Source organism: Nocardia sp. NPDC003726 (assembly GCF_053586955.1).
Genome location: NZ_JBSFNF010000020.1, coordinates 55977 through 112810 on the forward strand (window position 1 = coordinate 55977; position 56834 = coordinate 112810).

54 protein-coding genes and 1 riboswitch (2 of these 55 cut by a window edge) are annotated in these 56834 nt (G+C 70.1%); of the genes, 21 read left to right on the forward strand and 33 right to left on the reverse strand.

All coding sequences use genetic code 11. From position 1 onward, the window contains the following. A protein-coding gene (locus tag ACWDMM_RS24300; protein ID WP_357109865.1) for a GlxA family transcriptional regulator crosses the window boundary here: on the reverse strand, positions 1 to 612 show its 5' portion. The gene continues 324 nt to the left of window position 1, outside the view; only the first 612 of its 936 coding nucleotides appear in the window; its start codon is at positions 610 to 612; its stop codon lies beyond the left edge, outside the window. A 71-nt stretch (positions 613 to 683) separates the two neighbouring features. Between ACWDMM_RS24300 and ACWDMM_RS24305 the strand changes: the two genes are divergently transcribed. Beyond that, positions 684 to 1019, forward strand: coding sequence for a cupin domain-containing protein (locus tag ACWDMM_RS24305; protein WP_357109868.1), 336 nt, complete (start codon positions 684 to 686; stop codon positions 1017 to 1019). Positions 1020 to 1287: 268 nt separating this feature from the next. On the opposite strand, the gene helR is transcribed toward ACWDMM_RS24305, so the two are convergent. The 7 genes from helR to ACWDMM_RS24340 all read right to left on the reverse strand — a co-directional run bounded on the left by helR (position 1288) and on the right by ACWDMM_RS24340 (position 8684). After that, positions 1288 to 3510, reverse strand: a complete 2223-nt coding sequence (gene helR / locus ACWDMM_RS24310; RefSeq protein ID WP_357109871.1) for an RNA polymerase recycling motor ATPase HelR — start codon at positions 3508 to 3510, stop codon at positions 1288 to 1290. Between the two features lie 154 nt (positions 3511 to 3664). After that, complete coding sequence (locus ACWDMM_RS24315) at positions 3665 to 3835, reverse strand: hypothetical protein (protein ID WP_357109873.1); 171 nt, start codon at positions 3833 to 3835, stop codon at positions 3665 to 3667. Positions 3836 to 3837: 2 nt separating this feature from the next. Beyond that, entirely contained in the window at positions 3838 to 4821 is a 984-nt protein-coding gene (locus ACWDMM_RS24320; RefSeq protein WP_357208680.1) for a glycine betaine ABC transporter substrate-binding protein, read from the reverse strand. Then, complete coding sequence (locus ACWDMM_RS24325; protein WP_357109876.1) at positions 4818 to 5555, reverse strand: ABC transporter permease; 738 nt, start codon at positions 5553 to 5555, stop codon at positions 4818 to 4820. Before ACWDMM_RS24325 ends, ACWDMM_RS24320 begins: the two co-directional genes overlap by 4 nt. Next, the gene (locus tag ACWDMM_RS24330) at positions 5552 to 6832 is read right to left on the reverse strand and encodes an ATP-binding cassette domain-containing protein (RefSeq protein ID WP_449939713.1); all 1281 of its coding nucleotides are present in this window, start codon (positions 6830 to 6832) and stop codon (positions 5552 to 5554) included. Before ACWDMM_RS24330 ends, ACWDMM_RS24325 begins: the two co-directional genes overlap by 4 nt. After that, positions 6829 to 7473, reverse strand: a complete 645-nt coding sequence (locus tag ACWDMM_RS24335; RefSeq protein ID WP_449939716.1) for an ABC transporter permease — start codon at positions 7471 to 7473, stop codon at positions 6829 to 6831. Before ACWDMM_RS24335 ends, ACWDMM_RS24330 begins: the two co-directional genes overlap by 4 nt. Positions 7474 to 8102: 629 nt before the next feature. After that, positions 8103 to 8684: a TetR/AcrR family transcriptional regulator gene (locus ACWDMM_RS24340; protein WP_357208677.1), complete on the reverse strand. Its 582-nt coding sequence runs from the start codon at positions 8682 to 8684 to the stop codon at positions 8103 to 8105. Between the two features lie 92 nt (positions 8685 to 8776). Between ACWDMM_RS24340 and ACWDMM_RS24345 the strand changes: the two genes are divergently transcribed. Further along, entirely contained in the window at positions 8777 to 9712 is a 936-nt protein-coding gene (locus ACWDMM_RS24345; protein WP_449939718.1) for an SDR family NAD(P)-dependent oxidoreductase, read from the forward strand. Positions 9713 to 9800: 88 nt separating this feature from the next. Here ACWDMM_RS24345 and ACWDMM_RS24350 read toward each other — a convergent pair whose 3' ends face one another. Continuing rightward, a complete protein-coding gene (locus ACWDMM_RS24350) occupies positions 9801 to 10727 on the reverse strand; it encodes a helix-turn-helix domain-containing protein (protein WP_449939720.1) in 927 nt (308 codons plus the stop codon). 41 nt (positions 10728 to 10768) lie between these two features. Then, the gene (locus tag ACWDMM_RS24355) at positions 10769 to 12508 is read right to left on the reverse strand and encodes a hypothetical protein (RefSeq protein ID WP_449939722.1); all 1740 of its coding nucleotides are present in this window, start codon (positions 12506 to 12508) and stop codon (positions 10769 to 10771) included. A gap of 175 nt (positions 12509 to 12683) precedes the next feature. Between ACWDMM_RS24355 and ACWDMM_RS24360 the strand changes: the two genes are divergently transcribed. Further along, on the forward strand, positions 12684 to 13517 hold the full coding sequence (locus ACWDMM_RS24360) for a class I SAM-dependent methyltransferase (protein WP_449939725.1): 834 nt from the start codon (positions 12684 to 12686) through the stop codon (positions 13515 to 13517). An 86-nt stretch (positions 13518 to 13603) separates the two neighbouring features. Here the strand turns inward: ACWDMM_RS24360 and ACWDMM_RS24365 are convergent, their stop codons facing one another. Together ACWDMM_RS24365 and ACWDMM_RS24370 are read right to left on the reverse strand one after the other, a co-directional pair. Next, positions 13604 to 14710 (reverse strand): class II histone deacetylase, encoded by a 1107-nt coding sequence (locus ACWDMM_RS24365; RefSeq protein ID WP_195083035.1) that lies wholly within the window; start codon positions 14708 to 14710, stop codon positions 13604 to 13606. Positions 14711 to 14915: 205 nt separating this feature from the next. Continuing rightward, complete coding sequence (locus ACWDMM_RS24370; RefSeq protein ID WP_357208672.1) at positions 14916 to 15503, reverse strand: hypothetical protein; 588 nt, start codon at positions 15501 to 15503, stop codon at positions 14916 to 14918. Positions 15504 to 15747: 244 nt separating this feature from the next. Between ACWDMM_RS24370 and ACWDMM_RS24375 the strand changes: the two genes are divergently transcribed. Beyond that, positions 15748 to 16647 (forward strand): MurR/RpiR family transcriptional regulator, encoded by a 900-nt coding sequence (locus ACWDMM_RS24375; protein ID WP_195083036.1) that lies wholly within the window; start codon positions 15748 to 15750, stop codon positions 16645 to 16647. On the opposite strand, the gene ACWDMM_RS24380 is transcribed toward ACWDMM_RS24375, so the two are convergent. Continuing rightward, the gene (locus ACWDMM_RS24380) at positions 16626 to 18059 is read right to left on the reverse strand and encodes an amino acid permease (protein WP_357208670.1); all 1434 of its coding nucleotides are present in this window, start codon (positions 18057 to 18059) and stop codon (positions 16626 to 16628) included. The two genes, ACWDMM_RS24375 and ACWDMM_RS24380, sit on opposite strands and share 22 nt — an antisense overlap. A 157-nt stretch (positions 18060 to 18216) precedes the next feature. Between ACWDMM_RS24380 and ACWDMM_RS24385 the strand changes: the two genes are divergently transcribed. Genes ACWDMM_RS24385 through ACWDMM_RS24395 form a run of 3 tightly spaced genes read left to right on the forward strand, consistent with a single transcriptional unit; the run spans position 18217 to position 21935 of the window. After that, complete coding sequence (locus ACWDMM_RS24385) at positions 18217 to 18990, forward strand: enoyl-CoA hydratase/isomerase family protein (protein WP_195083037.1); 774 nt, start codon at positions 18217 to 18219, stop codon at positions 18988 to 18990. A gap of 1 nt (position 18991) precedes the next feature. Then, the gene (locus ACWDMM_RS24390) at positions 18992 to 21142 is read left to right on the forward strand and encodes an acetate--CoA ligase family protein (RefSeq protein WP_195083038.1); all 2151 of its coding nucleotides are present in this window, start codon (positions 18992 to 18994) and stop codon (positions 21140 to 21142) included. Next, positions 21135 to 21935, forward strand: a complete 801-nt coding sequence (locus tag ACWDMM_RS24395; protein ID WP_195083039.1) for a crotonase/enoyl-CoA hydratase family protein — start codon at positions 21135 to 21137, stop codon at positions 21933 to 21935. Before ACWDMM_RS24390 ends, ACWDMM_RS24395 begins: the two co-directional genes overlap by 8 nt. Here ACWDMM_RS24395 and ACWDMM_RS24400 read toward each other — a convergent pair. After that, positions 21932 to 22444 carry a Dps family protein gene (locus ACWDMM_RS24400; RefSeq protein WP_195083040.1) on the reverse strand — a complete coding sequence of 171 codons (513 nt, stop codon included), beginning with the start codon at positions 22442 to 22444 and terminating at the stop codon, positions 21932 to 21934. The genes ACWDMM_RS24395 and ACWDMM_RS24400 overlap by 4 nt on opposite strands. A 176-nt stretch (positions 22445 to 22620) precedes the next feature. Beyond that, complete coding sequence (locus ACWDMM_RS24405; protein ID WP_195083041.1) at positions 22621 to 23523, reverse strand: aromatic prenyltransferase; 903 nt, start codon at positions 23521 to 23523, stop codon at positions 22621 to 22623. Between the two features lie 177 nt (positions 23524 to 23700). On the opposite strand from ACWDMM_RS24405, the gene ACWDMM_RS24410 reads away from it, so the two are divergent. The 4 genes from ACWDMM_RS24410 (at position 23701) to ACWDMM_RS24425 (ending at position 28413) form a co-directional block, all read left to right on the forward strand. After that, the gene (locus tag ACWDMM_RS24410; protein WP_195083042.1) at positions 23701 to 26409 is read left to right on the forward strand and encodes an ATP-binding protein; all 2709 of its coding nucleotides are present in this window, start codon (positions 23701 to 23703) and stop codon (positions 26407 to 26409) included. Between the two features lie 178 nt (positions 26410 to 26587). Continuing rightward, positions 26588 to 27619, forward strand: a complete 1032-nt coding sequence (locus ACWDMM_RS24415) for an alpha/beta fold hydrolase (protein ID WP_195083043.1) — start codon at positions 26588 to 26590, stop codon at positions 27617 to 27619. 189 nt (positions 27620 to 27808) lie between these two features. Further along, a complete protein-coding gene (locus ACWDMM_RS24420) occupies positions 27809 to 28237 on the forward strand; it encodes an SRPBCC family protein (protein WP_195083044.1) in 429 nt (142 codons plus the stop codon). Then, a complete protein-coding gene (locus tag ACWDMM_RS24425) occupies positions 28237 to 28413 on the forward strand; it encodes a hypothetical protein (protein WP_195083045.1) in 177 nt (58 codons plus the stop codon). The genes ACWDMM_RS24420 and ACWDMM_RS24425 overlap by 1 nt, the downstream gene beginning before the upstream one ends. A gap of 121 nt (positions 28414 to 28534) precedes the next feature. Here the strand turns inward: ACWDMM_RS24425 and ACWDMM_RS24430 are convergent, their stop codons facing one another. Further along, positions 28535 to 29386, reverse strand: a complete 852-nt coding sequence (locus ACWDMM_RS24430) for an alpha/beta fold hydrolase (protein WP_195083046.1) — start codon at positions 29384 to 29386, stop codon at positions 28535 to 28537. A 214-nt stretch (positions 29387 to 29600) separates the two neighbouring features. Between ACWDMM_RS24430 and ACWDMM_RS24435 the strand changes: the two genes are divergently transcribed. Next, positions 29601 to 29906 (forward strand): hypothetical protein, encoded by a 306-nt coding sequence (locus ACWDMM_RS24435; protein ID WP_195083087.1) that lies wholly within the window; start codon positions 29601 to 29603, stop codon positions 29904 to 29906. 33 nt (positions 29907 to 29939) lie between these two features. Here the strand turns inward: ACWDMM_RS24435 and ACWDMM_RS24440 are convergent, their stop codons facing one another. The 6 genes from ACWDMM_RS24440 to ACWDMM_RS24465 form a co-directional block, all read right to left on the reverse strand. Then, positions 29940 to 31151 (reverse strand): Dyp-type peroxidase, encoded by a 1212-nt coding sequence (locus tag ACWDMM_RS24440; RefSeq protein ID WP_323124636.1) that lies wholly within the window; start codon positions 31149 to 31151, stop codon positions 29940 to 29942. After that, complete coding sequence (locus tag ACWDMM_RS24445; protein ID WP_449939737.1) at positions 31144 to 31716, reverse strand: copper chaperone PCu(A)C; 573 nt, start codon at positions 31714 to 31716, stop codon at positions 31144 to 31146. The genes ACWDMM_RS24440 and ACWDMM_RS24445 overlap by 8 nt, the downstream gene beginning before the upstream one ends. Next, the gene (locus ACWDMM_RS24450; protein WP_195083049.1) at positions 31709 to 31888 is read right to left on the reverse strand and encodes a hypothetical protein; all 180 of its coding nucleotides are present in this window, start codon (positions 31886 to 31888) and stop codon (positions 31709 to 31711) included. Before ACWDMM_RS24450 ends, ACWDMM_RS24445 begins: the two co-directional genes overlap by 8 nt. Before the next feature lie 269 nt (positions 31889 to 32157). Next, positions 32158 to 32685 (reverse strand): hypothetical protein, encoded by a 528-nt coding sequence (locus ACWDMM_RS24455; protein ID WP_195083050.1) that lies wholly within the window; start codon positions 32683 to 32685, stop codon positions 32158 to 32160. 129 nt (positions 32686 to 32814) lie between these two features. Then, complete coding sequence (locus ACWDMM_RS24460) at positions 32815 to 33519, reverse strand: endonuclease/exonuclease/phosphatase family protein (protein ID WP_323124635.1); 705 nt, start codon at positions 33517 to 33519, stop codon at positions 32815 to 32817. 75 nt (positions 33520 to 33594) lie between these two features. Further along, positions 33595 to 34224 carry a TetR/AcrR family transcriptional regulator gene (locus tag ACWDMM_RS24465; RefSeq protein ID WP_195083052.1) on the reverse strand — a complete coding sequence of 210 codons (630 nt, stop codon included), beginning with the start codon at positions 34222 to 34224 and terminating at the stop codon, positions 33595 to 33597. Positions 34225 to 34330: 106 nt separating this feature from the next. Here ACWDMM_RS24465 and ACWDMM_RS24470 point away from each other — a divergent pair, with 106 nt between their 5' ends. Beyond that, complete coding sequence (locus ACWDMM_RS24470) at positions 34331 to 35464, forward strand: lipase family protein (RefSeq protein ID WP_195083053.1); 1134 nt, start codon at positions 34331 to 34333, stop codon at positions 35462 to 35464. 18 nt (positions 35465 to 35482) lie between these two features. Here ACWDMM_RS24470 and ACWDMM_RS24475 read toward each other — a convergent pair whose 3' ends face one another. Then, on the reverse strand, positions 35483 to 36925 hold the full coding sequence (locus tag ACWDMM_RS24475; RefSeq protein WP_195083054.1) for an MFS transporter: 1443 nt from the start codon (positions 36923 to 36925) through the stop codon (positions 35483 to 35485). Positions 36926 to 37080: 155 nt separating this feature from the next. On the opposite strand from ACWDMM_RS24475, the gene ACWDMM_RS24480 reads away from it, so the two are divergent. The 6 genes from ACWDMM_RS24480 to ACWDMM_RS24505 all read left to right on the forward strand — a co-directional run bounded on the left by ACWDMM_RS24480 (position 37081) and on the right by ACWDMM_RS24505 (position 41757). Continuing rightward, positions 37081 to 37530 carry a MarR family winged helix-turn-helix transcriptional regulator gene (locus ACWDMM_RS24480; RefSeq protein ID WP_323124634.1) on the forward strand — a complete coding sequence of 150 codons (450 nt, stop codon included), beginning with the start codon at positions 37081 to 37083 and terminating at the stop codon, positions 37528 to 37530. Between the two features lie 84 nt (positions 37531 to 37614). Further along, positions 37615 to 38310, forward strand: a complete 696-nt coding sequence (locus tag ACWDMM_RS24485) for a response regulator (RefSeq protein WP_195083056.1) — start codon at positions 37615 to 37617, stop codon at positions 38308 to 38310. A 71-nt stretch (positions 38311 to 38381) separates the two neighbouring features. Next, complete coding sequence (locus ACWDMM_RS24490) at positions 38382 to 39392, forward strand: HAMP domain-containing sensor histidine kinase (RefSeq protein ID WP_323124633.1); 1011 nt, start codon at positions 38382 to 38384, stop codon at positions 39390 to 39392. Positions 39393 to 39679: 287 nt separating this feature from the next. After that, the gene (locus ACWDMM_RS24495; protein WP_323124632.1) at positions 39680 to 41128 is read left to right on the forward strand and encodes a DUF4153 domain-containing protein; all 1449 of its coding nucleotides are present in this window, start codon (positions 39680 to 39682) and stop codon (positions 41126 to 41128) included. Between the two features lie 34 nt (positions 41129 to 41162). After that, the gene (locus ACWDMM_RS24500; RefSeq protein ID WP_067809176.1) at positions 41163 to 41441 is read left to right on the forward strand and encodes a hypothetical protein; all 279 of its coding nucleotides are present in this window, start codon (positions 41163 to 41165) and stop codon (positions 41439 to 41441) included. Beyond that, complete coding sequence (locus ACWDMM_RS24505; RefSeq protein ID WP_195083059.1) at positions 41434 to 41757, forward strand: ribbon-helix-helix domain-containing protein; 324 nt, start codon at positions 41434 to 41436, stop codon at positions 41755 to 41757. Before ACWDMM_RS24500 ends, ACWDMM_RS24505 begins: the two co-directional genes overlap by 8 nt. Positions 41758 to 41811: 54 nt before the next feature. Here ACWDMM_RS24505 and ACWDMM_RS24510 read toward each other — a convergent pair whose 3' ends face one another. The 5 genes from ACWDMM_RS24510 to ACWDMM_RS24530 form a co-directional block, all read right to left on the reverse strand. Next, a complete protein-coding gene (locus ACWDMM_RS24510; RefSeq protein ID WP_323124631.1) occupies positions 41812 to 43257 on the reverse strand; it encodes an alpha/beta fold hydrolase in 1446 nt (481 codons plus the stop codon). A gap of 247 nt (positions 43258 to 43504) precedes the next feature. Next, the gene (locus ACWDMM_RS24515; protein WP_195083060.1) at positions 43505 to 43999 is read right to left on the reverse strand and encodes an SLOG cluster 4 domain-containing protein; all 495 of its coding nucleotides are present in this window, start codon (positions 43997 to 43999) and stop codon (positions 43505 to 43507) included. Continuing rightward, on the reverse strand, positions 43996 to 44838 hold the full coding sequence (locus ACWDMM_RS24520; protein ID WP_195083061.1) for a DUF72 domain-containing protein: 843 nt from the start codon (positions 44836 to 44838) through the stop codon (positions 43996 to 43998). The genes ACWDMM_RS24515 and ACWDMM_RS24520 overlap by 4 nt, the downstream gene beginning before the upstream one ends. 21 nt (positions 44839 to 44859) lie before the next feature. Beyond that, entirely contained in the window at positions 44860 to 46221 is a 1362-nt protein-coding gene (locus ACWDMM_RS24525) for a purine-cytosine permease family protein (RefSeq protein ID WP_195083062.1), read from the reverse strand. After that, positions 46217 to 46332, reverse strand: a riboswitch (TPP riboswitch). Its footprint overlaps the gene before it by 5 nt. Before the next feature lie 168 nt (positions 46333 to 46500). Further along, entirely contained in the window at positions 46501 to 46896 is a 396-nt protein-coding gene (locus ACWDMM_RS24530) for a hypothetical protein (RefSeq protein WP_195083063.1), read from the reverse strand. Between the two features lie 473 nt (positions 46897 to 47369). On the opposite strand from ACWDMM_RS24530, the gene ACWDMM_RS24535 reads away from it, so the two are divergent. Beyond that, positions 47370 to 48626 (forward strand): cytochrome P450, encoded by a 1257-nt coding sequence (locus tag ACWDMM_RS24535; RefSeq protein WP_195083064.1) that lies wholly within the window; start codon positions 47370 to 47372, stop codon positions 48624 to 48626. 12 nt (positions 48627 to 48638) lie between these two features. On the opposite strand, the gene ACWDMM_RS24540 is transcribed toward ACWDMM_RS24535, so the two are convergent. After that, on the reverse strand, positions 48639 to 49841 hold the full coding sequence (locus tag ACWDMM_RS24540; RefSeq protein WP_449939747.1) for a styrene monooxygenase/indole monooxygenase family protein: 1203 nt from the start codon (positions 49839 to 49841) through the stop codon (positions 48639 to 48641). 123 nt (positions 49842 to 49964) lie between these two features. On the opposite strand from ACWDMM_RS24540, the gene ACWDMM_RS24545 reads away from it, so the two are divergent. Beyond that, positions 49965 to 52508, forward strand: a complete 2544-nt coding sequence (locus ACWDMM_RS24545; RefSeq protein WP_195083066.1) for a helix-turn-helix transcriptional regulator — start codon at positions 49965 to 49967, stop codon at positions 52506 to 52508. Positions 52509 to 52582: 74 nt separating this feature from the next. Here ACWDMM_RS24545 and ACWDMM_RS24550 read toward each other — a convergent pair whose 3' ends face one another. The 4 genes in view from ACWDMM_RS24550 to ACWDMM_RS24565 are tightly spaced (at most 36 nt apart) and all read right to left on the reverse strand, a layout consistent with a single transcriptional unit that may run on beyond the window. After that, on the reverse strand, positions 52583 to 53260 hold the full coding sequence (locus ACWDMM_RS24550) for a class I SAM-dependent methyltransferase (protein WP_195083067.1): 678 nt from the start codon (positions 53258 to 53260) through the stop codon (positions 52583 to 52585). Between the two features lie 9 nt (positions 53261 to 53269). Continuing rightward, on the reverse strand, positions 53270 to 54046 hold the full coding sequence (locus ACWDMM_RS24555) for an ATP/GTP-binding protein (protein WP_195083068.1): 777 nt from the start codon (positions 54044 to 54046) through the stop codon (positions 53270 to 53272). Positions 54047 to 54082: 36 nt separating this feature from the next. Next, complete coding sequence (locus tag ACWDMM_RS24560) at positions 54083 to 55045, reverse strand: AvrD family protein (protein WP_357208655.1); 963 nt, start codon at positions 55043 to 55045, stop codon at positions 54083 to 54085. Between the two features lie 11 nt (positions 55046 to 55056). Further along, a protein-coding gene (locus tag ACWDMM_RS24565; protein ID WP_449939750.1) for an SDR family NAD(P)-dependent oxidoreductase crosses the window boundary here: on the reverse strand, positions 55057 to 56834 show its end. Its footprint extends 4495 nt past the window's final position; 1778 of the gene's 6273 nt are visible here — the last part of the coding sequence; the start codon falls outside the window, past its right edge; its stop codon occupies positions 55057 to 55059.

The following is a 56834-nucleotide window of genomic DNA, read 5'->3' on the forward strand; positions in this document are numbered from 1 at the left end:
CGGCGCGGCGGGCGGCGCGTACTGCGTTTGGCCGCCCTCGCGGTGCGGCGGCATCACCATGTGCCGCGCGACGAGCGCGGCGTGCGCGGCCCCGTGATCCTTCCGGACGAGGTGCAGGCACAGGTCGATGCCCGCGCCCGCTCCGGCGCTCGTGGCGACATCGCCGTGGTCGACATAGAGTACGTCCGGTTCCACCCGCACCCGGGGGAATTCCCGCGCCAGCTGTGCGGCGCGCGCCCAGTGCGTCGTCGCCGAACGTCCGTCCAGCAGGCCCGTGCGAGCCAGCGCGAACACTCCGGAGCAGATCGTGACGAGCCGCGCCCCACGGGCGTGTGCGCGCAGCAGCGCGCGGTGTACGGCGGCCGACAGCGGCGCCTGGACCGGCGCCCACCCCGGGATCAGGACGGTGTCGGCGGAAGCGAGCGCCGAAAGGCCCTGCGACACCTCCAGCGTGTATCCGGCCGAGGTCGGCACCGGCCCCGGCGTCTCCGTGCACACGTCGAATTCGTAATAGTGCGGCACTCCGGCCCGCTGGGTGCCGAATACCTCCGCGGCGCAGCCGAGTTCGAAGGTCGACTGCACCGGCCGCACCAAGGCGACCACACGATGCATGGCAAGATCGTACCCAGTGGTGTCCAACTGGACACTTTCTCGGAGCGCTCGCGCGCGGCACCGTGAGAGCCATGCATTCGGAAATCCTCGCCCAGGAGGGCTACACGTCGGTCTCCGTCGCGGACTCGCCGGTCCGGGAGCTGTTTCCCGGCATCCGGGTACGGCACCTCTGGACCGGGCCGTCCGGAGCGAGCGCCAACGTGCTGGAGATGGACCCGGGTACGTCGTGGCCGCGCCGCGACATCCATGAGCCGGGCCCGGAAGAGGTCTACGTGGTAGCTGGCACGTTCAACGACGGCGCACGCGACTACCCGGCCGGGACTTTCCTGCACGCCCCGGCCGGATCGTGGCACGTGCCCGCCACCGCCACCGGCTGCACGCTGTTCGTCTTCTACCCGGAGGGTTAGCGGCGCCGCCGGTCATTGTGGACCACCGTTCACCGGGGTGAACGAAGGTGCGGTGGGAGCGACGCTGGCCGGTGCCCGACGAATCCCATCAACGAATCGGCCGCCCCCCGAACCTCGTGCCGACGTCGTTCACCGGTGCGTCGGCGATCGACCCGGCCACGTCCTCGGGCCTACCGCTGACGATCGGAGATGCACCCCGTACCAAGGCATCTACCTCGCAGAACACTGCCGCAATGGGTCTTCGCGCCGCACTGTCGACCGGGCCGGATCATTGTGATCCGGCCCGACTCGACACCCTGTGCCCGTGATCCCCGGCCCCGACGGGCGCCCCGGCTTCGGCGAGGCCGGTGAGCGCCCGCGGCAGTGGGCCCCGGTGCAGCACGCCGAGGCGTTGGGTGGCGCGGGTGAGGGCGACGTAGAGCTCGGCCGCGCCGCGAGGGCCGTCGGCCAGGATGCGTTCCGGCTCCACGACGAGGACGGCGTCGTATTCCAGTCCCTTGGTCTCCGCCGCCGCCACCGCGCCCGGCACATCCGGTGGCCCGATCACGACGCTGGTGCCTTCCCGTGCAGCTTCATCGCGCACGAAATCGTCAATGGCGGTACGCATCTCGTCCGTGGTGACCTGCCGGGACCACGGCCGCACACCGCACGCGCGAACCGACTCCGGCGGTTGGACGCCGGGTGCGAACTCGGCGAGCAACTCGGCGGCGACGGTCATGATCTCCGCCGGGGTGCGGTAGTTCACCGTCAGCGATCGGTAGACCCACCGGCCGGGCACGTAGGGCTCCAGCATCGCGTCCCACGAGATCGCTCCGGCGGCCGACCGGCGTTGGGCGAGGTCGCCGACGATCGTGAAGGAGCGGCCCGGGCAGCGCCGCATCAACACCCGCCAATCCATCTCGGACAGTTCCTGGGCTTCGTCCACCACGACGTGCCGGTAGGTCCAGTCCCGGTCCGCCGCGGCGCGTTCGGCGAGTTCCCTGGTGTCGCGTTCGAGGAAGCGATCCGCCAGGTCCTCCGCGTAGAGCAGGTCGTGGGCGAACAAGTGGTCCTCGTCGTCCATCATGTCCTCGCGCCCGACCAGGATGTCCAGCACGCCCGCCGCGTACTCGGCCTGGGCCTTGCGTTCCCGCTCGGCGTCGTCGTCCGGTTTCTCGCGCCCGAGCAGATCGACCAACTCGTCGAGCAGCGGCACGTCCGACACCGTCCAGGCATAACCGTCGCGGCGCAACAGCGCCCGGTCGGCGCCCGCCGCTTCCAGCCGCTGCGGGGACTCGTACAGTTCCGCCAGCAACCGCTGCGGCGTCAGGATCGGCCAGAGGTCGTCGAGCGCGGCGGCGAACCGGGCGTCGTCCGCGAGTTCGGCGCGCAGGTCCGACCGCAGGTTCTCCCATGCGTCGCGGTCCTGCCTGGTCAACCAGCCCCGGCCGATGCGCGCTATCGCGCGCTCGGTGAGCACCCAGGTGACGATCTCGGCGAACACGGCGCGGGCTTCGTTGTGCGGCAGCCCGCTCGCCCGCGCCTCCTCCCGGCCCCACTGCGCGGTCTCGGCGTCGATGCGCACTGTGACATCGGATAATTCGATCGGCACCGGATGCTCCGGCAGCCGCTGCCGATCGGCCACGGCCGCCGCGAGCACGTCCAGGATCGCCAGGGAACCTTTGCGCCGCGCGGCCTCCGGGTCGTCCTCTGCGGTGACATGCAGGCCGGGCACCAGATCGCCGGTGGTCGTGAACACGACATTCGTCTCGCCCAGCGCCGGCAGCACGCGGCCGATGTGGTTCAGGAACGCCGGGTTGGGGCCGACCACGAGCACGCCGTGGCGTTCCATCCGCTCCCGCTGGGTGTAGAGCAGATACGCGACGCGGTGCAGCGCCACGACGGTCTTGCCGGTGCCGGGGCCGCCTTCGATCACCAGCACGCCAGGGTGGTCGAGCCGGATGATCTCGTCCTGTTCGGCCTGGATGGTCGCCACGATGTCGCGCATCCCCTCGCCGCGCGGCGCGTCGACCGCCGCGAGCAGCGCCGCGTCGCCCCGCTCGCCACCGTCGGGGCGGCCGAGGATCTCGTCGGTGAAATCGACCACACGGCGGCCCTTGGTGTGGAACTGCCTGCGCCGTCGCATGCTCTCCGGGCTGGCGGCGGTGGCGACGTAGAAAGCGCGCGCCGCGGGCGCCCGCCAGTCGAGCAACAGCGGTTCGAACTCGTTCTCCGCGTCGAACAGGCCGATCCGGCCGATATAGGAGTGTTCGCCCGACAGCGCGTCCAACCGGCCGAAACACAGCCCGTTGTCCGCCACCTCCAGCCGCTTCACCTCCCTGGCCAGCGTGCGCACTTCGACGTCGCGTTCCATCGGGCTTCCGCCGTTGCCACGCAACGCGGCGGTGTACCCGCTCTTGGCTCGCGCGCGCTCGGCGTCGAGCCGAGCGTAGAGCCCGGCCACGTAGCCGCGCTCGGACCGCAATTCGTCCTCGTACCCCTGAGTTGACACAAGGCCCCTCCGCTTTCCTGGCTCGACGATCCCGCGCGAACGCCGTTTCTCGCCTGCCCGAGTCGAGCAGCGGCGCCGCAGCCAGCGATTCTGCGGCACGACCCGGGTCTTGCCGCAAGCCCCCGGGTGCGCTATAGGTTGGAGGTGGAGGGGGTCAGGCGGGGCTCACCCGACTTGGCGCCCGTGGTGTGCGGCAAAGAAGCCTGCCGCCCGGCAAGCCGCTGACCTCGCCGCCGTTGGCGCGGAACTCCGCGACCACGCCGCGGTTGAGGCCGTCCAGCGCGGCGGTGTCGGAAGCCAGTCCGTCGTAGTCGATCTCGGTCATGGTCACTCCACCAGCTTCTCGCTCTTCAGCCAGTCGTAGGCGACATCGGCGGGGTCCTCGCCATCGATGTCGACGCGGCCGTTGAGGTCCTGCATCAGTTCGTCGGTGAGGTGTTCGGAGATGGTGCCGAGCAGGGCGCGCAATTGCGGGTGACGCTCGATGACCGCGCCGCGCACGACCGCCGTGCCGCTGTAGGGCAGGAAGAACTTCCGGTCGTCGTCGAGCACGGCCAGATTCAGGTTCTTGACCCGCCCGTCGGTGGTGTAGATCATGCCGAAATTGCACGGGGCGCTCTTGGCCGTGGCCGTGTAGACGACACCGGCGTCCATCCGCGTGACATTCCCGGACGGGACGCCGTTCGGATCGTTGTAGGGGATCCCGTATTTCTGCAGCATCGGAATGAAACCGTCGGAGCGACTGAAGAATTCGTCGTCGACACAGAAGGTGCGCTCGGGCACAGGGAGCGCCGCCACATCGGACAGCGACTCGACGCGCAGGCGTTCTGCGGTCGGCGTCGACGCGCCGAACGCGTACGTGTCGTTGAAGTTGGCCGGCGGCAGCCACTCCAGATCGTGGTCGCGCTTCTCGATGTCGTGCACGCGCTGCCAGAGTTCGGCGGGGTCGGAGATCGTCTCGGTCTGATTGTGGTAATTGACCCAGCCGGTGCCGGTGTACTCCCAGAGCACATCGGCGTCGCCGTTCAGCTGAGCCTGCCGGGACGAGGCCGACCCCGGCGCACCGGTGAGGTCGGTGACCTTCGCACCCGCCGCGGCCAGGTAGGTCGCGGTGATCTTGCCCAGCAGGACGCCCTCGGTGAAGCTCTTCGACGTCACGACCAGCTCGGCGCCATCCAGCGGCCGGTCACCGCCGGGCAGGCGCGCGTCGTGGAAGGTTCCCGACGAACTCACCAGACCGCACCCGGCGACCGCGGCCGACACGACGAGTGCGCACAGCAGGCCGAGCACCCGGGCTCGTGGCGATCTCATGAGATCCCTCGCGGGGTCGCGGCCAGTTCGACGAGGCGGCCGAGCCAGTCGATGATCAGCGCCAGGAGTCCGACCAGGATCGCGCCGGAGACGAGCAGTTTGGGCAGGAAGAGGGTGACGCCGGTGGTGATCAGCGTGCCGAGGCTGGTCGCGCCGATGAACGTGCTCAGTGTCGCGGTGCCGACCAGGATCACCAGCGCCGTGCGCACCCCGTTGAGGATCACCGGCACCGCCAGCGGCAGCTCGACCTGCAGCAGCGTGCGCGCGGCCGAATAGCCGATGCCGCGCGACGCCTCGATGGTGCGCTGATCGACCTGCCGCAGTCCCACGATCGTGTTCTGCAGGATGGGCAGCACCGCGTAGACGACGAGGCCGACGATCGCGGTGCGGAATCCCGTGCCCAGCCAGAAGGTGAACAGCACGAGCAGTCCGACCGCAGGTGCGGCCTGTCCGATATTGGCGATATTCACCGCGACGGGCTCCAGCCGCTTCAGTGCCGGGCGGGTCAGCGCGACGCCGAGCGGAATCGCCACGACCACCACGATCACCGTGGCCACCACGGTCAGCTTGATGTGCTGCACGATCGTGGTCTGCAGGTTGTCCCAGCCGAGGGACGCCTGCTCCGTCGCGGTGAAGCTCGTCGACCGGTACCACAGGATGTATCCAGCGGCGATGACGAGGATGACCAGCGGTTCGAACCACACGTCGATCGGCACGCGGCGCAGGCGGCTCATGACGGCTGGTCCGATCCGAGTTCCTCGTCGGCGGCGACCACCGGCGTCGGGGCCGGATCGGTTCCGTCGACGTAGGTCGTGTAGGACAGATCCGCCTCGTCGGCGCGCCCCTCGGCGAGCTTGGTCCGGATCACCTCGGTGACCGTGTCGATGCTCAGCGAGCCGAGCACCGCGCCCCTGCCGTCGGTGACGAGCGCGGCGCCTTGGCTGGTGGCGAGCATGGCGTCGAGCGCGTCGTTGAGCGTCGAGGATCGCGCCACGACGGGCAAACGCCGATCGAGGTAGTCGGAGACCTCCGGTTTGGTCGCCACTTCCGCGAGCGAAGGCCACGACCGCGGCCGCCCGGCCTCGTCGACCACGACGACCCAGGTCTGCCCCGCGGCCTCGGCCCGTTCGATGACGCCGCGGGCGGGTTCGCCGATCCGTGCGGTGACGACGTCGTCATAGGCGACGTCGCGCACCCGCGACACGGTGAGATACGCCAGCTTCGCGCCGGACCCGACGAACTCCTCCACGAACGGCGTGGCCGGATCGGTGAGGATCTCCTCCGGACTCGCGTACTGCTCGACGTGTCCTCCCTCGGACAGGATGAGCACCTTGTCACCGAGCTTGGTGGCCTCCTCGAAATCGTGGGTGACGATCACGATGGTCTTGCCGAGTTCCTGCTGGATGGCGATCAGGCTGTCCTGCAGGCGCACCCGGGTGATCGGATCGACCGCGCCGAACGGCTCGTCCATGAGCAGCACCGGCGGGTCGGCGGCGAGTGCGCGCGCCACGCCGACGCGCTGCTGCTGTCCGCCGGACATGTCCTTCGGCAGCCGGCCGGCGAAGGTGGCGGGGTCGAGGCCGACCAGATCCAGCAGGTACTCGGTGCGCTCGGCGATCCGCTTCTTGTCCCAGCCGAGCACCCGGGGGATGGCGCCGACGTTCTTGGCGACCGTCCAGTGGGGGAACAGCCCGCCGGACTGGATGACGTACCCGATCGACTGCCGGAGCTTGTCGGGGTCCTCTCGGGTGACGTCGCGGCCGCCGATGAAGATGCGGCCCTCGGTCGGCTCGATCAGGCGGTTGATCATCTTCAGCGTGGTCGTCTTGCCGCACCCGGACGGGCCGACGAACGCCACGATGTCGCCCGCATCGATCTCGAGGTCGAGGCGCCGCACCGCGGGCTCGTCCTGGCCTTTGTAGCGCTTGACGACCGAGTCCAGTGTGATGGAGGCGCCGGTCACCGGCCGTTGCGGCGTCGCGGGAGCGGGCCCGTCGGTCACGTCGGTCATGACAGTCCCTTCGCGATCGTGAGGCGTCCGAGCAGGACGAGGAATGCGTCGAACACCAGCGCGATGATGACGATGAGGATGGTTCCGGTGAGCGCCATCTCCAGGGAGTTCGCACCGCCGAGACGGGAGAGGCCGTTGAAGATGAGCGATCCGAGGCCGGGCCCGAGGACGTAGGCGACGATCGCGGCGACGCCGACGATCATCTGGGTGGACACTCTGATGCCGGTGAGGATCACCGGCCAGGCGATCGGCAGTTCGACGGTCAGCAGAATGCGCCGGCGTGAAAGGCCGATTCCGCGGGCGGATTCGACGACCGAGGCGGGCACCGACCGCAATCCCACGATCGCGTTGCCGACCACCGGCAAAGCCGCGAAGAATGCCAGCATCACGAACGACGGCACCACGCCCAGCCCGAACGGAACCAGCAGGATCGCCAGCAGCGCCAGCGAAGGAATGGTCAGCGCGACCCGGCTCGAGGTCAGCGAAAGCGCGGACAGCAGTGGGAACCGATAAACCGCCACCGCCACGAGGACGGCGACGACGGTGCCGACCAGAACCGTCTGGAACGCGAGCGAGGCGTGCTGATAGGTGAGGAATGCCAGCACTTCGCCCCGCCCCCGGATATAGCTCCATAAATTCACGGGATTCCCATCGTCAGGCGAAGACCGGTCGGGAGTTGTTCACGGACAGCCACCCGGACCGTCGAAAAGCAGTCGGTTTCGCGGGATCGATTTCCGGCGGCGTGCGGAAAGCGAATCGCCGCGCCGCCGAATTCGCGCTCCTTTCCGACCGTAACCGATGCGCTGCGACACAGGAGTTCGGCGGGCACGAGTCGTCCCGTCGGCAGGAGGGCTATGCGGCCCGTGTGACGGGTGCGGCCGTCGAGTAGCACTCGGCGTCGCACACGCTCATGCTGCTCGGCGCGCCGCCGACGGGAATGGCTCTGCTCGGCGTGCGGCGGATGAGCTCGCGGTGCTCGGCGGACATGCCACGGCCTTTCGCTCGAATCGGACGACCGGGTCCGAGGAAACCACGCCAACTCGGGTCCGGCCAGCATTACGGTCAGCCGGATCGAAATGGGCGGACCGGACCTTCCGCCGGCCGGGCCGACGCGATATCGCCACCGTGGCACCGCGCGGGCGTCGTCGCGGCTCTGGACAGGCCCGACCGCCGGTTGAGTGCCCTTGCTGGTGCGGGCGCGTCCCCGTGCACGACGATCCTCCCGACCGAGAACCGCGCAGTCGATGGGACCGCACGGCAGGGTGCGCATTCACGACGACGGGTGCGCGATCCGCGGTCGCAAGCCGTCGACGAGCAGGTCGAGCAGCCGCCCGGCCTGTTCCCTGCGTTCCTGGCTCTCGGTGGCGAGCGATATGCCGCTGAGGCCGACGAGTAGATCCTCGGCCGCGACGTCCGCTCGAAGGGTTCCGGCCGCCTGTCCCGCCCTCAGCAGCGTGGTGACCGCGGTGGTCAGGCGGTCGCGGCTTTCGGAGAACGGATCGCCGCCGGAGGCGATGACGGCGCGCAGGGCCTCGCCCATCCCGCGCTTGGTGGTGGTGTAGTCGACGAAGCGGTCCATCCAGGTGCGCAGCGCCCGGTCCGGCGGGAGGCCTGCCAGCAGGTCGGCGACCGAGTCGCACAGCCGGGCGAGCTCGTTGCGGTAGGCGGCGTCGACGAGTGCCTCGCGGGTGGGGAAGTGGCGGTAGAGCGTGCCGATGCCCACGCCCGCTTCCTTGGCGACGGCTTCCAGCGTGACGTCCGGTCCGTCGTGGGAGAACGCGCGCACGGCGACCTCGAGCAGCCGGTCTCGGTTGCGTCGTGCGTCGGCGCGCAGCGGGCGTTCGGTCGCCATCAAGTCCTCCCGGGGAACAAAGCGGAGGCATCTCCGGTTATGGGTAGTACCGGAGCATCCTCCGGTTCGAGTCTACCGAGATGGGACACGTCATGACCGATCGCATCACCACCCCGTTCACAGCCGAGTCCACCGCGGCGGAGGTGCTCGCCGGCGTCGATCTCACCGGGCGGCGCGCCGTCGTCACCGGCGGCGCCTCGGGGATCGGCGTGGAGACCGCCCGCGCGCTGGCCTGCGCCGGGGCCGAGGTGACTCTCGCCGTCCGCGACCTCGCGGCGGGGGAACGCACCGCGGCCGATATCGCAGGCACCACCGGCAACGACACGGTGCGTGTCGCTCCCCTCGATCTCGCCGATCGAGCGTCCGTCGCGGCGTTCGTGGCCGCTTGGGCGGGTCCGCTGCACATGCTGATCAACAACGCGGGCGTGATGGCCTCGCCGCTGTTGCGCACGCCGCAAGGGTGGGAGATGCAGTTCGCCACCAACCACCTCGGCCACTTCGCGCTGGCCACCGGACTGCGTCGGGCGCTGGCCGCGGCGGGGACGGCGCGGGTCGTGTCCGTGAGCTCCAGCGCGCATCATCGTTCGCCGGTCGTGTTCGACGACATCCACTTCGAACGCAGGCCCTACGACCCGTGGTCGGCTTACGGGCAGTCGAAGACGGCCAACGTGCTGTTCGCCGTGGAAGCCACTCGGCGGTGGGCCGAGGACGGCATCACGGTCAACGCGCTGATGCCCGGTGGTATCCGCACCAACCTGCAACGGCACGTGTCGGAGGAGGAACTCGAGCGGCTCCGCGCGGCCGCGGGCGGGGCGAGCGTGTGGAAGACGCCGCAGCAGGGTGCGGCCACCTCCGTTCTCGTCGCGGCGTCGCCCTTGCTCGACGGTGTCGGGGGACGCTACTTCGAGGACTGCAACGAGGCCGTGGTCGGTGTTCTCAGCGCCCGCAACGGAGTCGCCGAGTACGCGCTCGACCCCGACGCCGCCGCACGGCTGTGGCAGGTGTCGAGCGACACGCTGGCCGGGTGAAGATATGCCTCGGTCTCGAAGTTTCCCACCCGGGAGTGCGCCGACGGGAGCGCTCCCGGGCGGCGGGGCGCCGCGCGCCGCGGATCGCTCACCGGCTGGTCGGCGAGCCCGCCACGGACCGGCGCAGCGGCCGCGAACCCGGTGAGCAGGCACCGCCGACCGGCCAGTCCCGCTCGGCCGGAAAGAACGTTCCCCAGGCCCGGTAGCGATGCCGCGAGACGGGGCTGAGCGGTTGCGCCGTGAGCGATCCCGGCGTGGTCTCGGCGAAACTCGACACGTCCCGGCACAGGTGGGACTGGTCGGTATAGCCGCAGGTCACCGCTACATCGGCGGCGGGAATGCCCGCGAGCAGGCCTTCGACCGCATGCCGGAACCGCACCAGCATCGCGGCGCGTTTCGGGGTGAGTCCGATCTGGGCTTCGAATCTGGCCCACAGCCGTTTGCGGCTCCACCCGCAGGATCGGGCCAGCGCATCGATGCGCACCTGTCCTCGGCCTGCGACGATGCGTTGCCAGCTGGCGGTGACTTCGGGGTCCGGCGTCCGGGTCGGCTCGGCACACCGCCGCAGGAACGAGTTCGTCAGCGCGAACCGTTCTTGCCACGTCGCGGCATCCGCGAGCCGCTCACGCAGCGACAGCGCCCGGCGGCCCCAGAGATCCTCCAAGCCGACGACCGTGCTGCCCAGAGCGGCCGGGTCGATATTCGACAACGAATAGGCCTGCAGGGGCGACAAGCGCACCTCGACGCATTCGGCCCGCTCGGTACGCACACGCATGGTTCCGTGTGGGAATCCGGAGACGAAGCCGCTGAACGCCTGCCGCCCCGCCGTGCTGTCGACGACGAGTTCGTTTCCCCCGAACTCGATCAGCACCGTGACCGCGGGCAGCGCGGTGACCCGCAGGTCCAATCCGCCCGCGCCGCGAGCGCGATACCCGATCATCGCCGCGCCGCTCACGGCCGGACGGCGGAAAACCCATCCGGTGTCATGGCCCCGTTCGAGCCCGGTCGCTCCCACTCGCCCAGGCTGACCGCACCTCCCCGTACCGGAGTGTCCGGTCAAGGCCGGTCGACGCGGTCGAGAGCGAAGCGGGCCAGATCGGTGGAGATGATCTCCGGTCGCCCGCCCGATTGTTTCGCCGCGGCGGTGAGCACGTCGAGGTGGTGGTAGCCGGGGGCGATCACCGTCTCGCCGTGACTACGCGCCCCTGCCGCGACGACGATTCCGGCGCCGCCGATCAGGTTGAGGGTCCGATCGGCGAGGACACCGCCGGGATGGGTGCGGTGCCGGGTCATCTCGGGGGCCTGCGCTTGGAAGACGTCGAACGCCAGTCGCATCGGGAAGTATCCCTCGATGAAATCAAGCGGTTGCGCGGCGAGGCTGCGCGAGAGGTCCGCGATATCGGTGACCTCATGGGTGGCATCGGTGAACGGTGCGCCGTCGCGGTCGGGCACGCCCGCGGTCACGGCCGGCGCGTCGTAGTCGAGCCAGGTGTAGAGCGGGCCGCCGGGCTGATCGGGAATAGCTTTGCGATCCGGACCGAACAGCATGCCGGTGAGGCCGCGCAGCGCCGGGAGCGCGGCGACGTCGCCGGGAAGCGGGAAGTCCTTGTCCGCGACGGAGCCGCCGTCGAAGAAGCCGAATCCCGCTTGCAGCAGGGCGAGCGGCTGGGAGTTGGCGTCGAGGAACGCGCCGAGCGCGGCGGCGTTCGTGATCCGGAAATCACGGACCGACGGGGAACCGGACGCGGCCGCCGCCGCGTCCCGCGACAGCAGCAGGCGGTAGGTGGCCTCCTGGTTGACATTGCCCGGAACGTAACGCGCGAGGTCGGATTCGGCTTCCGGCGCGAGATGAGCCGCCAGCCCCGCGATGCCGAGCAGGTTCATCGTCTCGGGGTTGATGACCGCGGGCAGAGCCAGCACTCGGGGCAGCACGCCTCGGTCCAGCGCTGCCTCGATCGCGGTGGAGCCGATGCCGCCGACGGAGAGGTCGAGGAAGTCCGGGATGCCGTTGAGCGCCGACAGCGAGGTGTCGATCGCGGAGTCCAGGGCGAAATAGCCCGCACACTGGTCGGCGCCCGCGACCCCGCCGAAATCCCATTCGGCGAAGAACGCGGTGAGGACCCCGCCCAGCGAATGCCCACCGCACAACGTCTTCCGCTTCCGCGACAACGGATCGGGCAGTTCCGTGGTGAGCAGATCGTATTGGTCCTGAACGGTCTGTGCGACACCGACGTGACCGAGCCACCCGAGCTGGTCGTCCGGCACCACGCCGCCGAATCGGCGGCCGTCGATCTCGGCGCCGCGATAGTAGTAGTCGACGGCGAGATGCACGTCGCGGGCCGCCAGACCGGCCTGCCGTCCGAGGTGGTCCTCCAGACAGTTGGAACGCCGGTCCAGCGCCCAGAACTCCAGGTGCCGACCCTGTTCCGCCGCTGCGGCAACGGTATTGCGCGCGAGACTGTCGAACGCGCCCGCGCCCTCGAAGATTCCCGGCTGCGCCACCAGCACGGCGTCGGCGTCGGCCGAGCGCACCGGGCCCGCGACATCTCGGTAGCGCAGGTACGACAGCCGGTCACAGGCGGCGGGATGCGGCCCGACCGAATCGGGCAACGGAAGGCGAAGGCTGACAACGGACTCCGCCACGGACGTGATCGGTGAGGAGGAGACCACCGTGGTCTCGATACGTTCCGTACCCTCGGCCCGCGCCGTGACGGCGGGTGTCGCGACCGCGACGATCAGTGCGGCGGCCGATATGCCGGATCTCAGGAATCGCAGAATTTCGTCCCGATGGCGCACGAATCTACCGTGGCTCACCAACAATTGCGTCGACATCGACGACCTCTCGTCACGACAGCGGAGCGGCCGTATCGCCGAAGTTTCCGCATCGGTGCGAGGAAACGTATGGCGGCGGCGCTCGGTTGTCAACGCCGGTGCTATCAGAATGTCTCGCAGCGGTCGGTAGGGTGGCGGCATGCGGGTCGGTGAACCGAGTAGTACCGCCATGGCCGTGGCGCGAGCGCGGGCTCAGCATCAGGTCGTCGATGAGCCGCGGGTGTTCAGCGATCCGCTGGCGTCGCGCATCGCCGGTGAAAGCGCCTTCGGGGCAACTGAATTCGACCGAGGCGTCGACGAAGATCTGGCTCGTCGGCGGCGCCTGTTCATCGCGGCGCGCAGCCGCTTCGCCGATGACGTCGTGGCGGCCGCCGTCGCCAGGGGTGCGCGCCAGGTGGTCGTGCTCGGTGCGGGGCTGGACACCAGCGCTTACCGCAATCCCCACGAGAACGTGCGAATCTTCGAAGTCGATCACCCCGACACCCAGGAATGGAAGCGGCGCAGGCTGGCCGAGACCGGAATCGCCATCCCGCCTTCGCTGACCTTCGCCCCCGTCGACTTCGAACAGTCGACACTCGCCGCCGGGTTGGCCGCGGCGGGACTGGACCGCACCGGCGACGCGGTGTTCGTCTGGCTGGGCGTCGCCGTGTATCTGACCAGGACGTCGGTCGATGACACGCTGCGCTACATCGCCGGTCACGGTGCGGCCGCGGAAGTGGTCTTCGACTACGTCTACCCGCTGTCCGACGCCGCGGCCGACGGCAGGCGGGCACGCGCGGATCGAGTCGCCGCGGTGGGCGAACCGTGGCTCAGTTTCTTCACGGCGGAGGAGATCCGCAGTGCGTTGCTGTCCTTCGGCTTCACCCGCGTCGAAGACCACACCGCGACAGAGTTGCTCGGCGGCTATGGCGTCGAAACCACCGCTCAGCCTGTCGACTCGGTGCCGCACCTCGTCCACGCCAGCACGGCGTGAGCCCACCTCGGCGGCCTGATGACCGCTGGCCCGTCGAATCCCGATGCGCCCGTTCGGTCACCACCACGGCGGTCGACCGATCGGAGTCAGAGGTCGGCGACCAAGGCCGCGGCCGCTTCGATCGCGGCGGCCTCGTGGTCGAGGAGGACGTCTCCGCCTTGGGTCGTGACGATCGGGGTGTACGGGTCTTCCACGTACTCCTCGCCCAGTAGCTCGCGCAGCACGGCCAGCCCGCAGAACGGAACATAGTGCGGGCTGTAGCCGCCTTCTTGTACGAAGGCGATCCGGCCCGCGCAGGTGGCGGCGGCGATGTCCAGCATCCGGCGGGTCAGGTGCCGGAAGCCGCCGCTGGTGACCATTTGCCGAGCCAGCGGATCGAGGATGCTCGCGTCGAAGCCGGAGGCGACGATGATCAACTCGGGCGCGAAGGCGTGCAGCGCCGGTTCGACCACTCGGTCGATCGCATACAGGTACGCGGCGTCTCCGCTGCCCGGCGGGAGCGGCACGTTGATCGCGTACCCGTGTCCGTCGCCGGCGCCGCGCTCCTCCCGGTAGCCGGAGTTCGGCGGGAAGCACAGATGCTGGTGGATCGAGAGGGTCAGCACCGACGGGTCCTCGTACCAGATGTCCTGGGTGCCGTTGCCGTGGTGGACATCCCAGTCGACGACGGCGATGCGCCGCACGCCGAGGACCTCTTTGGCGTAGGCGGCGGCGATGGAGACGTTGTTGAAGATGCAGAAGCCCATGCCGGTGGCGCGGGTCGCGTGGTGGCCCGGCGGATTGACCAGTGCGTAACCGTTGTCGACCGTCCCCGCCAGCACCTGTTTCACGAGTGCGATCGCACCGCCCGCCGACAGCGCGGCGATCTGGTATCCGCCCTTGCCGAACGATGAGACGCCGTCGCCGGCGTCACCGCCCTTGGGCTGCAGATTCTCCGCCTTGATCCGCTCCAGATGCTGCGCGGTGTGCACCCGCAGGATGTCGGCCTCTTCGGCGGGTTCGGCCTTGATCGAGTGCACCTTGTCCAGCAGTCCGGACACCGAGACCAATTCGTGGAAACGCCGTTTGGTATCGGGATGCGCGAGGTGGTGGCCGATCGGCTGGAGACCGACCGTCACGTCGGACGGGAACAGACTTCCGCTGCCGGTGTCGGCCCACCCGTAGAGGGTGTTCCATACGTATCCAGTTGTCATCGTGAACTCCTAGCGGTCGGCGGACCGCCACGCCGTCCGCCTGGGTCTCGTCCCGCCTGGGCGGGTGCTCGGGCTCATTAGAGGCACAGCAGCGACCGCTCCGCAACCGGACGAGTCGCCACCCATGGCGGCGCGTGCGCGATCTCTTCGCTGCCGAGTTGCGCACGTCCCGATCCGGCCGGGTCAGAACGTGCAGACTGCCCCATCAGGCCGCAAACGGGGGCAATGCCGCGAAATCCGGGGCCAGCCGGGCGGTGGGGACGGTGTGCGCGATCCAGCGACGGGCACGGCTGAGCGGATGATCGGGGAATTCCGCGTCCCAGCGCATGTCGTCGGCGGCGTTGTACGGTAGCCGCCCCCGCACCTCGGGAGCGTAGGGATGCGGCGGGTACATGCCGTCGAAGCCGATCTTGGTGGCCAGCAAAGCCTCGCGTAGTCCCGTGGTCCCGGCTTCGGGACACAGGATCTGGAGAGCAGCGCTGCTGCGGGCCTTCGGAACGATGACGGACGCGGCGAACACCAAGCCTCGGGGCTGGTTGGGCAGGGGCAGTTTCTCCATCCGCAACAGCGCGGGCTGCGCGTCGAGCCACACCACGAATGCCTCGATCAGACAGCCGTTCTCGGCGCTCCGCTCGGCCAGGCGACGGCGCAGGGTCGGCAGATCCGCCAAGGGCGCGGGCAGATCGGGGACGAGGTCGAAGTACGACACGTTCACCATGTCGCCGGTATGGGGATTGCGCCAGGTCGCGGTGTCGACCTGCTCCAGATTCGCGGTGTCGAACGAGATGGGCACGCGCCCAGCGTATCCGGCCGTACGGACACGCGATCGTGCCGATGACTCGGGTTCGCGGTAGCCGCCGTCGGTCGGCGGCGATCCGCATCGCGTCGGTCTTGGGCCGACAGGACCGCCGCCGGGGTCTCCTCGCCGATTCCATCCCCGATCGGAGCCTCGGCTCGGCCATCGGAGCCGGAGGTGCGATCGGCCGGTCGGATAGATTTGGGAAGAAGCTGGTGGTCGATGTGGTGGAGGAGGCGCGGTGGGCGCGAATGCGGAGTCGGCGACCGGTCCGGCCACGTTCGACGATCTGGTCGGCGAGATCCGCGCCAGGTGGAGTTCGCTGTCGGCCTCGCACAAGAAGCTGGCCGAGCGGGTCCTGTCGGACCCGGAGGCGGTGGCGTTCATGACCGTGTCCGATCTGGCGAGCGCGGTGGCGGTCAACGAGGCGACCGTGGTGCGGTTCGCGAACGGTCTCGGGCTGAAGGGGTACCCCGGTCTGGCCCGCCTGTGCCAGGAACGGCTGCGGGAGCAGGCGCAGCTGCTGCGGCGTTTCGAAAACCTCGAGCACTTGATGGAGCAGGGTGCGGGACTGCGGGAGCGCCAAGTGGTGCTGGACCAGGCGAATATCGCCCGCTCCTTCGCCGGCATCGCGGACGCCACCTGGGACGCGGTGGCCACGCAACTGGCGCGCGCGCCGCGAGTGCACGTGATGGGCCTGCGCAAGTGCCACGCTCCGGCTTACCTGCTGGGCTACCTGCTCGGGCTGCTGCGGGAGGACGTCGCGAGCGTGACGGGGACCAGGGGCTCGCTGACGGACGAGCTGCGGCGCGTGCGCCCGGGAGATTGTTTCGTTGCCCTCTCGATCCATCGCTACAGCCTGGACACCGTCCGCGCGGCGCAGTGGGCCCGCAGGCGCGGCGCGCACGTGGTGGCCCTGACCGACACCCCGGTCTCGCCGCTGGCGGCGGCGGCGCACGAGACCTTCTACGTCGAGGCGTCGAGCGCCAGCGTGCTGCGGTCGATGACCGCGTTCACCTCGATCGTCCAGGCGATGTCCGGTGCGGTGGCCCACCTGCTCGGCCACGAGGTGCGTGAGACGCTGTTGGAAGAGGAACGACTCCTGGACGAATTCGGCGTCTACGCCGCCGACGGCGACTGATCTTCCGGTGCCCGTGGCTGATTCACCGGCGCCATCGCCGCATTCCGGCCCGCGCGCCGCTGGTGCAGCACGCCCGCGGCCACGGCCAGGAAGGTGACCACGAGAGTCAGCGCCAGCGGCGTCCGGGTGCCGGATCCGAACACCATGCCCACCACGATGCCCAGCAAAGTGACCAGGACCAGGTACGGCAGGTAGGAAGCCCCCCACATCCGCACCGCAGGCGCGGCGGATTCCACGGCGGCGCCGTTGCGCCGGCCGGCGATGTAGGTGGCGCAGATGTACAGGTAGACGATCACCGCGACCGCGCCGGAGGAACTGAGCAGGAAGCTGAAGACCGCCCCGGTGGGCAGGAAGTAGTTCGCGGCCACGGCCAGGAACCCGGCGCTCGCGGCGGCGAGAACCCCGGCCGCAGGCACGCCGGAACGGGTGGTGCGGCCGAGTGGTCGCGGTCCCTCGCCGCGCCGGGCCAGCGAGAACAGCATGCGCGATGCGGAATAGAGCCCGGAGTTCAGGCACGACAGCACCGCGGTGAGCACGATCAGATTCATGATGGTCCTGGCGCCGGGAATGTTCAGCAGGTTCAGCACCGCGGTGTACGGGCTTTCGGTGATCTCGGCGCTGTCCCAGGGCAGCAATGTCACGACCACCAGCATCGAGCCCACGTAGAAGATCAGGATGCGCCCGGCGACGCTGCGCATGCTCGATCGAACGGCGTCGACCGGATCGGCGGCCTCACCCGCGGCGATGGTCACCAATTCGGTGCCGAAGTAGGAGAAGAAGACCGTCAGCGACGCGGCCAGCAGGGGAGTGAAGCCGTTGGGCAGCAAGCCGCCTCGTCCCAGCAGGTTCGTCGTGCCCGGCGCCGCGTAATGCGGGAACGCGCCGCAGATCGCGGCGATGCCGATGCCGATGAAGACGACGATCGCGGCGACCTTGACCAGGGCGAACCAGAACTCGAAACGCGCGAACGAGCTGACCGCGGCCAGATTGACTCCGGTCAGAACGCACAGGAAGAGCAAGGCGAACGCCCAGGCGGGCGCGGCGGGCAGCAGTTGGTTGGCGATCGCGCCACCCGCGACGGCCTCGAACGCGACCGTCACGCACCAGTGGTAGCTGTAGACCCACCCGACCGACAGCCCGGCCCACGGCCCGAGTTCACGTGCGGCGTAGCTGGAGAACGAACCGGTCTCCGGACTGGCCGTGGCCAGTTCGGCCAGCATGCGCATCACCAGGATGACGACCACGCCGGTGCACAGATAGGCCAGGACGATGCCGGGCCCGGCGGCCGCGATCGCGTTGCCGCTGCCGACGAACAAGCCTGCGCCGATGACGCCGCCGATCCCGATCATCGTGAGCTGACGAGTGTTGATGGCGTGCTGCAGATTTCCCGCAGGGGGGATTGCGGTGGGCACGATGCCTCCCAAGGACCGTGGGCTGTGACCCGGGTAACGGATGGTCGGTCATGCAACGCCGCCCGCCTCGTGTTTGCAAATTGATTTGCATCCACTGCTGGGAATGCAATTTATATGGCATAGTGTGGCTTCGACCCCGAGCAGGAGGAACTGAAAGATGTCCACGGTGCTGGTGAGCAGGTCCGGTCCCATCGCGACGCTGACGCTGAACCGCCCGGAGCGGCTCAACGCGGTCAGCGAGGAGCTCTACGAAGCGTTGATCGGTCATCTGGTCGTCGCCGATTCCGATCCGCAGGTGCGCTGCGTGATCCTGCATGGTGCCGGTCGCGCGTTCTGCGCGGGCGCGGATCTGAAAGCGCACCGCTCCGGCACTCGAACGCCCGCCGAGCAAGCGCATTACCTCGATCTCGCGCAGCGCGCGTGCGAGCAGATCCAGCGGATGGACACGCCCGTGGTCGCCGCCGTCGCGGGCTACGCGCTCGGCGCCGGTGCCGAACTGGCCGTCAGCGCGGACTTTCTCGTCATGGCCGACGATGCCCAGATCGGTTTTCCCGAGGTGAGTATCGGGACGTTCGTCGGCGGCGGAGTCACCCATCGACTGCCCAGGCTGATCGGTCTGCGCCGGGCTGCCGACCTGCTCATCCTCGGCGAACGATGCGACGCGGCAAGGGCCTTCGACTGGGGGCTGGCCTACGCGTCCGTCTCCGGCGACATCCTTCTCGACACCGCGCGCGGACTCGCCGAATCGCTGGCCGCCAAAGCTCCGTTGCCGCTGGCGCGGATGAAGGCAGCGCTGCGCCGTGACGATCCCCTCGACGTCGCCCTCGCCACCGAGCCGCGCCAGATCCTCGAGTTGATGGCGACCCGGGACTGGGCCGAGGGCGTCGCGGCCTTCGCCGAACGCCGCACTCCTGTGTTCGAAGGAAAGTGACATGACCACACTCGACGCACCGGTCCGCACCGCGCTCGAACGGCTGCTCGACCCCCACTCCATCGTGGTGGTCGGCGCGTCCGCCGACCCGGCGAAGCGTGGGCATCAAGTCCTCCGGGCCCTGCTGGAGGACGGATACGCCCATCCCGTCTACCCGGTCAACCCGAACGCGGACCGGATCCTCGGCCTCGACGTCCTCGCCTCCATCGATCAGGTTCCCGCGGGCGCCGACGTCGCGTTGATCGCCGTGCCCGCGGCGGCGGTGCCGGGAGCGCTGCGGGAGTGCGCGGCCGCGGGTATCGCCGGAGCGGTGGTGCTGGCGAACGGTTTCGGCGAGATCGGGGCGGAGGGCGCCGACCTCGCCGCGGCGCTGGCCGAGGTGATCGAGGAGACCGGGATCCGGGTGATCGGCCCGAACACCTCCGGACTGCTGAATCTGACCTCCGGTGCGAATCTCGTCGGTCTGCCGGATGTGCCGCGCGGACCGATCAGTGTCATCACCCAGAGCGGGAACATGCTGTTGTCGCTGGTGAACGACGACCGCGCCGCGAAAGGTCCCGGCTTCCACGCGTACGTGGGGCTGGGTAACCAAGCCGACGTCCGCTACGACGAATGCCTCGTCGAACTCGCCCGTCATCCGGAAACCGGTGTGGTGGCGATCCACTCCGAGGGATTCGCCGACGGGCGGTCGTTCCTGACCGCGGCCGCCGCGACTGTGCCGGAGACGCCGGTGGTGCTGCTGCGCGGCGGGCGTTCGGAGGGTGGCCGCCGCGCCGCGGCCTCGCATACCGGCTCGATCGCCGGTTCGGACGCGGTGGCGACCGCCGTACTGCGCCAGGCCGGGGTGGAACTGGTCGACCGTTCCGACGAACTCGCTGTCGTCGCCGCGGCGCTCGCCACCTGCGTTCCCATCGCTCCCGGCCGCACGGTGGCGGTCCTCAGCGACGGCGGCGGTCACGCCGCGTTGGCGGCGGATGCCATGGCCGCGCAGGGCATCGAAGTGGCGCGGCTGAGCGAGCGAACCCGGCGGCAGTTGCGGCGGCTGCTCGGCAGCGCCGCCGCGGTGGCAGGCCCGGTGGACATCGCGGGCGCCGCCGACGCCGACCCGATGGTCTTCGCCGAAGCCGCCGAGATCCTCATGCGCGACCCCGCTGTGGGTCTCGTGCTGATCATCGGGCTGTACGGCGGCTACCATCTGCGGTTCGATCCAGCGTTGCGCGAGGCCGAAGACGCCGCCGCGGGCGCCTTGCTCGCGCTCTCCGCCGAATACGATGTGCCGCTGTTGATCCAGAGCTGCTACGCGAGTCTCGATATCGCCAACCACGACCGGCTGCGGGCGGGCGGCGTACCGGTGCTCGGCTCGATCGAGCACGCCGCACGGGTGGTCGCCGCCTTGCAGCGGCGTGGCCGCGTGCGGGCCGACCGCGCCCGGCGTTCCTCACTGCTGTTGCCGCCGCCGGCTCGGCCCATCCCGGGATCGGGAGTTCTCGACGAGCCCGCCGCGCGGCGGGCGCTGGCGGACGCGGGAGTCGACGTCGGCGAATGGACCTTCGTGCGCGACCTCGACGCGGTGGGCGCGGCCGTCGCCGCGTTCGGTCGGCCCTGCGCGGTGAAAGTCGTCTCCCCGCAGGTGATCCACAAGTCCGACGTGGGAGGGGTCAGGCTGGGCGTGGTGGCCGCAACCGCGAGCGAGCACGCCGCGGCCATCGTCGACGCGGTCACCGCGAAAGTGCCCGGCGCCCGCATCGACGGCATGATCGTGACGCCCATGGCCGACGCCGGTGTGGAGTTGCTCGTGGGCGCCACTCGCGATCCGGTCTTCGGGCCCGTGCTGGCGTTCGGCACCGGCGGGGTTCTGGTCGACGCGGTGCGGGACGTCACCTTCCGGGCGGTCCCGCTCACCGAATCGGAAGCGGGCCAGATGATCCAGGAGACGATCGCTTCCCGGATGCTCGACGGCTACCGGCATCTGCCCGCGGTCGATCGCGACAGTCTCGCGCGTTTTCTCGTCCGTGTCGGGGACTTCGTTGCCGAGCACCCGGAGATCTCCGAACTGGATCTCAATCCGGTGATCGCGTCGGGGTCCGCCCGCACCCCGGTCGACGTGCGAATCGTGCTGGCCGAGAACCCCGCCGGAGATCGCGATGAGTGACCCGCTCCTCATCGAACGGACCGGGGATGTGGTCGTCTGGACCTTGAACAACCCGCAAGCCCGCAATCCGATCTCCGAAGCCGACACCATCGCCGCCATCGAGGACGCGGTGGCGTCGGCCAACCGGGATCACAGTCTGCGGGCGGCGATCCTCACCGGCGCGGGCCCGGCGTTCTCCTCCGGCGGCAACGTCAAGCACATGCGCACGCGGACCGGGATGTTCGGCGGCACACCGGCGCAGCTGCGACAGGCATACCGGCACGGTATTCAGCGCATCCCGAAAGCCCTGTACCACTGCGAGATACCCACCATCGCCGCCGTCAACGGCCCGGCCGTCGGCGCGGGGTTGGATCTGGCGCTGATGTGCGATATGCGCGTCGCCGCCACCACGGCGGTCTTCGCCGAGAGCTTCGTCAAAGTCGGGCTCGTCCCCGGTGACGGCGGCGCCTGGCTGCTGCCGAGGGCGATCGGCATGGCAAGGGCCTGCGAGATGGCCTTCACCGGCGAGCCGATCGATGCGAACACCGCACTCGACTGGGGACTGGTCTGCGAAGTGGTCGAGCCGAGCGCCCTCATGGCGGCGGCCCGCGGGCTCGCCGCCCGGGTGTGCGGCAATCCGCCGCAGGTGCTGCGGATGACCAAGCGGCTGCTGCGTGAGGGAACACACCAGAGCTTGGAAAGCCTGCTGGAACTCTCGGCCGCGATGCAGGCCGCCGCGCACCACACCGAGGACCATCACGAGGCCCTTTCCGCCATCTCGGAGCGCAGACCTCCCGAGTTCACCGGCGGCTAGACCTTGCGGTTCTCCGACTTGATCAGCCACGCCAGTTTCTCCAGCGAGGCGGTGATCTGATGGAGCAGATCGCTGGTGCTCGGGTCTTCGGCGTCCACGGCGTCGTGCACGTCGCGGATGGTGTCGATCGCCGCGTACGTCCTGGTCGTGATGAGATCGACGACGTCGGCGGAGTTCACCTCTTGGGCCGGGAAGGGCGGCAGGCTGGTCGTCGCGGCGACGGTGTCGGACCGTCCGTCGGGCACCGCGTCGAGGGCTCGCATCCGCTCGGCGATGGTGTCGCTGCCCTCCCTTGCCGCGTCGACGAGTTCGTCGAGCTGCAGGTGCAGATCGCGGAAGTTGGTTCCGACGACGTTCCAGTGGGCCTGCTTACCTTGCAGGTGCAGTTCGATGAGATCGACGAGGACGCGCTGCAGGTCGGCCGCCAGCCGCGGGGAACCGGTGAAATTCCGGACCTCGTCGGCGAGACGACGATTGGTTCGCTTCTGGGTCTGATGTGCCGTGGTCATGGTTGCACTCCTTTCGGATCTTCATGGAGAACAACGCCTGGCTTTATTGGAACAATTCCAGATTATGCTGTCGGCTGGGTCACTGTTCGTCGGTGGCCTCCTCGCCGCCGTCCGTCCGGCGGTATTTCACGCGGCGGCAGAGGGCCCGTCCGGTCCGCGCGTGAGGTACGCCGCGTCTACTTCGCCGGTGGCGGGGCGCCGCCGCCGGGGATGGCGGCAGCGTGGACGGTGGTGTATTCGGCTTGCACTTTGTAGTAGCGCGATCGCGGGCCGTAGGCGGCGTAGAGGGTGAAGCCGCGTGGGCCCTCGAAGGCGCGCGGGGCTCCGTCGACGAAACGGGTCAGCACCGGATCGAGGTGACGCGGGAAGTTCTCTTCCTGATAGCGCTGCGGGAAGCAGACTCGCTGCATGCGCGGCGATGTCCAGGAAAACGTGCGGTAGACGTTGAACGTGCCGTCGAACAGGGCCAATTCTTCGTCGGTGGCCGCCACGAAATCCAGATCGGTCAGGATCGTGGCGATGTCGTCGGCGCCGACCGCACCAGGGGGCAGCACCTGGGAGTACAGGTTCATGGTTCGCGCGGGGAAATCGACCGCAAGGATGCCGACCTTGCCGCCGTAGCGGGTCAAGTGCTCGGCATGCGAGCGTGCCGCGTCCGGGATACCGGGAAAGGCGAGCATCCGCTCGACATCGAGGACGTCGGCGAAGAACAGCCAGACCTTCTGCACACCGCCGGTGAGGGAGAGGTCGACGGCTGATCCCGCCGGGATCTCCGCGCAGACCTCGTGCAGCAGTCGCTCCATCGGATGTCCGGTGAAGCTGATCAGTCCGGCTTCGCGCAACGTCTCCACCAGCTCGGCCGGTGGACCCGAGTGCTGCACCCTGGCGTTGACTTCGCGGTCGGGGACCGGATGGGTCGTGGTGCGCACACCTACCACCGAGCCGGTCCACAGCTCGGCGAGGGCTTCGAGCACCGGATCCACCACGGCGGGGTCGTAACCTGCTCGGGCCAGGCGCGCGAATTCCCGCAAATCCCGGCGCAGCCGGTCGAGCGTGACAGTGGCCGATGCGCTGCTCATACGTCAACCCCGAATACTCTCACCGCCAGGTGAGAAGCCAAGTCCGTCAACAACGACTCGTCACCCTAGCCGCGCGGCCGTCCGGCCGCTACGCGGTTTCGGGTCTGTGTTTCGCCCGCTTCGGTAGGGTTCGCGGCGGGAGCCGGGCACGAACGGAGCCGGAAAGGAGCGCGCACCATGCCGCTGGTCGGGCGGGATGACGAGCTGAAAGAGCTGGTAGCGCTCGTCGAGGGCCCCGGGGATCGCCACGGGGTTCTGATCCGGGGTGAGGCCGGGGTCGGGAAGTCGGCGCTGGTTCAGGAGGCGATCGCCGCGGCGGCCATCTCGGGCTCGCGGGTGCTGCGGACGGCGGGGGCGGAGTCCGAGCAGAACTACGCCTACGCCGGGCTGCACCGGCTGCTGTATCCGCTGCGAAAGTCGCTGGACGGGCTGCCCGCCCGGCAATTCGACGCGCTGACAAGCGCTCTGGGCCTGTCGGACAGCGGCGAGGAACCCACGGCATATCTGGTCGGGCTCGCGGCGCTGACGCTGCTGACCGACGTGGCGGCCGAACGGCCGCTGCTTTGCGTCGCGGAGGATGTGCAGTGGCTCGACCCCGCCAGCGCGGAGGTCCTCGCGTTCGTCGCCCGCCGCATCGATGCCGAGCCGGTCGCACTGATCGCCACCCTGCGCGAGGGGAACGGCACGCCGCTCGCCGACGCGGGGCTGAGCGTGCTGAGGCTCGAACCGCTGTCGGAGGACGACGCCGCCGCGCTGCTGGACCAGGCGGCCCCCGGGTTACCCGCGCGAATCCGCGATCGGCTGCTGGCCGAGGCGCACGGCAACCCGCTGGCGCTGACCGAGCTGCCGACCGCGGTGAGCGATCTCGCGGAGCTTCCCGCGCCGCCGCCGCTGACCGAACGGCTGGAACGCGCTTTCACCGCGCGCAGCGCGACGCTGCCCGCCGCCACCCGGACCGCGCTGCTGGTCGCCGCACTCGACGACAGCGACTCCGCCACCGAGATACTCGCCGCGGCGAGCGTTCTCCTCGGCACACCGGCCGAGCTCGAAATCCTCACGCCCGCTATCGAATCCCGGCTGCTGGCCACCGGGCCCGGCACCGTCGTCTTCCGGCATCCCCTGATGCGCTCGGCTTTGATCGCGACGGCGACGGCCGACGAGCGTGCGCGCGTCCACCGCGCGCTCGTCGACGTCATCACCGACCCGGAACGGCGCGCATGGCGGCGGGCCGCGGCCGCCGCCGGCCCGGACGAACAGGTGGCGCGCGAGTTGGAGGAGGTCGCCGAACGGGCGCGGCACGGCGGCGGCGCCGTCACCGCATGGGAGCGAGCCGCCGACCTCAGCGGCGACCCGCGGCGGCGCGCGGACCGATTGCTGCGCGCGGCCGAAGTCGCCGTCGATTCCGGCCGCCGTGATACCGCCGAGCGGCTCGTCGCGGCCGCGCGCGCACTGCCCACCACATCCCGGCAGCGGGCCACGGCGGCCTGGCTGCTCAGCGGATTCGACGACGGCGTACGCGAAAGTCCCTCGCGGATCGGCGAGTTGGCGAAGCTGGCCGCCTCCGTCGCCGCCGACGGGCACCCGGACGCGGCGATGCGGATCCTGTGGGGTGCGGCGATGCGCTGTTTCTGGGCCGAACCCGAGCCAGGGGCGCGCCCCGCGCTGCTGGCCGTGGCCGACGACCTTCCCATCCCCGACGATGATCCGCGCCTGGTCGCGGTCTCCGCGTATGTCGCTCCCTTCGAGCGAGGGGAACGGGTTATCGGCATGCTGCGCGCCCTGGCCGCGGGCGCCGGTCGTGCTCCCGAGGTCGACCGGTTTCTGGGCAGCGCGTCCCTGCAGGTGGGCGCTTTCGATCTCGCCGCCCACTTCTCCGCCGCGGCCGCACCGGGATTCCGCGCCGACGGGCATCTGGGGCTGCTGCCGCGTGCGCTCACCGTGCAGGCGTGGAGCCTGGCTCGCCTCGGCGATCTCACCGCCGCCGCGCCCGCCGCGGCCGAGGCCGCGGACTTCGCCCAGGAAACCGGTCAGCCCTTCATGTATGGGCTCGCCATCGCCGTGCAAGCCGAAATCGCCGCGCTGAGAGGTGATTACGCGCAGGCGGCGACGCTGGCGGGTACTGCGGAACGGGTCGGACTCGCCGCGGGCGCACGACCGGTCCTGGCCACGGTGCGACTCGCGCGCGGGCTCGCGGCGCTCGGCGAGGGCCGGTACGACGACGCCTTCGCCGATCTGCGCCGGTTGCACGATCCGCGGGACCCGTCGTATTCGCCCGCGCTGCGCGCCTATTTCCTGGCCGAACTCACCGACGCGGCGATTCGGGCCGGGCGGGCCGACGCGCTGCGAGATGTGCTGCGCGACCTGGAGCGAGCCGTGGCGTCCACGCCCTCGCCCGCTCTGCACATCGGATGGCGATACGCCCATGCCCTCTTGGCCGACGACGACGCAGAAGCTCACTTCACCAGCGCGCTCGCCGAAGACCTCACCGTCTGGCCCGCCGAGCGGGGGCGGCTGCACCTGTCCTACGGTGAATGGCTGCGGCGGCAGCGCCGGGTCGTCGAATCCCGCACCGAGCTGCGCACGGCCAGGGAGATCTTCGACGCGCTCGGGTTCAGCGCGTGGAGCGAACGAGCCCGGCTGGAACTGCGCGGTGCCGGGGAATCGAGCCCGAACCGCGACCCCGACGCCCGCGACCGGCTGACGCCGCACGAGCTGAGCATCGCCAGGCTGGCGGCCCAGGGGCTGACCAACCGGGAGATCGGGCAGCGGCTGTACCTGTCGCATCGAACCGTCAGCACTCACCTGCATCGGATCTTCCCTAAGCTCGGCGTCAGCTCCCGCACGGATCTGGCGGCGCTTCTGCCCGCCGACGACGCGACCGTGTGACGCGCGCCGGGCATGCGCCGAGCGGGCGGCGCACCGTCCCCGATGACCGACGGCGATTACGTCATCCGACGCTCGCGACGGCATCCGGTCGCTGCCTAGCGTCATCGGCGTGGCCGGAAAGGGCGATGAGCTCCGGCTCGGCACCACCGGCCCTCCGCGAAGGCTACTAGGAGTTCGGATGACCATCAGCAGACGACGACTGTTCGGCGGAGCGCTCGCGGCGGGCGCCACGGGCCTTGCCGGGACCTCGCTGGCGGCCTGCGCCGCCGACCGCGCCGCCGCACCGGGCGCCGACCTGCGCGCGGGAGCGGGAGCCAACACCACACTCGGTCCGGTCAAGCAGATCGATGCCGGGGTCCTGAACGTCGGATACGCCGAATTCGGCCCCGCCACCGGGCAACCCGTCGTGCTGCTACACGGCTGGCCGTACGATCCCTACAGTTACGCCGATGTCGGGCCGCTGCTCGCCGCGGCCGGGTACCGGGTGATCGTTCCGTATCTGCGCGGCTACGGATCCACCACCTTCCTTTCCGATCGGACCGTGCGCAACGGCCAGCAGACCGCGATCGCGCGCGACATCGTCGACCTCATGGACGCCTTGCACATCGATCGAGCGGTGCTCGGCGGATTCGACTGGGGCGCGCGGACGGTCGACGTCATCGCCGCACTGTGGCCGCAGCGCTGCAAGGCGATCGTGTCGGTGAGCGGATATCTCGTCACCCAGATCGCGGCCAATCAGCAACCGCTCGCGCCGGAGGCCGAACTCGGCTGGTGGTATCAGTACTACTTCGCCACCGAGCGCGGGCGGCTGGGCTACAGCCGCAATCGCCGCGAATTCAACAAGCTGATCTGGCGGCGCGCGTCCCCGCAATGGAACTTCGACGACGCCACCTACGAACGCAGCGCCGCCGCCTTCGACAATCCCGATCACGTCGACATCGTCATCCACAACTACCGATGGCGGCTCGGCCTGGCGCCCGGTGAACCCGAATTCGACGCCTACGAACGGCAACTCGACGGAGCCACCGTCACCGTGCCCGCCATCACCGTCAGCAGCGATTTCGACGGCGCGGCCAAGGACGGAAAAAGCTACCGCGGCAAATTCGCCGGCAAATACGAGCATCGTGTGCTCGACGGCATCGGGCACAACGTTCCGCAAGAGGCGCCACGCCCGTTCGCCCAGGCCGTGATCGACGCCGACCACCTGTGAGCGCGCGGTGTACGTAGGGCCCGCCATCGCGACGGCGTCGCCGAGCAGCGGATTACGTCAGCACAGCGTCACACGACGGATTCGGCGGCCTGCCCGCGACAGCGATGCTCGATGAGCGTCCGGAACCGCCGACACGGGGCCGGAATCGCAGACACAGACCGCATCGATCGATTCTCGAGGAGCAGCCCGATGGCCACCGTTCGCTTCCACCTGCTGTCCACCCTGTCCCCGGCCGAGGTCGTACGCGTGCTCACCGATTTCGGCCCCGCCCGCGCCGAAGCATGGCCGAGCATCGACGCCGAGCACTTCGTCGTGCACGAGCGCGGTGACACCTGGGCGGAGGTCACCGAGGGCACCGCGGCCGCGTGGGAACGCGCCCGTTACGAATGGGATCCGGCCGGTGACACCGTCACCGTCACCACCCTGGACTCCAAACTCTTCGGCGCGGGCGGCGGCTGGGTCTTCCGGGCCGCCCCCGGCGAGGACGGCACCCGGGTCGACGTGGAATTGACGCGCACTCCGCGGACGGTCAAAGGCAAGATCCTCGCCGCGCTGCTGCCCTTGGTCGGCCCGTCCTCGCTGCGCAAGTCCTTCGCCGGCCCGCTGCGGGCAGCGTGATGACCGCGCGGCATGCGGCCACGCACGACAGCCCGCTACCCTCCGAGCCGCACCCCGGCAGGCAGGCGGCGGGCGCCGTCGCCGCGCTTTTCGCGGGCCCGGCGGCGCTGTGGCTGGGAGCCGAGACCGCGGTACTGCACGGCCGGGGACCGGCGGTGTGGGAGTTCACCGGCTGATCGTGACCGCGCTGTGCCCGCGCGGATTTCGGATGCTCTGTGACCGCTAGGACTGCTCGGTGCGGAGGATATTCAGCCGTAAGCCGCTGGTCGCGAGTGGGTTCAACGGCCGGGCATGTGGTCAGCGGGTGGCCCGCGCGGCTTGCTCGATCACGTCGGCGACCACATCGGGGTGCGAGACGGCCACGGAGTGCGAAGCGGCGACCTCGGTGATGCTGGCGTGGGCGCGCTCGGCCATGAACCGCTGGGCCGCGACCGGAATGTTCCGGTCTTCGGTGGTGATGACGTCCCAGCTGGGTTTCTCGGTCCATGCCGCGACGGTGGCCTTCTCCTCCAGCGCGGACTGCGCGATCGGCCGCTGGGCGGCGGCCATCAGGGCGGCGCGGTCGGCGGAGACATCGGCGGCGAACTGCTGAGGGAATTCGTCCTGCTGGATATAGAGGTCCGTGCCGGCGCCGCCGTCGATTCCGGTGAACGGCACCGGGTTCAACGTGCCGCGCAGGGTGGAGCCCGGATACTTTCCGGTCAGCTCCAGCGCGGTCTCGCCCGGCGCGGGCAGGAAGGCGGCGACAAAGACCAGCGCCTTCACCTCGTCCTTTCCGGCGGCGGCCGCGCTGATGACGGAACCGCCGTAGGAATGTCCGACCAGGATCACGGGGCCGCCGATGTGGTCGACGAGCGCCCGCAGCGTGGTGGCGTCCGCGGCGGGTCCGCGCAACGGGTTGGCGGCGGCCACCACGGGATAGTGGTCCGCGCGCAACTTCTCGATCACGTCGTTCCAGCTGGATCCGTCGGCGAAGGCGCCGTGTTCGAGGACGATCGTCGGTTTCGGCGCGTCCTCGGTGGGGCCGGCGTGCGTGGTTCTGCTCGCGGTGCACGCGACGGCGAGACCGCCCGCGGCGATCGCGGCCGCGATCGCGGTGGTTGCTCGGGTGGTGCGCCGCCGGATGCGACCGCGTCCGATTTCGACCATGTGGTTCGTCCTTCGTACGGGTGTGGTGCAATTCGTGCGATCTACTGTCGGTCGTGCGGCATACCCGCCACATCCGTCAGGTGACGCTGCGCGCGACGTAGTTCCGGCGGTCGAGTAGTCGCGAAATGCGCTGTCGCCCGAACCATGGCAAGTTGGCAGCGTGAACGTGTCAGAGTTGATCTACAACGTCGTAGTCGTCGCGCACCTGCTCGGAATGGCCGCCGTGGTGGGTGGTTACGTGGCCGGGCGCCCCAACGTATCGGACGTCATGGTCTGGGGCGCGCGGTTGCAGGTGGTCACCGGGCTGGTCCTGGTCGGCATGGCCGAATCGATCGACTCGCTCGGCAAGGATCCGAACATGGTGAAGATCGGCGTGAAGCTGGTCGTCGCGGTGGCGGTGGCGGCGTTCGCCGAGATCGGGCACGCGGACGAGAAGCGAGGCAAGCCGGTGCCGTGGCTGAGCGACGCCGCCGGCGTGCTGGCGATCGTGAACGTCCTGGTGGCCGTGCTGTGGACCTGAGATGTCCGGCGCCCCCGCGGCGCCGGACATGCCTCACCCCTCGAACAGCGATTGCCCGAGATAGCCGCCCGGTGCGGCTACCCCGGGCGGGATGGCGAACACCGCGGAACCGATCGGGGTCGTCCACACATTGAGGGCGTCGAACTCCGCGAGCCGGCGTTGCACCGGAAGGAACTGGCTGTCGACGTCCCGCTGGTAGGCGGCGAACAGCAGACCCGAGTTGGACGTGGCGCCCGGCGTCGGCGCGTCGTCGTAGTTGTAGCCGCGGCGCAGGAAACGCTCGCCGTCGCTGGTGTGGTGCGCGCGAGCGATGTGTGACGACGGCGGGATGACCGGAATCCCGTTCGTGTCGACGGCCGTGAAGTCCGGCTCGTCGAACTCGTGGTGTCCGGTGAGCGGCGCACCGTCGGCGATGGTGCGGCCGATGGTGAGTTCCCTTTCTTCTCGGTCGATTTGATCCCAGGTGTCCAGCGTCATCGCGATCCGCCGCAGGACGCACGAGGTGCCGCCGCCCAGCCAGGGCTGCGCGGCCCCGTCGTCCCACACCAGACGGTCGAATTCCGGTGTGCCGGGCGCCAGGTTCACCGTGCCGTCGACCTGGCCCATCAGGTTGCGCGGTGTGCGGCCGGGAGCGGCATCACGGAACCCGCGCTGCACCCAGCGCACAGTGACCAGCGAGGTGACGCTGCGGCACAGCACACGCACCGTGTGCGACACCGTGGTCGCCTCGTCGGCGCACACCTGCAGGAGCAGATCGCCTCCGGTCCAGGCGGGTTCGAGCCGATCGATGGTGAACGGCGGCAGCGGCCGCAGCCAGGACGGCTTGCGGTGCTCCAGCCCGGCCGCCACGAACATCGCCGGCCCGAAACCCACCGTGACGGTGAGCCGCGCCGGGCGCAGCGCGAGTTCGGGTTCGGTGTCCGCGAGGGCGGGGCGGCCCTCGGTCAGCCGGGCGGCGTCGCCGGTCCATATCTTCAGCAGGCCCACGAGGTCGTCGCGCCGGACGCCCGGTCGCAGATCGACGGCGACGAACGCCGCGTGCGCTTGCGGGCGGGTGCCGATACCCGCTTGGTGCGCTCCGTAGAACGGCTCCGTCGCCGCCCACGGCGATGGATCGGAATCCCGCCGTCCGATGCGGGCGGCCGCGCCGAGCCCGACACCGGCGACGCCTGCCGCGGCGGCCCCGCCGCCCAGCAGACGCCGCCGGTTGATCCGTGCGGGACGCGGTCCGTTCCGGTCAGCCACCGTGCGCGGGGGTCTGCGCGCCCGCATGTGCCTCGCCGCCCGCGTGGTCGGGCAGGTAATTCTCCTGGTTGCCCGCGAAGTCGCGCACCTGAGCGGTGAAGGTGGTGGTCGAGCCGTCGTCGAAGGTCAGCGTGACCGACATCTCCGACCCCGTGCGCAGGGGCCCGCGCAGGTCCATGAACATGATGTGATCCCCGCCGGGGCGCAGCTGGGTGCGGCCGTGCGCGGGAATCACGAAGCCGCCGCGTTTGGGCCGCATCGCCTTCGTCCCGTTCGCGTCGACGACCACTTCGTGCAATTCGATCCGGCCGGAGGCGGGACTGGTGGCCGAGACGATGGTGCGCGGGGTGTCGCCGCTGTTGATCAGGTCGCCGAACGCGGCCGACATCCCGCTGTCGGCGGCCTTGACCCACTGGTCGGAGATGGTCACCGCGTCGGCTGATGCGACGTCGCCGGTCTTGTCGGCCGACGAGCACGCGGTCAGGAGAAGGGGCACCGCGGCGGCGGCGAGCGCGCCACGCAGGAGGCGAGCGGCCCGGGGCGGAAGGAAAAGGTTGTCAGGCATGGGGACTCCACAAGTCGTGAGATTCGGTGGGTGCGCGCCGACGAAAGCGCAGGCGCATCGGCCGATCCGTCGGCGGGCGCTGGTCAGCCGTGCTGTCGGTGAACACGTCGAGCATCGCCACAAGACCGGGAACTCCGGCGGCGGGGGCTTCGATCGAATCCTGCAGCCGCACCGCGGATTCTTCGAGAACGCAGTGCACGGGATTCGCGGCGAACCGGCTCGTCGGCTCGATGCCCGTGTCGGCTACCGCAGTCGAACCCGGTGCGGGACGGCGTGTGCCGGCCATAGCGGACGGGCGTGTGCCAGCTGCGGCGGACGGCGTTCGTCCCTGTGGACGACGGCGTTCGCCGACCGCGTCGGACGGCGACGATCCGAGGTCGCGGACCGAGCGTCGAGTGCGGGGCCGGGACGATGGCGCTGCTCGTCGGCGCGAGGTAGAGGTCAGCGCGGCGGTGGCGGCCCGCGCAGGCCGCAGCCGGAACCGAGCAGCGGGCGACGTGGATGGGGCGGAGCATGCTCGAACGCGGGCGAGCCGATCCGGACCGGTGCGCTCGGCCCTTCGCCGAGCACGCGCACCGTGCGGCGCACGTCGGAAGCCGCGCGCAGCACAGCGTGTTCGGCGGCGCGGATGAGCAGCGCGCCGAGCGGGACGGCCGCCAGATGCGTGCCGAGCATGACCGAGGTCGCGCGCGCGTCGTGCTGATGCGGGGCCGACAGCGTGGACGCGATGTGCGCGACTGCTTGCGCCACCGCGAGCGTGGCCATCATCTCGCCGATGCCGTGCCGGTGGGGCCGCGCCCCGGCCAGCACACCCACCGCCGCGCAGGCGGCGATCAGCAGCGCGACAGGCGCGGCCCCGGGCGCCATCGTGCCGCCGCCGAGCGCGTGCGCGGCGATGCTCACCGCTGCGGCGGCGGATCCGACGAACGCGCCGCGCAGTCGCGCCGCCATCATCGTCGGATTACGCACCGGCTCATACTACCGTCTGTCGTAGCTTTTGTTCGCATCGGAACGGACCTGTGCCGGGATGTCCAGCCGAGCCGCGCAATCGCGCCCAAACGCTCTGCGGTGCAGCGTTTCCGCCTGCCGGCCGGAGCCTCACACCGTGACGGTCGCGTGCACCAGATTGTGGTCGGACACCCCGCCGATGTCGTCGACCGACGCCGCCGTGACGGTCGCGCCGTGCACCACTACGTGGTCGATGTGCTGCGATTTCGCGCCCGAGGAACGCGGGCGGGTTGGTAGCCCGTCGGCGCTGTGCTCGGCGACCACGAAGTCCTCGCCCAGCGCGGCGGCGACGGTGGCGCGGTCGGTGTTGAAGTCGCCCAGCAGCACCGCGGCGTCCTCCGCTGCGTCGGTGGCGAGTTCGGCCAGGCGGGCGAACTGGTCGGTGCGCCGCCGGTCGCCGGTGACGTGGGTGGCGATCACCGTCAGGCCGCCGACGTCCACGACCAGCGCGCCCTTGCCGTGATCGTGGGCGAAGGATTCGGCGGTCACCTCCCTGCTCGGCCCCGCGGTGAGCACCACGAGGTACTCACCGCCGTCGAGCAGCGAGCTGGGCATGCGCCGCGGCGTCGGCAGCCGCTGATACCGCATCGCGTGGAACGTCCGGTCCGGCAGGGCCATTCGCAGGCTCGCCAGCTGATCGCCGCTGACCTCCTGTAACGCGATGATCCCCTCGGTGCGTTCGGCCACTCGCGCGGTGACTTCGGCGATCCGCGCGCCCTCGTCCGGCCAGCGGGTGGCGACGTCCTCGTACCAGTTCTCGGCGTGGACGCGATGCAGGACGTTCCAAGTGGCCACCGTGATCACCTTCGCGATGGTATGCGAACCGGGTGAAACAGGTTGCGGTGCGGGCTGTGCCGAGGCGGTGCGCGATCAGCTCGCGCCTTCGATGTCGATGCCTTGCTGCAGCGACTCGACCGCCTGATCGAGGACGCGGTACAGGGCCGGCACCGAGTGGTCCGCGCCCAGCATCCAGTGGTCGAGGCCGACGCCGAAGGCCGCGAAGCAGGCCGAGGCCGTGAGCTGCGGTCGCAGATCGTCGGCGGGAAGCCCGGCGCGGGCGGCGAAGTTCAGCGCCATCGCGCGCTGGCGTCCCAGTGCTCCGATGAAGTTCTCCCGCCGCAATTCCGGGTTGCCCACCAGCAGCTGCCTGGCCCGGCGCGCCGTCTCCGCCTGGCGGTCGCGCGAGCTGGTGTCGTGCTCGTCGAGCAAGAAGTCGCGCAGCGCCGCCCGCAGCGCGGTCAGTACCGATTCGCTCGCCGGGCGCCGGTCGACGGCGGCGAGCAGCTGCGCCATGAGGTCTTCTTCGTGGCTGAAGACCACCGCGAGTTTGGACGGGAAGTGACGGTGGAAGGTGCGCCGGGACACCCGCGCCGCGTCGGCGATCTGCTGCACCGTGGTCTGCTCGAACCCGTGGGATTCGAACAGCCGCAGCGCCGCGTCGACCAATTCCCGCCGCACCCGCGCCTTCTCGCGGTCACGCGCACCGTTCACACCCGTCATACCCGCTCTCTCCCCGCGATGTCACCATCATTGGTGTCTCAAAGTGACACTTTAGCCGCTACAGTGTCTCGGCGAGACACCAAACCGATGACCGAGAGGTGGCGCCATGTCGGTGCGACGTACAGCAATCACCGTGGCCGTGGCCGCACTGCTCTTCGCGGGGCCTCCGCTGGGTTCGGCCGTGGCGGAGCCCGCGCCGGGCGCGGCCGCGGGCACGGTCGTCACCGACGAGGCGCTGCCCGAACAGCTGTGGGTCGAAGGCACGGGCGCGGCTCGCCGCTTGACGTACTGGACCAGGACCTCCGACGACCGGCCCGCGCTGGCGAGCGGCGCCGTCTTCGTTCCCGCCGGCACGCCGCCGAGCGGCGGCTGGCCGGTGCTGTCCTGGGAGCACGGGACGGTCGGCCTCGCCGACGAGTGCGCGCCGTCGACCGCAGGCCGCAGCAAGCGCGACCTGGACTATCTGGCGACCTGGTTGCGCCAGGGCTACGCCGTCGTCGCGACCGACTACATCGGTCTGGGCACCCCGGGGCCGCACGCGTACCTGGACGGACGCGCCGAGGCGCACGCGGGGATCGACATGGTGCGCGCGGCCCGCGCCGTCGACGATTCGCTGTCGTCGAAGTGGGTGGCGATCGGTCAGTCCCAGGGCGGTGGAGCCGCGGTGTTCACCGCCTCGCTGGCCACGGCCTACGCCCCCGAACTCGACTACCGCGGCGCCGTCGCCACCGGCCCCGCCTCCAACGTCGTCGAGGCCGCCTCGTTCCTCGGGCCCGACGCGCCCCCGATCGACAACGCGCACCTCACCGCCTATATCGCGTACGTGATGAACGGACTGAAGGCGGCGCGACCGGGCTTCGATCTCGACAGCTATCTCAGCCCGGTCGGCAAGCAACTGGCAACCGCCGCCGAATCGCTGTGCTTCCAGCCGCTGGCCGACCGCGCGCAAGGAATCTCGGTCGACCGGTTGTTCTCGCGCCCGCTCGCGGACGGCGATTTCGTCGCAACGGCTCGCCCGGTCATGGACGTTCCGCTCACCGGCTACGACCGGCCGCTGTTCATCGGGCAGGGCACCAACGACACCGACGTCCCCGCTCCGCTGACCGCGAAGCTGATCGCCGATATGGAATCGCACGGCGTCCGGCCCGAGGTCCACGTGTATCCGGGCAAGGATCACAGCGCCACGATGGCCGCTTCACTGTCGGACAGCATTCCGTTCGTCGCGCGGCTGTTCGCCTGACCCGAGTGCGGGCCGCGCTCAGGCGCGCGCGGCCGCGGGCTCGAGGTCGGTTGTCTGCGGCAGTCCCTCGGTGGGCTTGCGCACCGGGATGGCCAGTGCGACCAGCGCCGCGAGCACCGAGACGCCACAACCGATCAGCAATCCGGTGCGGAAACCGGCCTCGGTGGGGATGGTGTGCCCACCGAGGCGGGTGCTCATCTGCGCGAGGACCACGCCGACGACCGCGGCCGACACCGTGGTGCCGATCGAACGCATCAAGGTGTTGAAGCTGTTGGCGGACGCGGTTTCCGACAGCGGGACCGCGCTCATGATGAGCGCGGGCATCGAGCCGTAGGCGAGGCCGACGCCACCGCTGCACACGCAGGTCACGATGAGCAGCCCCCAGGCGGACCCCATCAGCACGACCGAGGAGCCGTAGCCGATGGCGATCACCAGGCTGCCTACGGCGAGCGTCACCTTCGGCCCGCGCGCGGCCGAGAGCCGGGCGCCGAGCGGGGAGACCGCCATCATCACCAGTCCGGCGGGCGCCATCCACAATCCCATCGCCAGCATGGATTGTCCGAGGCCGTAACCGGTCGCCAGCGGCAGTTGCAGCAATTGCGGCACGATCAGCGACTGCGCGTACATGGCGAATCCGACCACGATCGAGGCGGCGTTGGTCAGCAGCACCTGCGTGCGCGCGGTCACCCGCAGATCGACCAGCGGATCCGCCGTCCGCAGTTCCCACCAGCCCCAGACCGCCAGGACCACGACCGCGACCGCGAACAGGCCGACAACGGTTCCGCTCGTCCAACCCCAGTCGCCGCCCTTGGACACCGCCAGCAACAGGCACACCAGCGCCGTGCCGAGACCGAGCGCGCCAGGAACGTCGAAACCGCCGCCGCCGCCGCGCGTCGGGATGGCGGGCACCAGCAGCCAGATCAGCGTGGCCACACCCGCGCTCAGCACCGCCGAGCCCCAGAACAACACACGCCAGCTGGCATTCTCGGCCACCGCCGCGGCCAGCGGAAGCCCCAGCGCGCCACCGATGCCCATCGACGCGCTCATCACCGCGATGGACGTGCCGAGCCGTTCGGCGGGCAGCACGTCACGCAGCGCGCTGATGCCGAGCGGGACCACGCCCATGCCGATGCCCTGCAGGCCGCGACCGGCGATCATCGGCACGACCGAACTCGCGAGCGCGCAGACCAGCGATCCGGCGATGAGCGGGACCGTGCACGCCAGCAGCATGCGGCGCTTGCCGTAGAGATCGCCGAGGCGTCCGGTGATCGGGGTGGCCACCGCGCCGGCGAGCAACGTCGCCGTGATCACCCAGGATGCGTTGGACACCGTGGTGTCCAGGATCCGGGGCAGGTCCCCGATCAGCGGCACCACCAGGGTTTGCATCAGTGCGGCGACGATGCCCGCCGCCGCGAGTACGCCGACGATGCCCTCGGACCGAGCTGCCGATGGTGCTGTCACGCGGGTCTCCCTCTCTCTCGATTCTTGTGCATAGTACACATAAATTGCACTATGCACAACAATTGTATTATGCAAATGCGCTGGTCTCGCCGTGGGGGTGTGGTATAGGTGCGGAGATGAGCCCGGGAGCTGGCGAATATCGGCAGGAGCGTTGCGTGGACAAGCCCGTATCTTCGGTGGAGTTCGAGACCATGCTGCTGGGGCGGCACAGCCTCAGCGCCAAGGCCCGCCGGGGTCGCGGCCACCTCGACCGCAGCGCCTACACGGTGCTGAGCAGGCTGCGCGTGCAGGGCCCGATGTCCGTGGGCGAGCTCAGCGACGCCTTCGGCCTCGACACCTCGACGCTGCACCGGCAGACCACGGCCATGCGTGGAGCCGGCCTGATCGAACGCATCCCGGATCCGGACGGCGGCATGGCGCGCAAGTTCCGCATCACCGCCGAGGGCGGCCGCCAGCTCGATGCCGAGCGCGCCTACAACGTCCGCGCTTTGGAGAACGTGCTGGCGGATTGGTCGGCCGGGGACGTCGCCGCGTTCGCCGGATTCCTGAAGCGGTTCAACACCGACATCGAACGCATCGACAAGCGTCCGTGGCCCCGGCCGTGAACGCCGGCCCACGCCGGCGAATGCACACGAAATCTCCACAATCGGCGCCGGAACTCTCCACAGCCGGTGGCTAGGGTTCGGTGCATGGAACACAGCGCACCGGCGCAGGCCGCACGGCGAATCCTGGTGGTGGACGACGAGATGACCATCGCCGAATCCGTCGCGGCGCGCCTGCGGGCGGAGGGGTACACCGTCGAGCTTGCGCACGACGGCCCCTCGGCCGTCGCCGCCGCCGAGGCCGTCGGCCCCGACCTGGTGGTGCTCGACGTCATGCTGCCGGGGTTCGACGGATTGGAGGTGTGCCGCCGCATCCAGGCGCGCCGTCCGGTGCCCGTGCTCATGCTCACCGCGCGCGCCGACGAAACCGATCAGCTCGTCGGACTTGGCGTTGGCGCGGACGACTATCTGACGAAGCCGTTCTCGTTGCGCGTGCTCGCCGCCCGGGTGCACGCGCTGCTGCGCAGGCTCGACCGGGCGGCCGCCCCCGACGGCGCGACGATCCTGGTGGGCGACCTGCGCATCGATGTCGATCAGCGCCGGGTCTGGCGCGCGGAGGTCGAGGCCGTGCTCACGCCACTGGAGTTCGATCTGCTCGCCCGGCTGGCCCGTCGCCCGCGCACCGTGCTCGCGCGCGAGCGGCTGCTCGAAGACGTCTGGGACTGGTCCGACGCGGCGGGCATCCGCGCGGTCGACAGCCACATCAAGGCGTTGCGCCGCAAACTCGGCGCCGATCTGATCCGCACCGTGCGGGGCGTCGGATACGCCTTGGAGGCCCGGTGAGCGCCGGTCCCGCGCGCATTCCGGAGGTGGGAAACGAAAAGCGCGCAACCTGTTGCGCCCGGTGGCGCCGGGTGAGCGACCGGATAGCCGAGCTGTTGCCACGGCCGTTGGACCCGGTGAAGTCGATCAAGCTGAAGCTCGCGGTCCTCATGCTGTGCTCCGGCGGCGTCGCGTTCGGATTCTTCCGGTTCAAGATCGGCTGGCTGCCCCCGCGCACCACGCTCACCGCGGTGGTGATCGCGTTGCTCACCTCGCAGTTCCTCGCCCACGGCATCACCAGGCCGCTGCGGGAGATGACCGCGGCGGCCAAGCGCATGGCCCACGGCGACTACACCCTGCGGGTGCGGGCGAGTTCGCGCGACGAAGTCGGGCAACTGGCCGAGGCGTTCAATCAGATGGCGGCCGACCTCGCCGCGGCCGACCAGCAGCGCCGCGACCTGATCGCGAACGTCTCGCACGAGTTGCGCACGCCCATCACCGCTTTGCAGGCGGTACTGGAGAACCTCGTCGACGGCGTCTCCGAGCCGGACCCGGCGACCCTGCGCACCGCGCTGGCCCAGACCGAGCGACTCACGCTGCTGGTCTCGGAACTGCTCGACCTGTCCAGCATCGAAGCGGGCGCCTTCCCGCTCGACCGCGAAGAGCTGCCGATCGCGCCGTTGCTGGCCGACGTCGTCGCCGAGGCGGAGGTCATGACCGCCGCGCTCGGGCGCGGCGTGCGGTTCCGCACCGACGTGCTGCCCGGCGCCGCCCGCGTATACGCCGACCGTGCGCGTCTGCATCAAGTGCTGCTGAACCTGCTCGACAACGCGGCTCGCCACGGGCCAGCGGGCGGGGAAGTCCGCGTCACCGTGCGTGGCGCGCAAGGCGAGGTCGTGATCGACGTCGAGGACGACGGCCCCGGCATACCGCTCGCCGAACGCGCCCGGGTGTTCGACCGGTTCACCAGGGGCGGCCGTACCGCGGGCGGGGGCACCGGCCTCGGCCTGGCCATCGCCCGCTGGGTGGTCGATCTGCACGGCGGCACCATCGCCGTCGCCGAGCCGGGCTCCCGGATCCGGGTCGTGCTGCCCGGCCGCTGATCCATCCCCTCATCCGACCCGGACCGCCAAGACGGCGCCGGGGTGATTCCGCACGCCTGTCGAAGGGACGAACCATGCCTCCGGAACCCGAATCCGACCCTGCGCCCGCGGTGGTGTGGAGCACCGAATCCGCCTCCGCGGCAACAACTTCCGGCACTGCGACGAGTGCGCCTCCGGTCGCCGGATCGGAGGGACCGGCGGCGAGCTCCGCCGCGCAGGACGGCGCGTCCGTCCGGCCTTCTCCGGGCGGGCCGACCGTCCGGCAGCGACCACCCAAGTGGCGGCGTGTGGCCTGTCCTGCGGGCGTGGTGCCCGCCGCGCTCGTCTCGGGTCTGGCGGCGGCGATTCTCGTGCACTGGGACCGGCCCGGCATCGGCTGGCTTCTCGCGGCCGTTGTGGCCGCGACGGCGGTCGTCCTCGTCGACCGCAACGCCCGCAGGGCGGTGGCGAGCGCGACGGAAGACGCCGTCGCGAAAGCGGCGCAGAAGGCCGGAAGGCCTTCTTTCAGGTGGATTTCCGCGCGCAGAGCACGGCTGGCGGGACGGGTGTGGTGGGCGACGCTCGCGCTGGCGCTGCTCGCGGTAGGCGCCGTCCGCGCCGCGGGCTGGCTGTTCGCCTTGTGCGTGGTCGCGGCAGCTGTCGCCGGTTCGCTGGCCGTCGTCGGCCGCCGCTCGGCGAACGGCGTCTTCTACGACACGCTGGCCGTGGGGCTCGAAGCGGTCGCAGCGGTGCCGTGGGCCTACGCCGGCACCGCCGGGGTGCGCGGTGCGAACGCGCCGCGGGCCAGGCGGCTCGGGGTGTCGGTGGCGGTGACCGTGGCGTTGCTCGCGGTGTTCGTTCCGTTGCTCGGCAGCGCCGACGCGATGTTCGCCGCGCTGCTCGATACCGTGACGCCGGACCTGGACGTGCCCTCGGTGGTGCGGTGGATCGTGCTGTTCGCAGTGGTCGCGCTCGGCGCGCTCGGGGCGTTGTTCGTGCTCGCGGGTCCGCCACCGCCCGCTGCCGCCCGAGCGGGTGGGCGCACGCTGCGCCGCTCGGAATGGGCGCTGCCGGTCGGTGCGCTCGCCATCCTGTTCGCGGCCTTCGTCGCGACCCAGTTCGTCGTGCTCTTCGGCGGCGACGACCATGTCAGGAAGACGGCGGGCCTGACCTACGCCGAGTACGCCCGCACCGGGTTCTGGCAACTGTCGGCCGTCACCGTCCTGACCCTCGCGGTGCTCGTGGTGGTGTTGCGCTGGGCGGGCCAGGACACGCCCGCCGACCGCTGGTGGCTGCGCGGGCTGCTCACGGCGGTGAGCGTGCTCGCCTTGGTGATCGTCGCCTCCGCACTCGGCCGGATGTGGACCTACCAGCGGGCCTACGGCTTCACGGTGCTGCGCCTGCTGGTGGAAGCCTGCGAACTGTGGCTCGGTTCGGTCTACCTCCTGGTGCTGGTCGCGGTGCTGCGACTGCGCCGGGCGTGGCTGCCGCGCGCCGTGCTCGGCACCGCCATGGCCACCTTGCTGGCGCTGGCCGTGCTGGACCCGGAGCGACTGATCGCCGAGGAGAACATCGTTCGCTGGCAGCGGGGCAAGGCGCTGGACACCGAATACCTGGTCACGCTCTCGCCGGACATACTGCCCGCGACCGAACGGCTTCCCGAGCCGCTGCGATCGCAGGTGCGTGCCCGGCTGCGGTCGGGTCTCGGCGACGACACGTGGCAGAGCTGGAATCTGTCCCGGGCGAGAGCGCGGTGAGCTCGCCCGCAATACACTTGTATTATCGCTGATCGTGGGTTATAACTGGCCTGAGTGGGCACTGTTGTCGCTGGTGGGAATCGACCCGCGCGAAGTGCTGCAGGTGCTCATGGGCGCTCGCCGATGGCCTCGGCGGGCGCGCGGCCGGAACGAGCTCGCGGTCCTGACGGTGTGGGGCCGGACCGAGGCGGGCCGGCCGCTCATCGTCGCTGTCCGCCGCACCGAGGGCTGGCAGTGGGACATTCTGGGCGCGGTCGAGATGACCGAGGCGCAGGTGGCCGAACTCGAGCGTTGGGAGCACGCCGATGACTGACTATCCGACGAATCCCGAGGACGTCCGGGACTTCCTGTCCGATCTGGAGTACAGCGACGCGCCGGTCGACGCCGCCGAGCTGCCCCCGCCGCTGCGCGCCGAGGACACGGTCACCGTCACCACCTCGCTGCGCATCCCACTGGAACTGCACCAGCGGGTGAAGAAGGCCGCCGAGCAGCGCAATGTGACCATGTCCGCGCTCATCCGCGACTGGATCGAACTGGAACTGGCCGCCCTGGACAACGACCAGCCCATCTCGCGCGCCGACGCCCTGCGCGCGCTGGCCGCCCTGCATCCCCTGCGCCAGTCGGCTTAGTCCGCCGCGGCGGGTGCCTCGCCGCTCGGTGGCAGGGTGTCGCCGTGTCCTCGGTCAGGATCCGGCACCGGTTCCCTCGCGGGTCAGCACGCGGTCGAGTTGTGTGGCGAACTCGTCTGCGGCGGTGCGGTAGCCGATGTGGTCGCCAGCGAACTCGACGAGGTCGAGGCCGAGTTCCTTTGCGAGTGCGGCGTTCGGGAAGCCGGGGAAGGTGTCTCTCGACTCGCGTCCGACGCCGAGTACCAGGCGGTCGGACGCCGCGCGCAACGCCGTCGGATCCGGGGTGTACCGGGGATATTGCCGAAGCTCGTGTTCCAGCCAGAACAGCAGGTTCTGCTGGATCCTGGTCACCATCGCGGCGGCTTCCGGCGGCAACTGGTCGACCGGGGGAGGCGGCGTGGACCGCATGCCGATGCCGGCCGCGAACGCCGCCATGGCGGCGGCCGTGCCCTCGGTCCTGCTCTGTTCGTGGATGCCGTCCAGGAAGGTCAGCCACTTCTCGCTGTCGGGCAGCAGCGTGGCCAGCGGTGGTTCGTGGGCGACGAGCGTGCGCACCAGTTCCGGCCGGGCGCGCAACAATTCGAGCGCGACGATCGCTCCGGAACTGCTGCCGAGTACATGGGCGGGCCGGTCGGTGAGGTGTGTGAGCAGCGCGGCGGCGTCCGCGCCGTCGGTGACGATGCGATCGTGCGGCGGCCCGTCGAGGGGGCTGCGGCTGAAGCCGCGCCGGTCGTAGGCGACCACGGTGTAGCGGTCGGCGAGTCGTTCGGCGACGGCGTCGAAGCCTCCGGCGTCGCCGTTGCCGCCCGGAATGAGCAGCAACAGCGGGCCGGTGCCGCGGATCTCGTAGTAGAGGGTCGCACCGGGCACGGCGAGAGTGTGCTGGGTCGGTACATCCATGGGAAACGCTCCTGAGAGATGAGTCAACTGGCGCAACGCTTCCCGGATGACCGGTAGCGCGGGAACGGGGGGATCGGCCTCGACCCATCGGTCGATGGCCACGTACAGCGCTGCCGTGACCGCCCCGGCCATGATTCGAGGGAACATGTCGGCATCGTTCGCGCGGCCGGTGCGCTCGGCGATGGCCTCGGCCAGCGCGCCTTCGATCACCGCCTGTGATCTGCGGTATTCGCCCTGCAACGACGGTGCGCGGGTGATCAGGCGAACGCCGGCGGTCCAAGCGGAATCGGGTGGTTCGGTGTCGCGGAACTCCGCCAGCACGGCGTGGATCACCGCTGGCCACAGCGGTTCGGCGGCCGGTCGGGCGCGCAGGTCGTCCGCGATCCGGCGGGCCCGGTCCACCGCCACCGAGCAGACGGCCTCGTACTTGCTGGCGAAGTAGTTGTTGAACGTGCGCGCGGAGACTCCGGCCGCCGCGGCGATGTCCTCGACGAGAACGTTGTCCAGCCCGCGCTCTACGGCCAGTCGCAGCGCCGCGAAACCGAGCGCCTCGCGGGTGGCGAGCTTCTTGCGCTCGCGCAGGCCCAGGACGAATGCCACACGTCCACCGTAGCGAAACTTGCGTGACGCGCAAGATTGCGTGATCGGAAAGAATTGGGGGAGGGCGGATTCGGTAGCTGGGCAACCCGGACCGGCCGTGGCAGTGTCGAATTCGCTGGAGACAGCGAATCTTGCGCGGATCTATGGCGTAGTACGGGCGAGCCGAATTTCGCCTGGGTGCACTGGCGGTGCTCGGCGATGACCGGTCGCCGACAGTTGTCTGTCCGCCCCGGATCGATCGGCGGTCTCAGGCCGGTTCGCAACCGATCCCGTCCAGCGCCCGGCGCACCGCATCGGCCGGGTCGGCCGTGTTCACCGTCGCCGCCATCGGCCGTCCGTGCGCGTCGCGGATCTGCCAGCCGCCCAGCGCGACAACCGGAATGCCGCCGCGCCGGCGGGCCAGTGCGACCTCCGAGAGCGTGCCCCACGAGCCGCCGATGACGATCACCGCGTCCGCCGACTCGATCAGGATGGCGTTGCGCGCCTCGCCCATGTTCGTGAACAGCACCGCGGACAGGCCGGGACACACCGCGGCGCGGTCGGTGTCCGGCCGCACGCCGATCACCAGCCCACCGGCCTCGGCGGCGCCGGCGGCGACCGCGGCCATCACCCCGGACCCGCCGCCGCACAGGACGGTGACTCCCGCCCGCGCCAAGAGCCCGCCGACCGCACGCGCCCACTCCGCTTCCTGCGGTGTGCACTCCCTCGGCCCGCAGACCGCGACCTGCCGCGCCGGCGTCACTGTCCCGATCCCGCCGGCCGTGGCGACACGACCGACGCCAAGCGTTCCCGCAACGCTATGGCGTCGCGCGGCGCCCGCACTTTCGCGTCGTTGTCGAAATAGGTGTAGACGTCCAGCGTTCCGGCCCACGCGCGGATCTTCTCCGCCCACATCTCCAGACCCTCGTCGGTGTATCCGCTGACGTAGAGCTCGTCGTGGCCGTGCAACCGGATGTAGACGAAGTCGGCGGTGACCTCTTCCAGCAGCGGATACTTGCCCGCCGCGTCGGCGACGACGAGGGCTACGTTGTGGCGGCCGAGCAGATCGGTGAACGCCGGGGTCACAAAGCTTTCGTGCCGGATCTCCATGGCATGCCGGATCGGCCGGTCGGCGTCGGTGCTGGTGTACGGGGGGTCGACGCGGTGATCGTGCCGCCGCGCGATCTCCGCGGCCTGCTCGGTGCCGCGCGGCAGCCGGGACAAGAAGTCGTCCAGCACGTCGGCGTCGAAACGGAACGTCGGCGGCAGCTGCCACAGGATCGGGCCCAGCTTGGGTCCGAGCGCCAGCGGGCCCGATGCCAGGAAGTTGGCCAGCAGGTCGTCACCGTCGCGCAACCGCTTCATGTGCGTGATGAATCTGCTGCCCTTCACCGCGAAGAGGAAATCGTCCGGCGTCTGCTCGGCCCACTTCTGGTAACTCGACGGGCGTTGCAGCGAGTAGAACGAGCCGTTGATCTCCACACTGTCGAGCTGTTCGGACAAATAGGTCAGCTCGCGCTTGTGCGGCAAACCCTCCGGGTAGAACGTCCCGCGCCAGGGCGGGTAGACCCAGCCCGACGTGCCTATCCTGATCCGGCCCATCTCTCCATGGTGGCAAACGCGCTACGCCGATGGCGTCCTCGCCGCCTTGCCGACCAACCAGGCCACCGCCAGCGCCGCCAGGAACGACAGCAGCGATGCGCTCATCCACGCCTGCGGGGTGACATGCAGGGCCTGCCGGACGCGCTCCCAGAATTCGGTCCACACTCCGGCATCACCCGGATTGATCAGTTGATATACCGCGAACCCGGCCAGCCAGGCGAGCACCATGCCCCATCGCGCGGGCGCGTCCGGCGCGGTGTTCCATGCGCGGTGGGCACGCAGGAAGAAATCGGCGACCAGCACGCCGAGCAGAGGCACGAACACCGAACCGATGAGTCCGAGGAATCCGAAATAGTTCGTCATGTCCATCCACAGGGCCGACACCGTGATCAGCGCGCCGAGGCCGATCGAGAGCACTCTGCGGTCGACGCGCGGCGCGAGATTCTGGATCGACACGGCGGTGGAGTACACATTGGCGAAGGACTGGTCCGCCTCCCGCAGCACAAAGACGAAGAAGAACAGCGCGCCGAGGCTCACCTGCAGAAACGGTGCGTACGGCCCGCCTTCGCCGGTCGCCAGCGCCAGCGCGAACAGGCCGAGGACGTAGGCGACGATCTGGGTGAGCCCGTACGCGCCGCTGGCCGCGCCGAACGCGGACCGGCCGGTGCGGGCGTGCCGCGTGTAGTCGGCGGCGACCGGCACCCACGAGATCGAGACGGCCAGCGCGGCGTCGGTGGCGACCCAGAACAGGTTCCAATCGACGCCGAACGGCCCGCTTCCACTCGGGCCGGGGTTCGCCCGCAGATCCGGCAGACCGGCGCGGAAGAACTGCGCGTAGAACCAGATCAGGGCGATCACGACACCGGCGGTCACGAACCTGCGCAGCAGACGGACCGAGCCGAGCGGCCAGATCGTCAGGACGGTCGTGAGCGCGCCCGCGACCACGACGTAGAGCCAGCGCGGACCGCCGCCGAACAGTTCCCCGGCCGCGTCGCCGATGACGATCAGCTCGAAGGTCCCCCAGCCGATCAATTGCGCGATGTTGAGCACGGTGGGCAGGTAACTGAGTCGCGCGCCGAACAGTCCGCGCAGCAGCACCATCGCGGGTTGCCCGGTGCGTGCGCCGGTGAGCGCCGCCGCGCCGAGCATCAGTCCACCCACCAGGGTGCCGAGGACGGTCGCCAGGATGCCCGCCGCGATCGAGATCCGCGCCGCGCCCGCGGAGTCCGGCGCGAGCACGGTGTACGCGCCGGAGAACGCGATGAGGCTGACGCCGAGATTGGCCCAGAACGCACTCTGGTCCCAGAACGAAAGCACCTTCGGGGCGGGCTGATCGAGGGTCAGCGGGGCTTCGCGCGGCGCGCTCGTACGGGTCGACGACATGACGGAAACGCTCTCCCTACGCCGGCATTACCCGGACAGGTTCATGCGGTCGGCGGCGCGTGCGGTCCGCCCTCTCAGCCCGGCCGTGCCCGAGCTCCCGCGGTGAAGTGATTCCGGCGAATAGTACACCCGCGCCAGTTTTCGGGAGCCGGGGACGAGGTCCGGACGCCGAAGGGCCTCGAAGTGATGAGCGGTGCGGCACCCACCGCGCCGGCCCGCTTCCGGGGCATCGCCGACACGCACTGGCCGCACCGGCGCCGCGGTGGCCGCCCGCGCGGTTCAGCCCATGAGGAACGAGGCGGCGAACCACGCCAGCAGGACCAGCACCGCGCCGACCAACGCGCCAGGGAACATCGCGCGCCCCTGCCGGGCCGCCAGCAGCGACAGCAACGCGCCCACAGCGAAGCCGACGATCCCGCCGCCCACCATGATCCAGACGCCCGCGCTGGTATCGACCCGGCATTCCGGCTTGGACTCGCAGATGCCGCCCGCCATCAGGAACCACGGCGCCAGGACCGTCGACATCGCAGCCAGCGTCGCGGGCAGGAACCACAACAGCGCGCTCACGACGAGATCCGCGGTGCGCGGCGGCTCGACGGCGGGGGTCTCGGGTTCGCGCGTCGGATAGCCGGAGGGGGTCGTGCCGTGGGACACCTGGTTGAGGTAACCGTGCATCGTGTCTCGCTATCGCTTGTCGGGGGAGTCGGCCGGGCCGATGGAAGTTATACACCAGCCACGTGCACGTCGAAGTGCTTGTCTCCCCGCAGGATGCGGGCGAACGGCGTGCCTGCCGTCCCGGATCGGATGCGTCCGTCGATCCTTCCGCCGGTAGCGAATACGGAGCGTCACTGCGGGATTCGCGCGCGCCCGGTGTCGCCGGGGCGCGGCTGTCGGGGATCGTGGCCGGTCCGCAGCGGTGAGTCGTCCGCGATTTCGTTGCCGTGCGGAGGGGGCGGTCGCATCACCGCAGGTCGCGCGTCATTACCGATGCCCGTGAGCTACCTACGCGACGATCCTGTGTGTCGATCCGCTGCGCGGTCGGGACGATGCGTCGCAGTGGTGCGCCGTATGGGCCGAGCGCCGTCGCGACGATCCGCGCCGAGTGCGCCCGCGCTCGGTGCGAACGCTCCTACCGTGAGAGTGACGCGTTGACCACACCCCGAGACTTCGACCGCACCGCGGACGCCCCTGGCGCGCATCATGGTTCGCCCATCGACCACGACGTCGAGCGCGTATCGCTGTATTCCCCGGAGTTCGCGGCCGATCCGCATCGCTCCTACCGCGACATGCGCGCCCGCTACGGCTCGATGGCGCCGGTCGAACTGGCGCCGGGCGTGCCCGCGACGTTGGTGCTCAGCTATCACACGGCGGTGCGAATCATGCACGACCCGGCGCACTTTCCCGCCGACCCGCGCACCTGGCAGGCGAACGTGACCGCCGACTGCCCGGTGTTGCCGGTGCTGGAGTGGCGTCCCAACGCCATGCGCAGCACGGGGGAGGAACACGCGCGCTACCGCCAGGCGAACACCGCGAGCATCGACGCCGTCGACCTGCACGCCTTACACGAGACGGTGGAGCGGATCGCTGTGCCGCTGATCAACACCTTCTGCGCGACGGGCAGCGCCGATCTGGTATCGCAGTACGCTCTACCGCTGGCCTTCGAGGCGATCAACGCCATGCTGGGCTGCCCGCCGGAGATCGGGAAGGAAGTCGCCGCCGCTACCCGCGCCGTGTTCGACGGAGTGGACGCGGAGGAGGGCAACCGCCTGCTCGTCACCGCGCTGCTGCGGCTGCTCGAGCACAAGCGCGCCGAACCGGGCCTGGACATCACGACGCGGCTGCTGCGGCATCCGGCAGGCTTGGACGACACGGAGGTGATCCACCAGCTCGTCGTGCTCTACGGGGCGGGGATCGAACCGCTGCAGAATCTGATCATCAACACCCTGGTGCTGATCCTCACCGACGACCGGTTCGGCGGCGATGTCCTTGGCGGGAGCCTGTCGACCCGAGACGCGCTCGACGAGGTGTTGTTCACCGATCCGCCGATGGCGAATTTCTCGGTCACCTATCCGCGCCAGCCGATCCTGATCGACGATGTCTGGCTGCCTGCCCATCAGCCGGTCGTGATCAGTTTCGCGGCCTGCAACAACGATCCGGCGATCAGCGGGCACGACCACAGCGGCAACCGATCGCATCTGGCGTGGGGCGCCGGACCGCACGCGTGTCCGGCCCGCAGCGCGGCCTACCTGATCGGCCAGGACGCGGTCGACCAGTTGCTGGACGCGCTGCCGGAACTGCGGCCCGCCGTGCCGGTGCGCGAATTGGCCTGGCGGCCAGGACCTTTCCACCGCGCTCTGACCGCGCTGCCGGTCACTTTTCCCGCGACACCGCCCTGGCGGCCCTAAGCGCGGAATCGGTCAGGACGGCGCGGTCGCCGCGAGCCGGGCGAGGTTCGCCGGCCGCGCGAAGGTGTTCGCGAAGGCGTCGGCCAGTGTCGTGTCGTGCTGGGCGGCCAGCATCATCTCGCGCATGGCGGGCGGCGGATCGAGCACCGTGGCCGTCCACCGCGCGGCGGGGTGGGCCACGGCCGTCAGCCACGGCGCGGCCGCCCACTCCATCCACGCGCGGTCGTAGGGGCCGTCGGGATCGTGCAGAATCCTCTCGCCGTAGCGGATCGCGCAGTGCACGGCGTTGTTGGCGCCCTGAGCGCCGCCCGGGTCCATCCGGCAGACGACGTCGCCTCCGCCCAGCACCGGCTTGCCCGACGGCAGGATGCCCACCGGACGGCGCATGACCGGAGTCACCGCGCCCACCAGCGTCGCCCCGGCATCGGTCGGCTCGGCATGCCGGTACCGTTCGGCGATCTCGGCGGGCAAGTGGGCGTTCAGCAGTTCCCTGGCGTGCGCCCAGCGTCGCGCGGGCGTGCCGTGCTGCTCGAACCCGTCCAGCGCACCGCCGGGCCGCGCCTCGAAAAGAAGCATCTCGCAGCGGCGTTCCTGCCCCGGCCGTCCGGTCAGGCCGGGATAGGAGATCACCTCACCGTGCTCGGGCAGCGCGGTGTAGGAACCGAGGCCCTCCGGGTCCGGCTCGACACCGTCGAGGTACAGCACCGCCAGCCGTCGCATCGGCGCGGCGTGCACCGGCCACGCCGCATCGGCCTCGAAACAGCCGGCCAGCTCACGACCCGCCCGGGTCACCACGGTCAGGTCGTGCTCGGCGGCGTGCTGGTCGAGTTCCGGTACCGAGAGTTCGGTGATGCGCAGATCACCGCCTTCGGTCAGGAACTCGCCGAGCCAGCGGGCGAACACCGTCCGCTGATCCACGCTCTGCGCCGGGCGGGTGAATCGTCCGGTCCAGGTGACCACCACCGCGCGATCGACGGCCATGGTGAACCGGATGCCCTCGATGTTCGGCGCGGTCGAGCGCCAGAATCCCAGGCCGAGATCCGCTTCGAGATCGAGCGTCGGCGGGAATTTGACCTGGGTGCTGGTCACGGTGCCCGCGAGCACCGCTTCGGCATCGCGATCGGCGACCAGCGTCACCGACCGCCCGCCGCGCAGCAGACGGTGAGCGAGGGGTAACCCGCATTCGCCCGCCCCGAGTACCAGTATCCGTCCCACCGTCGTCTCCTTCCGATCGTGCGATCGACTGCCGCGCCAGCGCAATCGTCCGCGTATAGGTGGGTCGCGCACATCGGTAGAGACTCGGGAATCGGGGGAGCGACCCGACTACGCTGCCCTGCTGTGTCGGTAGGACGTGCGTCGGGTCCGGGGTCTGCGCCCCCGGGCGCCAGTGATTTCGTAGGGCGTCAGCGGGAACTGGAGAAGATCGGGATGGCGCTGCTCGGCGGCACCCGCCTCGTCACGCTGATCGGTGCGGGCGGCATCGGCAAGACCAGACTGGCGACCGAGGCGGTGCAGCGGTTCCACAAAGCGCGGCGCGTTCCGGTGCATTGGGTGCGCTTGGCGCTGCTTGCGCGGGGCTCCGACGCGGCGGCGGTGGAGGAGCAGGTCGCGCGCTCGCTGATCGATGCCGACTTCTCCGGGCGGTCGGCCTGGGAGGCGGTGCTGGACACCCTGCGCCGCCGCGACGCGGTCGGGCGCACCTTGCAGACCATCCTGGTGATGGACAACTGCGAACACGTGCTGGACGGCGCGGGGCGGGTGATCGCCGACCTGCTGGACGCGGCTCCGGGGCTGACCGTGCTGGCCACCAGCCGCGAGGCGATCGGATGGGTCGACGAACAATTGGTGCCGGTACCCGCGCTGTCGCGGGAACAGGCGCTGACGCTGTTTCGGGCCCGCGCCGGTCTGACGGGGCACACCGTCACGGAGGAGGAGAGCGAGCTGGCGGCGGAGATCTGCCGCCATGTGCACAACCACCCGCTCTACATCCGGTTGGCGGCCGCACGGCTGTTGCGCCGGCCGCTGCCGATGATCCTGCGTGACCTCACCGGTGAGGCCGGCGACCGGCGGCTGCGCTGGTCGCACGGTCCCCGGGTCGGCGCGGACGCACGGCACCAGGGTATCCGCGACGTCATCGCCTGGTCGTATGACCTGTGCCGGGACAAAGAGCGGCTGCTGTTCGACCGGCTGTCGGTCTTCGCGGCCGGGTACGACGTCGATCCGGACAACGCGGACCCGGCGCAGTCGGACGTCGGCGCCGAACTGGAGGCGATCGAGGCGGTCTGCGCCGACGACGAGCCGGACGGGTTGCGCCGCGGGGAGATCGAGGGCCTGCTCGAGCGGCTCGCGGACCAATCGCTGGTCACCGTGCATCTGACCGCCGCAACGGTGCGCTACTCGCTGCTGGAGAGCGTCCGCTTGTTCGCCCAGCAGCGTCTGGCCGAACGCGACGGTGAACCGGCGCGGCTGGCGCGCAGGCACCGCCGCTACTACCGCGACAAGGTCGTCGCGGCTCGAGCCGGATGGTTCGGGCCGGGCGAACAGGACCTGCTGAATTGGGCGCGCGCGGCCTGGGACAACCTGCTGTGCGCCATGGCGGGCAGCCTCGCGACTGCGGAGGAGGCCGCGGTCGGACTGGAGATCGCCGCCGGTCTGATCGCGCTGCGCAGCCCGTTTCTCGCCGGTTCGCTGCGCGAACCACGCCGCTGGGCCGAGCGTACGCTGGCCGCGAGCAGGGCGCTGGACCCGCAGCCGGTGCCGCTGCAGGTGACGGCGATGTCGCTGATCGCGTGGATCTGCCTGTGCCAGGGCATGCACCACGACGCCGAACGGATGCTCGACGAAGCCGTCGCCCTCTGCCTGCCCGACCCCGCGGCCCGAGCGGGGTGGCGGGAGCGACTCGACGACCTCGATCTGCCCGCATCGATCGACTTCGCCAGGGGCGCTGAGCTGATGCTGCTGCCCCGTGACGTGCGCGCGATCGCGGTGCTGGCCCGGGCCCGAGAGAAGTTCTCCGCCGAAGGCGACCGCGGTGGGGCCGCGATGGGCGAACTGTTCGAAGCGCTGGCCGCGGCGTTGCTCGGCACACCGGCGCAGGCTCTGGAGATCTCCCGGCGGCATTCGGACCACGCCGAACTCTCCGGCGCGCGGTGGGCGGCATCGTGGGCCGGACTGGCGCGGGGGATCGCCTTGACCAAGCACGGCGACCCCGACCAAGCGGTCGCCGTGATACGGGCGTCGCTGACCACACAGCTGGCGATGCGCGATCAGTGGGGCGTGGTGTGGGCCGTCCACATCCAGGCATGGGCGCTGGCGCGCCTGATCCGCGATACCGGATCCGAACGCTCCGGCACGGTGACGGCTCAGGCGCGCGATGTCGCGCGGCTGCTCGGCGGCGGGGCGACGTTGCGGGAGCGGATCGGCGTGAACATCGCCAATCTCGGACCGTTCGCCAGTGAGACCGAGGTCGCCGCCGACACCGCCCGTCAGGTTCTGGGCGAGGCCGCCTTCGCGGTGGCGGAACAGGAGGGCGCGCTGCTGCGTCCGGAGCTGGGCGAGGTGGCGCAGTTGGCGCTGGGGAAGTTGTCGCTGGACCGGCTGCCCGTCGAACATCCGGTCCGGCGTCGCCGACCCTCGCAGTGGGAGGAATTGTCGGCGGCCGAACAGGACGTGGCCGTGCTGGCGGCGGCGGGCTGGACCAACACCGCCATCGCAGCCCGCCGCGGCAGTTCCTTCAAGACCGTCGACGCCCAGATGGCGGCGGTCCTGCAGAAACTGATGATCGCTTCCCGCGAGGACATCCTGGCGTTGGTGCCCGCCGACCGGCAGGCCGAGGTGACCGAGGAAGCCGCACGCAAACCGCAGCGCGCCCGTCGTACCTGAGACCGGAACGCGGGCCGGGCGACGTCTCGGCCGTGACGCCGCCCGGCCGGGTCACCGGTCGGACCGACCGCTGCTCACTCGTCGAGTTTGCGCGCGGTGATCTGGATGCCCGGCTCGCCCGCGATGCGGCGCACCGTCGCATCGGTGACCGGGAGATCGGCCACCAGCTCGCGGCCGTCCTCCAGGTCGATGCCGTAGCCGGCGATGTAGGTGCGGAAGAACGGCAGGCAGGCGCGCGCCATCGGCTGCGGCAGCTTCCAGCGGTCGACGAACGCCCGCGCGTCCTCGAAGGTGCAGCCCCGGTCCGCCTCGATCACCAGCAGCAGGCCCCCTGGCCGCAGCACCCGGATCATCTCCGACAGGCCCTTGCGCTGATTCGGCCAGTGTTTGATCGAGCCGGAGCTGATCACCGCGTCATAAGCGGCGTCGGGGAACGGCAGGTCCATCGCCGAGCCCTCCCGGAACTGGATCCGGCTGCCCAGGGGCGCGCCGCGCTTGCGCGCCCTGCGCACCTGCTGCGGGGACAGGTCGATCCCCGTCAGCCGCAACGTGGTTCCGGTGGTGGCCAGCCCCACCGCGAGTTGCCCACCGCCGCAACCGACGTCGAGCACCTGCGCGCCGTCGTCGAGCTGGGCGACGATGTCGTCGAACAGCGTCGGGGTCATCTCCCGCACGGCATCGGAGATGAAATTGTCGTAGAACCACGAGTCGATCGGGTTGTAGCGCTTGGTCTTGTCCAGCAGGACGGTCATGGCGTGCTCCTAAACGCGGGTGGCGAACTTGATCTTGCGGCCGAAAGTGTGTGGTTGCTGCTGGGCGATGATCGTTTCCTGGACGCGCTCGCGGCTGCTGCGCACGATCTCCATCGCCTCCTTCACCGCGACGTCGACGTCCATCACGGTGGGGATGTCGAGCATCGAGACGATGGATTCCAGGCGCTGTTCCGGGGTGCCGCGCACCGTGACGACCGGCTGCCCGAGCTCACTGATCGCGTGCAGCAGTTGCCGATCGGAGATGGCGCGGTAGCGCTCGTCGACGGGCCGGTGGCCGTCGGGGTCCATCGGCACCTCCACCGGAAGGTGGAAGAAGATGTCGTAGTTCTGCCGGGCGCGCTGCCTGGCCATGTCGCCGTAGGCGTTGAGATAGCGGCGGTAGAACGGCCGGCCGGGCAGGGTGAGGGTGTTCTTGACGGCCTTGTGCCATCGCGACGATCCGGGGTTCGGCCCGGTGATGAGCCGCGTGGTGCCGTAGACCCACTCGTTGAGCACCGAGCCGTCGGCGATGAATCCGCCTTGGGCGTCCAGGATCGCCTCGGCCTGGATGCGCAGCTCGAGCCTGCGGAAGCCGAGCGCCATCAGTTCGGTGGTGCTCAGGTCCTGGAACCGCATGCCCGGATAGAGCTCGGTGACCACCTCGCGCGCGGAGGAGGCGTCCACCCGGGGAATGCCGGTCAGCAGGGACAGGGCCGTGGAGGTGGTGGTTTTCCCGGTCGAGTAGGTCCCGGAGATCACGATGCGTCGATAATTGTTCGCCGACATGAGAGTGCCTTTCTGAACGTTCGGAAATGCGCGGGGTTAGGCGGGCAGCCGGTGCGCGAGGTCGTATCGGATCTCGCACCCGGCGAAGTCCGACGCCCAGCTGGAGATGCGCCAGTCGCCGCCGCCGAAGGCGAGGACCATGGATCGCGCCATGCGCGTGGTCGCGGTGCCCGCGGTGAACGGCGCCGGGGGAGCGGAGGCGCGCGCGGTCATCCGGCGCATCCACAGCGTTTCGCTGTCCTTGCGGGCGATGTTGTCCAGCTCGTAGAGCACGACCTGGGACAGCTGCGCCAGGATCACCGTCGCGTCGACCAGCGTGACGGAAGGCTGATAGGCGTCGGCCACGCCGTGCCAGGGCCCGGCCGGATCCGGTTCCGCGAGCGCGAAATCCGCCTGTGCCCGGCTGCCGCCGTCGGAGACGACGACATTGCGCAGGTACTGTCCGCGGGCGTACACCCCGCCGTGGAAGTACCCGCGTCCCGTCTCGTGCACCGTGCGCCGTGCGGCGTGGGCGGGCTGCGGTGGCGCGGGCAACGCCACGGTGGCCTCCAGGCTCATACCGCCGCCCAGTGCGCCGGTGATGCCGATCGTGTTGCCCTCCACCGCGACGACGGTCGCGCTGATCGGGAACTCCGCCAGCGACTCCGTCGCGATGGTCCCGCTGCTGAACTGGACGAAAGGCACCCAGCAGGAACGGATCTCGGCATCGGTGAGCCCGTAGCACTCACGCAGGATCACCTCGAGCAGCCGGTAGCCGAAGATCGAGCAATCGATGCTGCTCACGTGCGGGACCAGCACCCTAGTGCTCTTGCGCGACCAGTCCAGCGGATAGTGCACGCCCGCGGTCGCCGACAGCCGTGGCCTGTCCTCCGCGTCGCGGTCGAGGGTGATGTCGAAGATGCTGTGGGTGATCCGTTTGTAGCCTTCGCCGAAGAACCGCCCGTCCCGGTGCCCGAGCACGGTGTCGATATCGGCGTAAGCGATGAGTTCGGTGGACATGTGGGTGCCTTTCATGCGGCCGCGGCGTCGGGCTCGGCGAACTGGCTGACCACTTTGGCGCCGATGCCGCGCAGCGACAGGCCCCTGCTGAGCTCGAGCGCGGAGATCTTGACGTCGAGCTCCTTCTCGGTGCGCGCCCCGAATTCCATCGCCATGAGCGAGTCCATGCCCAGATCGGTGACCGGCTCGTCGATGTTGATGGTGTCGGTGTCCACGCCGAGCACCACCGCGAGCTGATCGGCGAGGCGCCGGGCGACGAAGTCGGCGCGCTGTTCGGTGGGCAGGGTGAGGATCTCGGTGCGCAGTGCGCCGCCTGCCTCGTCGCCGACGCCGATGTCGGCGAGCAGTTGGCGGAAGCGACGCGTATCGGTGGACGGCCGCGCCACGCGCGACCACACCGTCCAGTCGATGTCGGCCACCGCGACCTGCGGGGCGTCCAGCGCCAGGCATTCGCGCAGCAGGGCGGTGGCCCGGTCCATGTCGATGGGCAGGAAGCCGATCGACTTGACGTAGTCCGCCAGCGCCTCGGTCTTGTCGGCCATGCCGCCGCCGCTCATGAAGCCCCAGTTCACCGCCAGCGCCGCGGCGCCGCGGGCACGGCGGTCGGCGGCGAGCGCGTCCAAGGCGGCATTGGCGGCGGCGTAGCCGATCTGCGGGGTGATGCAGCCCAGCGCGCTGATCGAGGAGTAGAGCACGAACATGTCCGGCTCGATGCCGGCGGCCTCGATCGCCCGGTCCAGATGCTGGGCTCCGCGCACCTTGGCGAACAGATCGTCCAGCGACTCCTGGGTGATCTGCGGGATGGGCAGGTTGTTCACCACCCCTGCCGCGTGGAAGACACCGCGCAGCGGGGCGACCGACCGGATGCGCTCCACCAGGGCAACCGTCGCGGCATAGTCGGCGACGTCCACTCGCTCCTCGATCACCGACACGCCCGCGGCGGTGAAGGCAGCGACCTGGTTCCTGGCTTGCGGGGTGGACGCGCCGCTGCGGCCGACGAGCACCAGTGTGCGTGCGCCCTCGGCCACCAGCCAGCGCGCGGTGGCCAGACCGAAGCCGCCGAAGCCGCCGGTCACCAGATAGCAGCCGTCCGGATCGATCCTGGGATGGGCGAGCTTCGGGCGCACCATCGGCCGTTCCTCGCGCAGGTCGAGCACGACCCGGCCGATCTGATCGGATCGCGCGACGGACTCGAACGCCGCGGCCAGCTCCGACACCGGATAGGCCTGATACGGAAGGTACCGGTACGTGCCCGCACGCAACGCCGCGTGACTGGCGCGCATCGGCGTGCGCAAGAATTCCGGATCGTGGGCCAGCGCCCGGTCCATGTCGACGGAGAAGAACGTGAGATTGCGGTCGAAGGGAGCCAGTTCGATGACCCCGCCGGTGTAGATGTCGGCCTTGCCGATGTCGACGACCCGGCCGAATTCGGCGGCCACCCGGAAGTTCTGGCGCAGGATCTCACCGGGCGCCGAACTGTAGACCACGTCGACGCCGCGGCCGCCGGTGAGTTCGGCGATCTCGTCGACGAAGTCGGCCGACCGCGAGTTCAGCACATGGTGCGCGCCGAGCTCGCGCACCTGCGCACGCCGCTCGGGGGTGCCCGCCGTGGCGATCACCGTCGCGCCGATGTCCAGCGCGACCTGCACCGCGGCCATGCCCATGCCGCCCGCCGCGCCGTGCACCAGCACGGTCTCCTCCGGCCGCAGCCGCGCCAGGGTCCGCAACCCGAATTCCGCGGTGAGGAACGGCAATCCGGAACCGCACGTCAGCGGATCGTAGGCTTCGC

Excerpts from the sequence above, each read along its gene's own strand:
- ACWDMM_RS24445 (WP_449939737.1), bottom strand. The coding sequence starts at position 31,716 with ATGCCTGACAACCTTTTCCTTCCGCCCCGGGCCGCTCGCCTCCTGCGT.
- ACWDMM_RS24430 (WP_195083046.1), bottom strand. The coding sequence starts at position 29,386 with ATGGTCGAAATCGGACGCGGTCGCATCCGGCGGCGCACCACCCGAGCA.
- ACWDMM_RS24560 (WP_357208655.1), bottom strand. The coding sequence starts at position 55,045 with ATGTCCACCGAACTCATCGCTTACGCCGATATCGACACCGTGCTCGGG.
- ACWDMM_RS24465 (WP_195083052.1), bottom strand. The coding sequence starts at position 34,224 with ATGACGGGTGTGAACGGTGCGCGTGACCGCGAGAAGGCGCGGGTGCGG.
- ACWDMM_RS24555 (WP_195083068.1), bottom strand. The coding sequence starts at position 54,046 with ATGTCGGCGAACAATTATCGACGCATCGTGATCTCCGGGACCTACTCG.
- ACWDMM_RS24485 (WP_195083056.1), top strand. The coding sequence starts at position 37,615 with ATGGAACACAGCGCACCGGCGCAGGCCGCACGGCGAATCCTGGTGGTG.
- ACWDMM_RS24340 (WP_357208677.1), bottom strand. The coding sequence starts at position 8,684 with ATGGCGACCGAACGCCCGCTGCGCGCCGACGCACGACGCAACCGAGAC.
- ACWDMM_RS24415 (WP_195083043.1), top strand. The coding sequence starts at position 26,588 with ATGACCATCAGCAGACGACGACTGTTCGGCGGAGCGCTCGCGGCGGGC.
- ACWDMM_RS24365 (WP_195083035.1), bottom strand. The coding sequence starts at position 14,710 with ATGACAACTGGATACGTATGGAACACCCTCTACGGGTGGGCCGACACC.
- ACWDMM_RS24325 (WP_357109876.1), bottom strand. The coding sequence starts at position 5,555 with ATGAGCCGCCTGCGCCGCGTGCCGATCGACGTGTGGTTCGAACCGCTG.
- ACWDMM_RS24395 (WP_195083039.1), top strand. The coding sequence starts at position 21,135 with ATGAGTGACCCGCTCCTCATCGAACGGACCGGGGATGTGGTCGTCTGG.
- ACWDMM_RS24425 (WP_195083045.1), top strand. The coding sequence starts at position 28,237 with ATGACCGCGCGGCATGCGGCCACGCACGACAGCCCGCTACCCTCCGAG.
- ACWDMM_RS24305 (WP_357109868.1), top strand. The coding sequence starts at position 684 with ATGCATTCGGAAATCCTCGCCCAGGAGGGCTACACGTCGGTCTCCGTC.
- ACWDMM_RS24520 (WP_195083061.1), bottom strand. The coding sequence starts at position 44,838 with ATGGGCCGGATCAGGATAGGCACGTCGGGCTGGGTCTACCCGCCCTGG.
- ACWDMM_RS24400 (WP_195083040.1), bottom strand. The coding sequence starts at position 22,444 with ATGACCACGGCACATCAGACCCAGAAGCGAACCAATCGTCGTCTCGCC.
- ACWDMM_RS24420 (WP_195083044.1), top strand. The coding sequence starts at position 27,809 with ATGGCCACCGTTCGCTTCCACCTGCTGTCCACCCTGTCCCCGGCCGAG.
- ACWDMM_RS24385 (WP_195083037.1), top strand. The coding sequence starts at position 18,217 with ATGTCCACGGTGCTGGTGAGCAGGTCCGGTCCCATCGCGACGCTGACG.
- ACWDMM_RS24530 (WP_195083063.1), bottom strand. The coding sequence starts at position 46,896 with ATGCACGGTTACCTCAACCAGGTGTCCCACGGCACGACCCCCTCCGGC.
- ACWDMM_RS24320 (WP_357208680.1), bottom strand. The coding sequence starts at position 4,821 with ATGAGATCGCCACGAGCCCGGGTGCTCGGCCTGCTGTGCGCACTCGTC.
- ACWDMM_RS24315 (WP_357109873.1), bottom strand. The coding sequence starts at position 3,835 with ATGACCGAGATCGACTACGACGGACTGGCTTCCGACACCGCCGCGCTG.
- ACWDMM_RS24410 (WP_195083042.1), top strand. The coding sequence starts at position 23,701 with ATGCCGCTGGTCGGGCGGGATGACGAGCTGAAAGAGCTGGTAGCGCTC.
- ACWDMM_RS24525 (WP_195083062.1), bottom strand. The coding sequence starts at position 46,221 with ATGTCGTCGACCCGTACGAGCGCGCCGCGCGAAGCCCCGCTGACCCTC.
- ACWDMM_RS24345 (WP_449939718.1), top strand. The coding sequence starts at position 8,777 with ATGACCGATCGCATCACCACCCCGTTCACAGCCGAGTCCACCGCGGCG.
- ACWDMM_RS24390 (WP_195083038.1), top strand. The coding sequence starts at position 18,992 with ATGACCACACTCGACGCACCGGTCCGCACCGCGCTCGAACGGCTGCTC.
- ACWDMM_RS24330 (WP_449939713.1), bottom strand. The coding sequence starts at position 6,832 with ATGACCGACGTGACCGACGGGCCCGCTCCCGCGACGCCGCAACGGCCG.
- ACWDMM_RS24405 (WP_195083041.1), bottom strand. The coding sequence starts at position 23,523 with ATGAGCAGCGCATCGGCCACTGTCACGCTCGACCGGCTGCGCCGGGAT.
- ACWDMM_RS24550 (WP_195083067.1), bottom strand. The coding sequence starts at position 53,260 with ATGACCGTCCTGCTGGACAAGACCAAGCGCTACAACCCGATCGACTCG.
- ACWDMM_RS24360 (WP_449939725.1), top strand. The coding sequence starts at position 12,684 with ATGCGGGTCGGTGAACCGAGTAGTACCGCCATGGCCGTGGCGCGAGCG.
- ACWDMM_RS24435 (WP_195083087.1), top strand. The coding sequence starts at position 29,601 with ATGGCCGCCGTGGTGGGTGGTTACGTGGCCGGGCGCCCCAACGTATCG.
- ACWDMM_RS24470 (WP_195083053.1), top strand. The coding sequence starts at position 34,331 with ATGTCGGTGCGACGTACAGCAATCACCGTGGCCGTGGCCGCACTGCTC.
- ACWDMM_RS24505 (WP_195083059.1), top strand. The coding sequence starts at position 41,434 with ATGACTGACTATCCGACGAATCCCGAGGACGTCCGGGACTTCCTGTCC.